The organism is Pseudomonas sp. Irchel 3E13 (assembly GCF_900187455.1).
Classification (GTDB): Bacteria; Pseudomonadota; Gammaproteobacteria; order Pseudomonadales; family Pseudomonadaceae; genus Aquipseudomonas.
In genome coordinates this window covers 1-57,373 of sequence record NZ_FYDX01000016.1, presented here as the reverse complement: position 1 = coordinate 57,373, position 57,373 = coordinate 1, and the positions used below count along the sequence as shown (strand labels likewise).

General features: G+C 56.8%; 50 protein-coding genes and 2 pseudogenes (1 of these 52 cut by a window edge). 24 read left to right on the top strand and 28 right to left on the bottom strand.

The genetic code is table 11. The features are described 5' to 3' along the window. Window positions 1-601 carry the 3' portion of a LysR family transcriptional regulator gene (locus tag CKW37_RS25110; protein ID WP_175653128.1) on the top strand. 347 nt of this gene lie to the left of the window's left edge, so the window shows 601 of its 948 coding nt (coding positions 348-948); its start codon lies off the left edge, out of view; it ends in the stop codon at window positions 599-601. Here CKW37_RS25110 and CKW37_RS25105 read toward each other — a convergent pair. Together CKW37_RS25105 and hexR are read right to left on the bottom strand one after the other, a co-directional pair. Beyond that, on the bottom strand, window positions 543-761 hold the full coding sequence (locus tag CKW37_RS25105) for a PA3496 family putative envelope integrity protein (RefSeq protein WP_095158899.1): 219 nt from the start codon (window positions 759-761) through the stop codon (window positions 543-545). The genes CKW37_RS25110 and CKW37_RS25105 overlap by 59 nt on opposite strands. A gap of 171 nt (window positions 762-932) precedes the next feature. Further along, entirely contained in the window at window positions 933-1,799 is an 867-nt protein-coding gene (gene hexR / locus CKW37_RS25100; protein ID WP_095158898.1) for a transcriptional regulator HexR, read from the bottom strand. A 103-nt stretch (window positions 1,800-1,902) separates the two neighbouring features. Here hexR and zwf point away from each other — a divergent pair, with 103 nt between their 5' ends. Continuing rightward, window positions 1,903-3,345, top strand: coding sequence for a glucose-6-phosphate dehydrogenase (zwf, locus tag CKW37_RS25095; RefSeq protein ID WP_095158897.1), 1,443 nt, complete (start codon window positions 1,903-1,905; stop codon window positions 3,343-3,345). A gap of 3 nt (window positions 3,346-3,348) precedes the next feature. Here the strand turns inward: zwf and CKW37_RS25090 are convergent, their stop codons facing one another. Beyond that, entirely contained in the window at window positions 3,349-6,219 is a 2,871-nt protein-coding gene (locus tag CKW37_RS25090; RefSeq protein ID WP_095158896.1) for a bifunctional diguanylate cyclase/phosphodiesterase, read from the bottom strand. Window positions 6,220-6,454: 235 nt separating this feature from the next. On the opposite strand from CKW37_RS25090, the gene uvrD reads away from it, so the two are divergent. The 4 genes from uvrD (at window position 6,455) to CKW37_RS25070 (ending at window position 11,172) form a co-directional block, all read left to right on the top strand. Continuing rightward, the gene (gene uvrD, locus CKW37_RS25085; RefSeq protein WP_095158895.1) at window positions 6,455-8,638 is read left to right on the top strand and encodes a DNA helicase II; all 2,184 of its coding nucleotides are present in this window, start codon (window positions 6,455-6,457) and stop codon (window positions 8,636-8,638) included. A 180-nt stretch (window positions 8,639-8,818) separates the two neighbouring features. Further along, window positions 8,819-9,670 carry a Tim44 domain-containing protein gene (locus CKW37_RS25080; RefSeq protein WP_095158894.1) on the top strand — a complete coding sequence of 284 codons (852 nt, stop codon included), beginning with the start codon at window positions 8,819-8,821 and terminating at the stop codon, window positions 9,668-9,670. A gap of 120 nt (window positions 9,671-9,790) precedes the next feature. Further along, the gene (locus tag CKW37_RS25075) at window positions 9,791-10,198 is read left to right on the top strand and encodes an SMI1/KNR4 family protein (RefSeq protein ID WP_095158893.1); all 408 of its coding nucleotides are present in this window, start codon (window positions 9,791-9,793) and stop codon (window positions 10,196-10,198) included. A 152-nt stretch (window positions 10,199-10,350) separates the two neighbouring features. Next, window positions 10,351-11,172, top strand: a complete 822-nt coding sequence (locus CKW37_RS25070) for an alpha/beta hydrolase (protein ID WP_256587852.1) — start codon at window positions 10,351-10,353, stop codon at window positions 11,170-11,172. Here CKW37_RS25070 and CKW37_RS25065 read toward each other — a convergent pair. Next, window positions 11,166-12,926, bottom strand: coding sequence for a cation:proton antiporter (locus CKW37_RS25065; protein ID WP_095158892.1), 1,761 nt, complete (start codon window positions 12,924-12,926; stop codon window positions 11,166-11,168). The genes CKW37_RS25070 and CKW37_RS25065 overlap by 7 nt on opposite strands. A 322-nt stretch (window positions 12,927-13,248) precedes the next feature. Here CKW37_RS25065 and CKW37_RS25060 point away from each other — a divergent pair, with 322 nt between their 5' ends. After that, window positions 13,249-13,740 (top strand): acyl-CoA thioesterase, encoded by a 492-nt coding sequence (locus CKW37_RS25060; RefSeq protein WP_095158891.1) that lies wholly within the window; start codon window positions 13,249-13,251, stop codon window positions 13,738-13,740. Here CKW37_RS25060 and pdxY read toward each other — a convergent pair. After that, window positions 13,737-14,609 (bottom strand): pyridoxal kinase PdxY, encoded by an 873-nt coding sequence (gene pdxY, locus CKW37_RS25055; RefSeq protein ID WP_095158890.1) that lies wholly within the window; start codon window positions 14,607-14,609, stop codon window positions 13,737-13,739. The genes CKW37_RS25060 and pdxY overlap by 4 nt on opposite strands. Window positions 14,610-14,727: 118 nt before the next feature. On the opposite strand from pdxY, the gene CKW37_RS25050 reads away from it, so the two are divergent. Continuing rightward, complete coding sequence (locus CKW37_RS25050) at window positions 14,728-15,120, top strand: DUF3301 domain-containing protein (protein WP_095158889.1); 393 nt, start codon at window positions 14,728-14,730, stop codon at window positions 15,118-15,120. Here the strand turns inward: CKW37_RS25050 and CKW37_RS25045 are convergent. The 3 genes from CKW37_RS25045 to zigA are packed head-to-tail and all read right to left on the bottom strand — an operon-like array spanning window position 15,117 to window position 17,978. Then, window positions 15,117-16,091: a GTP-binding protein gene (locus CKW37_RS25045; protein WP_095158888.1), complete on the bottom strand. Its 975-nt coding sequence runs from the start codon at window positions 16,089-16,091 to the stop codon at window positions 15,117-15,119. The genes CKW37_RS25050 and CKW37_RS25045 overlap by 4 nt on opposite strands. 43 nt (window positions 16,092-16,134) lie before the next feature. Next, window positions 16,135-16,770 (bottom strand): DUF1826 domain-containing protein, encoded by a 636-nt coding sequence (locus CKW37_RS25040; protein ID WP_095158887.1) that lies wholly within the window; start codon window positions 16,768-16,770, stop codon window positions 16,135-16,137. Beyond that, window positions 16,770-17,978 (bottom strand): zinc metallochaperone GTPase ZigA, encoded by a 1,209-nt coding sequence (gene zigA / locus CKW37_RS25035; protein ID WP_095158886.1) that lies wholly within the window; start codon window positions 17,976-17,978, stop codon window positions 16,770-16,772. The genes CKW37_RS25040 and zigA overlap by 1 nt, the downstream gene beginning before the upstream one ends. Before the next feature lie 117 nt (window positions 17,979-18,095). Here zigA and CKW37_RS25030 point away from each other — a divergent pair, with 117 nt between their 5' ends. Both CKW37_RS25030 and folE2 read left to right on the top strand, forming a co-directional pair. Next, a complete protein-coding gene (locus tag CKW37_RS25030) occupies window positions 18,096-18,488 on the top strand; it encodes a glutamine synthetase (protein WP_095158885.1) in 393 nt (130 codons plus the stop codon). 75 nt (window positions 18,489-18,563) lie between these two features. Then, complete coding sequence (gene folE2 / locus CKW37_RS25025) at window positions 18,564-19,451, top strand: GTP cyclohydrolase FolE2 (protein WP_095158884.1); 888 nt, start codon at window positions 18,564-18,566, stop codon at window positions 19,449-19,451. Window positions 19,452-19,459: 8 nt separating this feature from the next. Here the strand turns inward: folE2 and CKW37_RS25020 are convergent, their stop codons facing one another. After that, window positions 19,460-19,987 (bottom strand): DUF3617 domain-containing protein, encoded by a 528-nt coding sequence (locus tag CKW37_RS25020; RefSeq protein WP_095158883.1) that lies wholly within the window; start codon window positions 19,985-19,987, stop codon window positions 19,460-19,462. 127 nt (window positions 19,988-20,114) lie between these two features. Here CKW37_RS25020 and cls point away from each other — a divergent pair, with 127 nt between their 5' ends. Continuing rightward, window positions 20,115-21,554, top strand: a complete 1,440-nt coding sequence (cls, locus tag CKW37_RS25015) for a cardiolipin synthase (protein WP_095158882.1) — start codon at window positions 20,115-20,117, stop codon at window positions 21,552-21,554. A 10-nt stretch (window positions 21,555-21,564) separates the two neighbouring features. Here the strand turns inward: cls and cfaB are convergent, their stop codons facing one another. Then, window positions 21,565-22,749 (bottom strand): C17 cyclopropane fatty acid synthase CfaB, encoded by a 1,185-nt coding sequence (gene cfaB, locus CKW37_RS25010; protein ID WP_095158881.1) that lies wholly within the window; start codon window positions 22,747-22,749, stop codon window positions 21,565-21,567. A 212-nt stretch (window positions 22,750-22,961) separates the two neighbouring features. Between cfaB and lpdA the strand changes: the two genes are divergently transcribed. Then, window positions 22,962-24,362: a dihydrolipoyl dehydrogenase gene (gene lpdA, locus CKW37_RS25005; RefSeq protein ID WP_095158880.1), complete on the top strand. Its 1,401-nt coding sequence runs from the start codon at window positions 22,962-22,964 to the stop codon at window positions 24,360-24,362. Between the two features lie 23 nt (window positions 24,363-24,385). On the opposite strand, the pseudogene CKW37_RS25000 reads toward lpdA, so the two are convergent. Both CKW37_RS25000 and CKW37_RS24995 read right to left on the bottom strand, forming a co-directional pair. Continuing rightward, window positions 24,386-25,252: pseudogene (locus tag CKW37_RS25000) on the bottom strand (methyl-accepting chemotaxis protein); the annotation flags it as partial. Window positions 25,253-25,625: 373 nt separating this feature from the next. Then, a complete protein-coding gene (locus CKW37_RS24995) occupies window positions 25,626-27,338 on the bottom strand; it encodes a phosphoethanolamine transferase (protein ID WP_043860449.1) in 1,713 nt (570 codons plus the stop codon). A 430-nt stretch (window positions 27,339-27,768) separates the two neighbouring features. Here CKW37_RS24995 and CKW37_RS33820 point away from each other — a divergent pair, with 430 nt between their 5' ends. Next, on the top strand, window positions 27,769-28,161 hold the full coding sequence (locus CKW37_RS33820) for a zinc ribbon domain-containing protein (RefSeq protein ID WP_080604706.1): 393 nt from the start codon (window positions 27,769-27,771) through the stop codon (window positions 28,159-28,161). Between the two features lie 54 nt (window positions 28,162-28,215). Continuing rightward, window positions 28,216-29,121: a cation diffusion facilitator family transporter gene (locus CKW37_RS24985; RefSeq protein ID WP_037058636.1), complete on the top strand. Its 906-nt coding sequence runs from the start codon at window positions 28,216-28,218 to the stop codon at window positions 29,119-29,121. A gap of 116 nt (window positions 29,122-29,237) precedes the next feature. On the opposite strand, the gene CKW37_RS24980 is transcribed toward CKW37_RS24985, so the two are convergent. Next, window positions 29,238-29,564 (bottom strand): DUF2790 domain-containing protein, encoded by a 327-nt coding sequence (locus tag CKW37_RS24980; RefSeq protein WP_009394973.1) that lies wholly within the window; start codon window positions 29,562-29,564, stop codon window positions 29,238-29,240. 661 nt (window positions 29,565-30,225) lie between these two features. On the opposite strand from CKW37_RS24980, the gene CKW37_RS24975 reads away from it, so the two are divergent. Both CKW37_RS24975 and CKW37_RS24970 read left to right on the top strand, forming a co-directional pair. Beyond that, complete coding sequence (locus CKW37_RS24975) at window positions 30,226-30,900, top strand: heavy metal response regulator transcription factor (RefSeq protein ID WP_009394976.1); 675 nt, start codon at window positions 30,226-30,228, stop codon at window positions 30,898-30,900. Further along, window positions 30,897-32,324: a heavy metal sensor histidine kinase gene (locus CKW37_RS24970; protein ID WP_009394978.1), complete on the top strand. Its 1,428-nt coding sequence runs from the start codon at window positions 30,897-30,899 to the stop codon at window positions 32,322-32,324. The genes CKW37_RS24975 and CKW37_RS24970 overlap by 4 nt, the downstream gene beginning before the upstream one ends. Before the next feature lie 47 nt (window positions 32,325-32,371). Here CKW37_RS24970 and CKW37_RS24965 read toward each other — a convergent pair whose 3' ends face one another. Then, window positions 32,372-32,959, bottom strand: coding sequence for a hypothetical protein (locus CKW37_RS24965; RefSeq protein ID WP_009394982.1), 588 nt, complete (start codon window positions 32,957-32,959; stop codon window positions 32,372-32,374). A 267-nt stretch (window positions 32,960-33,226) separates the two neighbouring features. Here CKW37_RS24965 and CKW37_RS24960 point away from each other — a divergent pair, with 267 nt between their 5' ends. Then, window positions 33,227-33,448, top strand: a complete 222-nt coding sequence (locus CKW37_RS24960) for a hypothetical protein (RefSeq protein WP_009394983.1) — start codon at window positions 33,227-33,229, stop codon at window positions 33,446-33,448. An 82-nt stretch (window positions 33,449-33,530) separates the two neighbouring features. Here CKW37_RS24960 and CKW37_RS24955 read toward each other — a convergent pair whose 3' ends face one another. The 3 genes from CKW37_RS24955 to CKW37_RS24945 are packed head-to-tail and all read right to left on the bottom strand — an operon-like array spanning window position 33,531 to window position 36,347. Beyond that, on the bottom strand, window positions 33,531-34,985 hold the full coding sequence (locus CKW37_RS24955; protein ID WP_009394985.1) for a glycosyltransferase family 39 protein: 1,455 nt from the start codon (window positions 34,983-34,985) through the stop codon (window positions 33,531-33,533). Further along, window positions 34,979-35,962 (bottom strand): glycosyltransferase family 2 protein, encoded by a 984-nt coding sequence (locus CKW37_RS24950; protein ID WP_009394987.1) that lies wholly within the window; start codon window positions 35,960-35,962, stop codon window positions 34,979-34,981. Before CKW37_RS24950 ends, CKW37_RS24955 begins: the two co-directional genes overlap by 7 nt. Further along, window positions 35,928-36,347 (bottom strand): GtrA family protein, encoded by a 420-nt coding sequence (locus CKW37_RS24945; RefSeq protein WP_009394988.1) that lies wholly within the window; start codon window positions 36,345-36,347, stop codon window positions 35,928-35,930. Before CKW37_RS24945 ends, CKW37_RS24950 begins: the two co-directional genes overlap by 35 nt. Window positions 36,348-36,606: 259 nt before the next feature. Between CKW37_RS24945 and CKW37_RS24940 the strand changes: the two genes are divergently transcribed. Then, window positions 36,607-37,575: a LysR family transcriptional regulator gene (locus CKW37_RS24940; protein ID WP_037058644.1), complete on the top strand. Its 969-nt coding sequence runs from the start codon at window positions 36,607-36,609 to the stop codon at window positions 37,573-37,575. 210 nt (window positions 37,576-37,785) lie between these two features. Beyond that, entirely contained in the window at window positions 37,786-39,093 is a 1,308-nt protein-coding gene (locus CKW37_RS24935) for an OprO/OprP family phosphate-selective porin (protein ID WP_009394993.1), read from the top strand. Window positions 39,094-39,158: 65 nt separating this feature from the next. Here CKW37_RS24935 and CKW37_RS24930 read toward each other — a convergent pair whose 3' ends face one another. From CKW37_RS24930 to CKW37_RS24910, 5 genes are all read right to left on the bottom strand, one after another. Continuing rightward, window positions 39,159-41,156 (bottom strand): heavy metal translocating P-type ATPase, encoded by a 1,998-nt coding sequence (locus CKW37_RS24930; RefSeq protein WP_037058648.1) that lies wholly within the window; start codon window positions 41,154-41,156, stop codon window positions 39,159-39,161. A 199-nt stretch (window positions 41,157-41,355) separates the two neighbouring features. Next, window positions 41,356-41,679, bottom strand: coding sequence for a DUF2790 domain-containing protein (locus CKW37_RS24925; protein WP_009394997.1), 324 nt, complete (start codon window positions 41,677-41,679; stop codon window positions 41,356-41,358). A gap of 155 nt (window positions 41,680-41,834) precedes the next feature. Continuing rightward, window positions 41,835-44,996: a CusA/CzcA family heavy metal efflux RND transporter gene (locus CKW37_RS24920; protein ID WP_009394998.1), complete on the bottom strand. Its 3,162-nt coding sequence runs from the start codon at window positions 44,994-44,996 to the stop codon at window positions 41,835-41,837. 24 nt (window positions 44,997-45,020) lie between these two features. Next, entirely contained in the window at window positions 45,021-46,271 is a 1,251-nt protein-coding gene (locus tag CKW37_RS24915; protein WP_009394999.1) for an efflux RND transporter periplasmic adaptor subunit, read from the bottom strand. Between the two features lie 66 nt (window positions 46,272-46,337). Further along, window positions 46,338-47,609, bottom strand: coding sequence for a TolC family protein (locus CKW37_RS24910; RefSeq protein ID WP_143502135.1), 1,272 nt, complete (start codon window positions 47,607-47,609; stop codon window positions 46,338-46,340). Between the two features lie 405 nt (window positions 47,610-48,014). Between CKW37_RS24910 and CKW37_RS24905 the strand changes: the two genes are divergently transcribed. Then, window positions 48,015-49,358, top strand: coding sequence for an OprD family porin (locus CKW37_RS24905; RefSeq protein WP_009395002.1), 1,344 nt, complete (start codon window positions 48,015-48,017; stop codon window positions 49,356-49,358). Window positions 49,359-49,844: 486 nt separating this feature from the next. Then, the gene (locus CKW37_RS24900) at window positions 49,845-50,519 is read left to right on the top strand and encodes a heavy metal response regulator transcription factor (RefSeq protein ID WP_009395004.1); all 675 of its coding nucleotides are present in this window, start codon (window positions 49,845-49,847) and stop codon (window positions 50,517-50,519) included. A 399-nt stretch (window positions 50,520-50,918) separates the two neighbouring features. Here CKW37_RS24900 and CKW37_RS24895 read toward each other — a convergent pair whose 3' ends face one another. After that, on the bottom strand, window positions 50,919-51,353 hold the full coding sequence (locus CKW37_RS24895) for a hypothetical protein (RefSeq protein WP_037058650.1): 435 nt from the start codon (window positions 51,351-51,353) through the stop codon (window positions 50,919-50,921). Between the two features lie 298 nt (window positions 51,354-51,651). On the opposite strand from CKW37_RS24895, the gene CKW37_RS24890 reads away from it, so the two are divergent. Then, window positions 51,652-52,515, top strand: coding sequence for a DUF5677 domain-containing protein (locus CKW37_RS24890; RefSeq protein ID WP_009395008.1), 864 nt, complete (start codon window positions 51,652-51,654; stop codon window positions 52,513-52,515). Between the two features lie 258 nt (window positions 52,516-52,773). Here the strand turns inward: CKW37_RS24890 and CKW37_RS24885 are convergent, their stop codons facing one another. Further along, window positions 52,774-53,859, bottom strand: coding sequence for an IS630 family transposase (locus CKW37_RS24885; protein WP_043859632.1), 1,086 nt, complete (start codon window positions 53,857-53,859; stop codon window positions 52,774-52,776). 54 nt (window positions 53,860-53,913) lie between these two features. Continuing rightward, window positions 53,914-54,126: a hypothetical protein gene (locus CKW37_RS24880; RefSeq protein ID WP_037061891.1), complete on the bottom strand. Its 213-nt coding sequence runs from the start codon at window positions 54,124-54,126 to the stop codon at window positions 53,914-53,916. 202 nt (window positions 54,127-54,328) lie between these two features. On the opposite strand from CKW37_RS24880, the gene CKW37_RS24875 reads away from it, so the two are divergent. Beyond that, the gene (locus tag CKW37_RS24875; protein ID WP_095158879.1) at window positions 54,329-54,460 is read left to right on the top strand and encodes a YHYH domain-containing protein; all 132 of its coding nucleotides are present in this window, start codon (window positions 54,329-54,331) and stop codon (window positions 54,458-54,460) included. Between the two features lie 72 nt (window positions 54,461-54,532). On the opposite strand, the gene CKW37_RS24870 is transcribed toward CKW37_RS24875, so the two are convergent. Further along, window positions 54,533-55,129, bottom strand: a complete 597-nt coding sequence (locus CKW37_RS24870) for a TraX family protein (protein ID WP_009405340.1) — start codon at window positions 55,127-55,129, stop codon at window positions 54,533-54,535. Here CKW37_RS24870 and CKW37_RS33320 point away from each other — a divergent pair. Then, window positions 55,128-55,265 carry a hypothetical protein gene (locus CKW37_RS33320; RefSeq protein ID WP_256587861.1) on the top strand — a complete coding sequence of 46 codons (138 nt, stop codon included), beginning with the start codon at window positions 55,128-55,130 and terminating at the stop codon, window positions 55,263-55,265. The two genes, CKW37_RS24870 and CKW37_RS33320, sit on opposite strands and share 2 nt — an antisense overlap. 51 nt (window positions 55,266-55,316) lie before the next feature. On the opposite strand, the gene CKW37_RS24865 is transcribed toward CKW37_RS33320, so the two are convergent. Together CKW37_RS24865 and CKW37_RS33065 are read right to left on the bottom strand one after the other, a co-directional pair. After that, on the bottom strand, window positions 55,317-57,008 hold the full coding sequence (locus tag CKW37_RS24865; RefSeq protein WP_075804296.1) for a TnsD family Tn7-like transposition protein: 1,692 nt from the start codon (window positions 57,006-57,008) through the stop codon (window positions 55,317-55,319). 184 nt (window positions 57,009-57,192) lie between these two features. Continuing rightward, window positions 57,193-57,373, bottom strand: a pseudogene (locus tag CKW37_RS33065) (hypothetical protein); the annotation flags it as partial.

Sequence of the window (57,373 nt, the reverse complement as noted above, 5' to 3'; positions counted from 1 at the left end):
GCTCCATCCCGAGGTCAACCTGACGCTCACGGTGGTCAACCGCGCCCAGGCGATCCGGCGCCTTTCCGACAACCGTGACGACCTCATCATCATGTCCATGGTCCCGCAGGACATGGGCCTGGAATTTCTGCCCTTCCTCAACAACCCGATCGTTGCAGTCGCCCCACCCGACCACCCGCTGTGCAAGCTGGACAGCTTGCGCTTGCAGGATCTGGAGCCGCATACGCTGCTGGTGCGTGAGCAAGGCTCCGGCACCCGCAAGGCCTGCGAGGAGTACTTCAAGGAAAAGCGCGTGCACTTCACCCAGACGCTGGAAGTGGCCTCGGCCGACGCCCAACGCGAATGCGTGATTGCCGGGCTGGGCATCGCCCTGCTGACCCGCCATGCGTTGAATATGGAGCTGGCGACCGGCGTGCTGCGCGAGCTGCCGGTGGAAGAACTGCCGCTGTACCGAAGCTGGTGCGTGGTGCAATCCAAGGCCAAGCGGCAGTCGCCGGTGGCCTTGGCGTTTCTTGCGTTCATTCGCAGCGAACGTGTGCAGATCAGCGCGCTTGTTGAGCGTTTCTCTGGGGTTCTGCCGCCGATACCTGCCACAGATTGACGGCTTGCAGGTCGGGGTAGTCGGTGATGTCCTGGAGCAGGCGGCGCTGCTCGCAGTAGCTTTCGATCGCGCGGCGATACTCCATGCGGCGCAGGTCTTTTTCCTGTTGTTTACGGGATTTGGCGCTGGGCTGATACGAGCCATCGAGTTCACGAGCCATTGCATATCTCCCTGATCGAGTGCGGGAGTTTCAGCCTGACTGGCAAAGTTGACGGTTTGACGGCGAGCGGGTGACAGAGGCGTTAAACGCAGTGGCAAGCGACAAGCTGCAAGCCGCAAGAAAAGCAGGGGGAACGTGCTTTCCAGCCGCTTATAGCTTGAAGCTTGAAGCTCAATCTTCCACGTTTTTCAGCGACTTGGGCGACAACCGCAGGCTACGCAAGCTGCGCTTGACGCTCTTGAGGTGGTTGACCAGGCTCGGCCCGCGGGCCATGGCCACGCCCATGGCCAGCACGTCGATCACCACCAGGTGGGCGATACGCGAGGTCAGCGGGGTGTAGATTTCGGTGTCTTCATGGACATCGATGGCCAGGTTGACCGTCGACAACTCGGCCAGAGGCGTCTGGCTCGGGCACAAGGTGATGAGCGTGGCGCCGCTTTCACGCACGAGGTTCGCGGTGATCAGCAGGTCCTTGGAACGACCGGACTGGGAGATGCACACCGCCACGTCGCCGGGCTTGAGGGTTACCGCCGACATGGCTTGCATGTGCGGGTCGGAGTACGCCGCCGCGCTGAGCAGCAGGCGGAAGAACTTGTGCTGGGCATCGGCCGCCACCGCACCGGAAGCACCGAAACCGTAGAACTCGACACGCTGGGCTTGGGCCATGGCGGTCACTGCGCGTTGCAGGGCCTGAGCGTCGAGGTTCTCGCGCACTTCCATCAGGGTGTGCAGGGTGGTGTCGAAGATTTTCAGGCTGTAGTCGGCGACCGAGTCATCTTCATGGATGGCAAACTGACCGAAACTGGCACCGGCCGCGAGGCTCTGCGCCAGCTTGAGTTTCAGGTCCTGGAAGCCCGAGCAGCCAATCGCCCGGCAGAAGCGCACGATGGTCGGCTCGCTGATGCCAACGTTGTGCGCCAGGTCAGCCATAGAGCTGTGCATGACCGCCGCAGGGTCAAGCAATACGTGGTCGGCAACCTTGAGTTCCGATTTGCGTAGCAGGTGGCGCGACTGGGCGATGTGTTGCAACAGATTCAATGGCGGGACTCGGTTATGATCGGCTGGCCGGTTGTAGCAATCTTGTAGTTATACTACATGACCAGCGAACCGCCCAGCTAAACGAATCAGGAGTGTGGTGGTATTGACTATTCCTTGTGACATTCTGGTCTTCGGCGGTACCGGCGACCTGGCCCTGCACAAACTGCTTCCAGCGCTCTATCACCTGTTTCGCGAGGCTCGCCTGCACCCTGCGGTGAGGATCGTCGCGCTGGCCCGAAGCCCCATGCCGCGCAATAGTTTTCAAAAACTTGCAGAGCGCCGTTGCCGCGCCCAGATCGCCCGCAACGACTTCGACGAAGACACCTGGCACCGCTTCTCCACCCGCCTCGACTACTTCTCCATGGACGCCTCGCAAAGCGCCGATTTCGGTCGCCTGGCGCATTTCCTCGGCGAACCCGGTGGCCTGGCCCGCATCTACTACCTCGCCACCGCGCCCAACCTGTTCGTGCCCATCGTCACCCACCTGCACATTGCCGGTTTGGTTGACAGCGAATCGCGCATCGTCCTGGAAAAACCCATCGGCCACTCGCTGGAATCGGCCACCGCCATCAACAGTGCGATTGGCGCAGTGTTCGACGAATCCCAGGTGTTTCGCATCGACCACTACCTGGGCAAGGAAACCGTGCAGAACCTCATGGCCCTGCGGTTCGCCAACGCGCTGCTGGAGCCGGTCTGGCGCGCCAACCAGATCGACCACGTGCAAATCAGCGTCTGCGAGACCCTCGGCGTGGAAAATCGCGGCGCCTACTACGACCGCGCCGGCGCCACCCGCGACATGCTGCAGAACCACCTGTTGCAACTGCTCTGCCTGGTGGCCATGGAGCCGCCGGCGCAGTTCGAGGCCGAGGCGGTACGCGACGAGAAAGTGAAGATCCTTCGCGCCCTCAAGCCAATCACCGACCAGGACGTCCAGGACAAGACCGTGCGCGGCCAGTACAGCGCCGGCAAGATCGGCGGCCAGGAAGTGCCGGCCTATTACTTCGAGAAGGATGTGGACAACGACAGCGACACCGAAACCTTCGTCGCCGTCGAAGCCCACATCAACAACTGGCGCTGGGCCGGCGTGCCGTTCTACCTGCGCACCGGCAAGCGGCTGGCCAAGCGCTCGTCGCAGATCGTCATCCAGTTCAAGCCCGTGCCACATCGGCTGTTCGAGGACGACCGCGCCAACCAGTTGCTGATCCAGCTACAGCCGGACGAGCGCATCAGCTTGCAGATGATGACCAAGACACCGGGCAAGGGCATGCGCCTGGAACCGGTTGAGCTGAACCTGAACCTGGCCCAGGTGTTCGGCCAGACACGGCGCTGGGAGGCATACGAGCGCCTGCTGCTGGATGTGCTGGATGGCGATTCGACGCTGTTCATGCGTCGTGACGAGGTAGAGGCGGCTTGGGCCTGGATCGACCCGATCCTCAATGGCTGGCAGGAGCACTTCCAGACACCGCGCCCTTACCACGCCGGCACCAACGGCCCCGAACAGGCCCACAGCCTGCTGGCCCGCCACGGACGCGCCTGGCACGGCTGATGCCTACCAGACCGCGTCTTCCTGAAGCAGCCGCGCCAGCGTGGCGGCTTCGACGGGGCGGCTGATCAGGTAGCCCTGGACCTCGTCGCAGCCCTGCTCGCGCAGGAACTTGAGTTGTTCAAGGGTTTCCACGCCCTCGGCCACCACCTGCAGGTCCAGGCTGTGGGCCATGACAATGATCGCTCGGGTGATCGCAGCGTCCTCACTGCCCTCACTCAGGCCGCGGATGAACGTCTGGTCGATCTTCACGTAATCCACCGGGAAGCGTTTCAGGTAGCTGAGCGAGGAATAGCCCGTGCCGAAATCGTCGATGGCCAGCTTCACACCCAGCTCATGCAACTGGCGGAAGATCGCGATGATGTGTTCGACACTGTCCAGCAGTTGGCTCTCTGTCAGCTCCAGCTCAAGCAAATGCGGCTCAAGACCGGTTTCCTCAAGCACCTGCCGTACCAGGCTGACCAACTTGCCCTGGCGCAACTGGTAGACCGACAGGTTCACCGACACGCGAATCGGGTCCAGCCCCTGGCGCTGCCATTCACAGGCCTGCCAGCAGGCCTGGCGCAAGACGAATTCGCCCATGGGCGCAATCAGTCCGGTTTCTTCCGCAAGGCCGATGAAATCCCCCGGCGGCACCATCCCCATGGCCGGGTGATGCCAGCGCACGAGCGCCTCGGCGGCGTGCAGGTGACCGCTGGCAAGGCACACCTTGGGCTGGTAGTAGACCTCCAGTTGCCGCTCCTCGATGGCTTTGCGTAGCTGGTTTTCCAGTTGCAGGCGGTCGAGGGTGCTGGCCTGCAGGCTCTCGGTATAGAACTGGAAGTTGTCGCCGCCAAGGTGCTTGGCATGCTGCATGGCCATGTTCGCCTGGCTGACCAACTGGTTCAGTTCGAGGGTCATGTCGGACAGCAGCGCGATCCCCACCGAGGCGCTGATCACCAGCTCATGACCGTCGACCCGCACCGGAACTCGCAGCTTGTCCAACAGCCGGGTGGCGACCCGTACCAGACTCGACAGATTGCTGTAGCCATCGAACAGGACCACGAATTCGTCACCGGACAGCCGGGCCACAGTATCGGCCTCGGGCATCGCGTTGCCGATGCGCATGGCCATCTGCTTGAGCAACTGGTCAGCGACTTCATGGCCAAGGCTGTCGTTGAGCAGCTTGAAGCGGTCCAGGTCGATATGCATCAACACCAGGCTTCGGCCGCTGGTACGCAGGCGCTGCCCCGCCTCGTGCAGGCGCAGGCGGAATAGCGCTCGGTTGGCCAGGCCGGTGAGTTCGTCGTAATGGGCGAGGTAGCGCAGACGCTCCTCAGATTCGCGCCGCTCGGAAAGATCGCTGAAGAAGCCGACAACGTTGCTGATATTGCCGCGATTGTCGAAAACACCGTTCAGTTGCAACCACTGCGGGTACAACGAGCCGTCTTTGCGCGCTTCGACCAGCTCGCCCTGCCAACGTCCTTGCTGCTCCAGCGCTTGATCGATCGCCCCGTAGTGCCGCCGCGCATCGAGGCTGCAGGGCAACTCCAGGGCGTTGCGGCCCAGCAGTTCTTCGCGGCTGTAACCGGTCATCCGGCAAAACGCCTGGTTGAGCGCCAGCAGTTGGTAATCCGGGCCGAGAATGGCGATCCCTTCACTGGCCGCTTCGAAGACCGTCGCCGCCAGCCGTTGCTGTTCTTCCTGCGCCTTGCGCGCGCTGATGTCGCGGCGGGTGCCGATCATCCTTATTACACGGCCACTGCTGTCGCGCTCCACGGCGCGACCGCGGTCTTCGATCCAGCACCAGTGGCCCAGGTTGTGGCGGAAGCGGTACTCGATGCGGTAATCGTCGGTGCGGCCCTTGAGGTGCTCCACCAGTGTCCGCTTCAGTGAAAGCACGTCATCAGGGTGCAGGCGCGGCTTGAGATGCACGAGCATCGCCTTGACGGCGTCGGGATTGAGGCCGAACAGCTCCATGAGCTGGGTGTGATGGACCTCGTCGGTTTGCAGGTTCCAGTCCCACAGACCCAGCTCACTCGCCTCCAGCGCCTGAGCCAGACGCTGCTCACTCTTGCTCAGGGCCTGGTTGGCGGCGTCCAGCTCGGCGCTGCGCTGGAACACGCGGTGCTCCAGCCCCGTCTGGGCTTCACGCAGTTGCTCCTCGACCCCACGGCGCTGCTCGACCTCCCCGGCCAGTGCCTGGTTGAGTTGCTCGCTGCGGGTGTGGGCGGCTTGCAGGTGCTCGATCAGCGCCTGGTTCTGGAAGCGCCGCAACAAGCTGTGCTCAATCAGCCGATTGACCTGCCAGGCCACCACCAGCAACGCACTCAACAGAATCAGGCCAAGCAGACCCCAACCCTGCTGTTGTTGGTCACCGGTCCAGAACAGGAAGGCGATTGGCGGCAACAGGCAGGGCAGCGAAAAGCTGAGGAAGGCCGGCAGGCTGACGGCGTAGGCCACGCTGGCCGAAAGGGTCGCGGCACCGAGCAGGCCGAATACCCAGGCCTGCTGCACGAAGTTATCCACAGGGACAAGCGCGATCGCCGCGCTGGCGAGCGTCAGGCCGCTGAAGGCCGAGCCCAACAGGAACATCCGGCGCCAGGTGGGTTTCGCCTGGCGATCGGGCATGGCGGCATCGAACGCGGCCACCTGGATTACCCGCAGGGCCACCAGCGCCATCAGCCACACCACCCAGATGCTCACCAGCAGGTAACGCTGCGGGCTCCACAACAGCCACGCGCAGACCAGACCGTTCAGCAGCATGAACAGCGTTGGCAACAGAGAACCTTGATACAACAGACGGGTACGCTCGACCGCCAGCTGCGTGGCGAACTGCTTGCGTATTCCTCGGCGCGCCTCGATTGGCACGCTCGCGGAGCCAGATGCGAGTGTCATGGGCAATGTTCTTGTAATGGTGAGCCACAAACGTGGACGGAGCATACACAAGCATCGGCCCACGCCAAACTGCTCTGTGTCATAAATTCGTACCCCCTTTTGCCATCCTTTTGTTCCGTGCCGACCGCTCAAGCGCACGGGCGAAGGCTTGCGCCCGATGACCGGCCGGTCGGCGGACACATCTTTTTCCCCGGCGGGTTTGCCCATGGCTCTGTTGCCCCCATAGAATGGGCGGATGCACGATGATCTCTCTCTCCTGTTGAACTCCCTCAACGATGCCCAGCGCCAGGCCGTAGCCGCGCAGGTCGGGCGTCAGTTGGTCCTGGCCGGTGCCGGCTCCGGCAAGACCCGTGTGCTGGTGCACCGTATCGCCTGGTTGATCCAGGTCGAACGGGCCTCGCCGCACTCGATCCTGTCGGTGACCTTCACCAACAAGGCCGCCGCCGAGATGCGCCACCGCATCGAGCAGTTGCTGGGCATCAGCCCGGCCGGCATGTGGGTCGGCACCTTCCACGGCCTGGCCCACCGCCTGCTGCGCGCGCACTGGCAGGAAGCCGGGCTGAATCAGAACTTCCAAATTCTCGACAGCGATGACCAGCAACGCCTGGTCAAGCGGGTGATCCGCGACCTCGGCCTGGACGAGCAACGTTGGCCGGCCCGTCAGGCGCAATGGTTCATCAACGGACAGAAAGACGAAGGCCTGCGGCCCCAGCACATCCAGGTCAATGGCGACCTGTTCCTGGGCACCATGCGCAGCATCTATGAAGCCTATGAAGCCGCCTGCCAACGCGCCGGCGTCATCGACTTCTCCGAATTGCTGCTGCGCGCCCTGGACCTGTGGCGTGACAGCCCCGGCCTGTTGCAGCACTACCAGCGGCGCTTCCGTCACTTGCTGGTGGACGAGTTCCAGGACACCAACGCCGTGCAGTACGCCTGGTTGCGCCTGCTGGCCCAGGGTGGCGACAGCCTGATGGTGGTCGGCGACGACGACCAGTCCATTTATGGCTGGCGCGGTGCGCGGATCGAGAACATCCAGCAATTCTCTACAGACTTCCCCGATTCCGAAGTGATCCGCCTGGAGCAGAATTACCGCTCCACCGCCGGCATCCTCAAGGCCGCCAACGCCCTGATCGCCAACAACAGCGGGCGCCTGGGCAAGGAACTCTGGACCGATGGTGGCGATGGCGAGCCGCTGAGCCTGTACGCCGCCTTCAACGAGCACGACGAAGCCCGCTACGTGGTGGAAACCATCGAAAGCGCGCTGAAGACCGGCATGTCGCGCAGCGACATCGCCATCCTCTACCGCTCCAACGCCCAGTCGCGGGTCTTGGAAGAGGCGCTGCTGCGCGAACGCATTCCTTACCGCATCTACGGCGGCCAGCGCTTCTTCGAGCGTGCCGAGATCAAGAACGCCATGGCCTACCTGCGCCTGCTGGAGGGCCGTGGCAACGACGCCGCGCTGGAGCGGGTTATCAACGTACCGCCACGGGGCATCGGCGAAAAAACCGTCGAAGCCATCCGCGAACATGCCCGCCACGCCCAGCTTTCCATGTGGGAAGCGATGGCCCAGTTGCTCGCCAACAAAGCCCTCAAGGGTCGCGCCGCGAGTGCCTTGAGCGCGTTCATCGAACTGATCGAAAACCTCGCCGCCAAGGTCGTGGACATGCCACTGCACCTGATGACCCAGATCGTCATCGAGCAGTCCGGGCTGATCGTCTATCACCAGGAAGAAAAAGGTGAAAAGGGCCAGGCACGGGTAGAAAACCTTGAGGAACTGGTCAGCGCCGCACGCAACTTCGAGAGCGCCGAAGAAGATGCCGACCTCTCGCCGCTGTCGGCCTTCCTCGGTCACGCTTCGCTGGAAGCCGGCGATGCCCAGGCCGACGAGCACGAAGACAGCATCCAGTTGATGACCCTGCACAGCGCCAAGGGCCTGGAGTTCCCTCACGTGTTCCTGGTGGGGATGGAAGAAGGCCTGTTCCCGCACAAGATGAGCCTGGAAGAACCTGGCCGTCTCGAAGAAGAACGGCGCCTGGCGTACGTGGGTATCACCCGCGCCATGCAGCAGTTGGTCATGACCTACGCGGAAACCCGACGCCTGTACGGCAGCGAGACCTACAACAAGGTTTCCCGCTTCGTACGCGAGATCCCCGCAGGTCTGGTCCAGGAAGTGCGCCTGTCCAACAGTGTAAGCCGGCCCTTCTCCGGCGCGCAGAAACAGACCGTCAACAGCCTGTTCGCCAACGCCAACATCCCGCAGACCAGCTTCAACCTCGGTCAGCGCGTCCAGCACGCGGTATTCGGCGAAGGCGTCATCCTCAACTTCGAGGGCTCCGGTGCCCAGGCCCGGGTCCAGGTGAACTTCGCCGAAGGCAGCAAGTGGCTGATGCTCGGCTACGCCAAGCTCGAAGCTATCTAAAAGACAAATCCGACCATCGACATGGGCCTTTCCTTCTATAGAGGAAGAACAGGCCCATGGCCTGCTGTGTAGGCGGTCAGACTTTTCAGGCAAAAGATGGAAACATGTTATCGCTGGTCATGTGTCAGGCAACCTGTGCACCATGGCGCGCGTGTAATCCACAAACGGGAATACCCTTCTATGCAACGTTTTCTCAGCATCGCCCTGGCGCTGTGCATCGGTCTCACCATGAGCCTCGACGCCAACGCCAAGCGCTTCGGCGGCGGCAAGAGCTCGGGCGCCGCACCGACGCACCAGGCCCGTCAGGCCACCCCTGCCAACCCTGCCGCCACCCCGAACGCGCCAGGCCGTGCTCCTGCCGCCGCCAGCGGCGCTTCGAAATGGCTCGGCCCGCTGGCCGGTATCGCCGCAGGTGGCCTGCTGGCCTCCATGCTGATGGGCGATGGTTTCGAAGGCATGCAGATCTTCGACATCTTGATCATGGCGCTGATTGCGTTCCTGGTCTTCCGCTTCATCGCCGCGCGCCGTCGCAAGCAGCAGCCACAAATGGCAGCCGCTGGCCACCCGCCGTATCAGCGTGAAGCCTACGAGCAGCCTGCCCAGCCGTCGATCTTCGGTGGCTCCGCACCTGCCGCGGCCGCCCGCCCGGTGATCAACGCCCCGGCCTGGTTCAATGAGCAAAACTTCCTGGCGGCTGCCCGCAGCCACTTCCAGTCGCTGCAACAGCACTGGGATGCCAACGAGATGGACAAGATCGCCGAGTTCGTGACCCCGCAGATGCTGCAGTTCCTCAAGCAGGAGCGTGCCGATCTGGGTGACACCTTCCAGTCCACCTACATCGATGACCTGCAAGTGCAGCTCGAAGGTGTCGACGATCGTGCCGACAAGACCATCGCCACCCTGACCTTCAGTGGTGTGTCGAAGACTTCGCGTTTCGACAAGGGCGAAGTGTTCAGCGAAAGCTGGAACATGGAGCGTGCCCCAGGCGAGAACCAGCCTTGGCTGGTCGCAGGTATCCGCCAGAACGGCTGATCTTGAGGCGCCGCACAGAAAAAACCCCGGGCTTGCCCGGGGTTTTGCTTTTAGCGCACTGCCCTACTAGGGTATAACGCGCAACGCTTTGAAAAGGTCAGGACACAGAGGACAAGCACCGTGGAAGAAGTCATCGAACAGCTTCGTGAAGCCAACGAACCGGTACCGGTACCGCTTGAGCTACCCGACGAAGACCAACTGGTCGAAATCGAAGAAGAGTTGTTCATCAATATTCCGTTTGTCTTCAAGGAATTCCTGCTGACCGTCAGTGATGTGGTTTATGGCAGCCTGGAGCCGGTGACTGTCACCGATCCACAGTCCCATACCTACCTGCCGGAAGTTGCCGCCAACGCCTGGGACGCCGGCGTGCCGCGCGACCTGATTCCGATCTGCCAGGACGGCGACGATTACTACTGCGTCGAGGAAGACGGCACCGTGGTGCTGTGGTCCGGCGAAGAAGAGATCGTTACCGAAGAAAGCTGGGAGTCGGTGTGGCACTGGGTGCGGGATGTCTGGCTGGAAAGCTGAATCAATTCCCTTATACAAATTAATGGCTCTTAGCCATCAATGTTCGTAGAATCCGCCGCGTCTTCCTGTGCGTGGCGGGTCGCTACCGCTCCATCCCCTCGGACATACGTCCCGCACGCACAGGAAGCCCCCTCGCCGTTTACGGGTCTTCGATGTCGATTCATCCTCGTTGGTTGCTGTCATTTACGCTGATGCTGCTCGCAGGCTGTCAGGCGCCTCTGACGCAATTGCAGAAACTGAGCACCGAGCACGCCCACCGCGTCACCCTCGAGTCGTCCCGACCGTTTCCCCTCGCCATGAGCCTCCCGCTAGCGCGCCCCTCCGGCAGCCGATTGCGTGTCTATCTGGAAGGCGACGGTCATGCCTGGGCTACCGCAACCCAACCCAGCCTCGACCCCAGCCCGCGAACACTGCTGCTGGCCCGCCTGGCAATGAGCGATCCCCAACCGAGCGTGTACCTCGCGCGGCCTTGTCAGTTCGTCAGCAGCCCGGCGTGCAAACCCGTGGTCTGGACCGACCAGCGTTTCGGCCAGGCGGCACTCGACAGCCTCGAACAGGCCCTGGAGCGTATTCGGCAGCACTATGGCAATCGGGATTTCGAGCTGATCGGTTACTCCGGCGGCGCGGCATTGGCGCTGTTGCTCGCCGCAAAACGCGACGACATCGCGGTGGTGCAGACCCTGGCCGGCAACCTCAGCCCGCGTCAGTGGACGCAAAGCCTGGGCTTGAGCCCTCTGCACGGTTCGCTGGAACCACTGGATCACTCGGGACGGCTAGCTCGGGTCGCGCAGCGACACTTTCTCGGCCTAGGCGACCGCACGGTGCCGTCAGCGCTCTATGAACACTACCGCAGTGCACTCGGCCCCGCCGCCTGCATCGAGAGTGTCCGCCTTCCGGGAGTGAATCATGCGGAAGGCTGGGCCGCAGCCTGGGCGCAGTGGCGCGACCGGCCACTGCGCTGCGCGCCTCAGTGATGGTGTTCTTTCTGGTTCTCGAGGGTTTCGAGCAAGGCGATCTGCATCCGTGTGTGCACCCGGATGAACCAGCGCCAGAGCAACGCCACCACACCCGCCGCCACCACGGCGATCAATAGCAGCAGCTCGTTGGTCGGCAGGATGCTCGCCGACAATGCCGAGAGCAGCAGGAAGATCACCAACAGCGACAGCAGCGGAATGACCTCGGCGATCACCCGGCGCACGCGCTGGGTATGACGGCCGGCCATTTCCGGCTTCACGCCCATTTCCGCCAGCAACATCGACAGCGCCTTGAGCTTGCGGTACGCGGCAATCAGGAACGGCAGCGACAGCAGCAAGGCCAGGCCCCAGATCAGCGCCTTCTGCTGACCGATATCCGGCAGCCAGTGAGTGAGATAGGTCCCGATCTGAACGGCGAAATAACCACCACTGAAGAAGATCGCCACTACCAGCGCCAGGTTCACGCCAACCTGCAACAGGATACGCCGGATCATCGACGCCAGCATCGCCCCCTCACCCTGCGGCTGAATGCTACGCAGCCATTCGCCATACAACGACAGCACCCGGGACAAACGGCTCGGGACCACCTTGGCCAGCTTGATCGACAGCGGATCGGCGGCACGGATCAGGTACGGTGTCAGCAGCGTGGTGATGGCGGACACCGCCACGGCCACCGGATACAGGAAGTCGCTGGTCACCTGCAGGGTCATGCCCAGCGCGGCGATGATGAAGGAAAACTCGCCAATCTGTGACAGGCCCATCCCGACACGCAGTGAGGTACGACCATCGTTGCCGGCGATAAAGGCCCCCATGCCGCAGGACAGCATCTTGCCCAGTACCACCGCGATGGTGATGACCACGATCGGCCAGATGTACTCCACCAGCACCGTCGGGTCGATCATCAGGCCAATGGCGACGAAGAAGATGGCGCTGAACATGTCACGCACCGGCTCGATCAGGCGCTCGATTTTCACCAGTTGCCGCGACTCGGCCATGATCGCGCCGATCAGGAAGGCGCCCAATACCATGCTGTATTCCAGCTTGACCACCAGCAGGCAGAAGCCGAAGCACAGGCCGAGCACGGTGATCAGCAGCATTTCATTGCTTTCGAAGCGCGCCACGTAGGCCAACAGCCGCGGAACCAGGAGGATGCCGATCACCAGCGCAACGATCATGAACAGCGACAGCTTGCCCACGGTGGAGAACACTTCGCCGGAGCTGACCGTGCCGCTGACAGCGATGCCGGAGAGCAGCGCGATGATGCCAATCCCAAGGATGTCCTCGACGATCAGCACGCCGAAGATCAGTTGGGCGAAGCGCTCGTTCTTCATCTTCAGGTCATTGAGCGCCTTGACGATGATGGTGGTGGAGGAAATCGCCAGGATCGCGCCGAGGAACAGCGAGTCCATGGTGCTCCAGCCAAACCAGCGGCCGATCTCGAAACCGATCCAGATCATCAGGACGATTTCCAGGAACGCGGCGATGAACGCCGTGGCGCCCACCTTGAAGAGCTTGCCGAGGCTGAATTCCAGGCCCAGGCAGAACATCAGGAAGATTACCCCGAGCTCGGCGAGCGTCTTGATGGTGTCTTCGTCGTGGATAAGGCCGAATGGCGGGGTGTGGGGGCCGATGATGAAGCCGGCGACGATGTAGCCCAGCACGACGGGCTGCTTGAGACGATGAAAGAGAATGGTGACTACACCGGCAACCAGCATGATCACCGCCAGATCCTGGATAAAGCTGATGGCATGCACGGCGTGACGCTCCTTACTTCTCATGCGAAGAACAAAGCGCGACCCAACCCCAGCTCGGATTGAGTTGCGGACGTTTCTGTTTTAAATGTAGGAAATAGACCTGTTACAAAGTCGTTTCTGGAGGTTATCACCGACGACTGCTGCAAAATGGTCGTGCAATATGCAGAAACAGATCGGCACTTCCATCACCGCAAATGGCATGAACCGCGTGACGAGAGGCGAGGTGTCAGCGTCCCGTTTTCAAGATGGCAATTCATAGGGGGAAAGAAGCATGGACAAACCGCGCCACCCCGCCTCAGCGCAACCTTACCGTGAGCAGATTATGGAACCCGGAAACGCCCAGCTATCGATGACCGTCCTGATGACCCCCGACATGGCCAACTTCTCCGGCAATGTCCACGGCGGCACCCTGCTCAAGTACCTCGACGAAGTGGCCTACGCCTGCGCCAGCCGCTATGCCGGTCGTTACGTCGTGACCCTGTCGGTGGATCAGGTGGTGTTCCGCGAGCCGGTGCATGTCGGTGAGCTGGTGACCTTCCTGGCCTCGGTCAACTACACCGGGAACACCTCGATGGAGGTCGGGATCAAGGTGGTGACCGAGAACATCCGCGAGCGCTCGGTACGCCACAGCAATAGCTGCTTTTTCACCATGGTCGCGGTGGACGATGACCGCAAGCCAGTGGCCGTGCCGCCACGCCAGCCACAAACCAGCGAAGAAAAACGACGCTTCCTGCAGGGCAAGCAGCGCCGTCTGATCCGTCAGGAACTGGAGAAGCGTTACCAGGAGCTCAAGGTCGATCTCGACTCGATCTAAACCGAAAGACGCCGGGCCTCGAAACGCAACCGTGGGTGCACGATGCGGTCCTGGGCCCGCACCACTTCCAGCTCGTAGCTGCCGCAGGCCTGGGTTTCCAGCAGCACTTCGTGCACTGCCGCAGCGGTGAATTCGAAGGCCGTCACCCAGTTGTCGCCCAACAACAGCCGAGCGATGAACAGGCCGGACGTCAGGTCACCCACACCGACCGGCTGGCGCGGGAACGCCAGCAGCGGGCGTTGCAGATGCCAGCTACCGTCTTCGGTTACCAGCAACATTTCGAAGTCATCCGCGAGCTTGCCGGGGTAGGACAGGTGCTTGACCAGCACCGCCTTCGGCCCGAGCGCCATCAGTGCGCGGGCCATGCCCACACAGTCTTCCAGCGATTCGGCGGATCGGCCGGCAAAGCTGTCCAGCTCGAGCTGATTAGGGCAGAGCACATCGGCGGCCGCCACGGCCTCGCGCAGAAGAAAATCGCTGACTTCGGCCGGGACGATGCAGCCCTTCTCCGGATGGCCCATCACCGGGTCACAAAGGTACAGCGCACGCGGGTTGGCTTCCTTGATTCGCGCTACCGCGCTGAGGATCGCGCGGCCCTGCGCAGCACTGCCCAGATAGCCGGATAGAACTGCGTCGCAATTGCCCAACTCACCGATATTGCTAATCCCTTCCACCAACGCGGGAATTTGAGCTGGAGCAAGCACTTCTCCCGTCCACTGGCCATACTGAGTGTGATTGGAGAACTGCACCGTATTGAGCGGCCAGACATTGACCCCGACCCGCTGCATCGGGAAGACCGCGGCGCTGTTGCCGGCGTGGCCAAACACAACGTGAGACTGGATGGCGAGCAGGTGCGGCGTACGTTTCATGCAGGGCGTCCAAAACGGTTGAATGACGAACAAGGCGCGCAGTATGGCGCCAAATGCCACCTGTACGACAGACCGGGGCGGCAGTTAAGCTGGGCACACCTCGTTGGAGCATGTGTAGATGGTTACCCTCGAAAACATCCTGGTGCTGATGTTGCTGGCCACGGCGGGCGCGTGGCTGTGGCACAACCATGGATTGCGGGAAAAGGCGCTGGAGCGGGTCAAGCAGCACTGCGCAAAGCTTGACCTGGAACTGCTCGACGGGAACGTCGCGCTGAAGAAGATCGCCTTCGTACGCGACGCCAACGGCCGCAAGCGGCTGGCGCGTGTGTATAACTTCGAATTCACCGTCACCGGCGAACAGCGACATCCCGGAACGGTCACCCAGTTCGGTGCCCACAGCGTGCAGATCGAGCTGGCGCCCTATCCTTTCGAGATCAAACCGCCCGTGCATGGCGACAACGTCATCGAAATGAAGCAATGGCGCCAGGAACACAGCCGCTGGCGTCATTAATCCACAGGCAAGCGGCAAGCGAGCATCTGCCGCGCTAGCGCCGCGGGTTCCTGGGCCTGATCGAAGATCAGTTCAATCCGCGAATCCCGCCGCCAGGCACTTTCCTGCCATTCCAGCGCCTGCCCGGCCACGGCGTTGGCTGAACACCAACCTTGCGCACCGTGCACCACCATCTTGGCCCGACGCCAGCCCAGCTTTTGCACAAACTGCTGCAATTGCGCCCTCTCAAGCTTTTGCTGTGGATGAAATCGCCAGCCGATGCTCCAGCCCTCTGGGAGCTGTTGATAAGTGCATAGCGGCTGGGAAATATCCGTCCACAGCGCGGTAACTGGAGGCGGGCCGCTGGGCAAAAGGTTATCCACAACCGAGTTATCCACTGCCGAGGGCGGGCTGGATGGCAGTTCATCGAGCGGCACCTGCCCGTGATCGGTCCAGAAAAGCGGAACTGAAGGCAGTTTTGAGCTTATCCACAGGCAGCTTTTGTCATCCACAACCGATGCTTTGTTCAGTACCAGCAAGCCAGCGTCGGCCAACGCCTGTACCTGCGCCTGCGGTAGCTCAGCGCCGGCGGCCAGCGCTTCGGCATCGAGCACCACCACTGCCGGCTGCACCGCCAATACGCCCTGCCACGGCGGTAATCGAAGTTGCGCCATCAATTGCGCCGGATGCCCCAACCCGGAAGGTTCGATAAACAGGCGATCCGGCCGCGCCTTGCGCAGCAACCGGGCCAGGCCAACCTGAAACGGCGCACCGTTCACGCAGCAGAGACAGCCGCCAGCCACCTCGCCTATGCTCACGCCCGCGTCATCAGTGCTGAGCAGCGCCGCATCCAGGCCGATCTGACCAAACTCGTTGATCAGCACGGCCCAGCGTTCATCAGCCTGACGCTGGCTGAGCAGGTGACGAATCAGGCTGGTCTTCCCGGCCCCGAGCGGGCCGGCGATTAGATGGGTGGGAATGTTCTTCAGCATGGAGAGCCGTTTCAGCGGGAAATTTCAGCACTATGCTCCGCGCTCATGCCAGCCAGTCAAGGGTCAGTATCAAACGTCGCTCGCCGTTGGCCAGCGCCGGAGAACGGTGGACCACGCCAGCGCCTTCGTTACCCAGCCATTTCTCGCCCTTGAACAGCGCCACATCACCACAGGCCAGCTGCCGGATATCGGCGCTGTCCACCTCGTCCTGTGCCAGCCGCCGCCGATCTACCGCGCCTTCCTCCAGCCACTCACTGGCCGGCCCGGCGTAGGTTGTGATCAAACGCAGCGGCACATGATCGACATGAAACCGCGGGCACATGGCCCGCTCCAGCGCGCGCAGACGAACACCGACGCTCTTGGCACCGAGCAGGCAGGCATAGGCATCGATCAGCCAGGCCAGGTCGGCGATGAAGCCTTCATGACCGGCCAGATCCGTGTAAGCACTGGCCACGCCATCAAGCAGTGGCATCTGGCCGTCCTTGCCGACCGTCAAGGTGAAGGATTCAGCCAACGGCTCATTCAACGACAACAACAGCGCGGCGAAGTCATTGATATGCGCCGGCAAGCGCCGCTGCCATACCGCAAGATTGACGCCGTCGAGCAGGGCCTCGGTCAGCGCCATCGGCGTCTCTCCAAATACCTGGCGCACGGGCGCCAGTGCTTCGGCCACTTGCATCAGGCCACCTCCTCTTCATGCCAGGCGCCAAACGGATCCGGCAGCTGGCGCCAGCGACTTGCACCGAGGGCCATTTCAGCGTTGCTGAGCAGGCAGGCGTCGAGTTCGGCATGCAGGCTCGGCACATCGATGTGCTGACCGATGAACACCAGTTCCTGACGGCAGTCGCCGGATTCCGGGTCCCATTGCTGAAGGATCGCCGCAGTACTTTCCGGGTCCTGTGGCCATTGTGCTTTCGGGACAAAGCGCCACCAGCGCCCGGCAAAACCATGACGCATCATGCCGCCAGCCTGGGACCAGCTTCCCGCTTCCTGGTATTTGCTGGCCAGCCAGAAGAAGCCCTTGGAACGCAGCAGGCGGCCATTGCTCCAGGGCCTGTGGATAAAGTCGAAAAACCGTCGCGGATGCAGCGGACGCCGGGCTTGCCAGACGCTGGCGGCGATACCGTATTCCTCGGTTTCCGGTACATGTTCGCCCCGCAGTTCCTGCAGCCAGCCTGGCGCGCTGGAGGCGCGGTCAAAGTCGAACAGGCCGGTGTCGAGGATCGCATTAAGGTCCACCTGCCCCATCAGCATTGGTACGATTCGCGCGTGAGCATTGAGGCGGCGCAGGATCGCGCTCAGTTCTTCACGCTCGTGGCTGCTGATCAGGTCAATCTTGCTCAGGAGAATCACGTCAGCGAACTCCACTTGGTCGATCAGCAGATCGCTGATGGAGCGCTCGTCGTCGTCACCCAAGGTTTCGCCGCGACTCGCCAGGCTCTCGGCCGCCTGATAGTCACGCAGGAAATTCAAACCGTCGACCACGGTGACCATGGTGTCGAGCCGCGCCATCTCGGCAAGGCTGCGGCCCTGGTCGTCGCGGAAGGTGAAAGTTTCCGCGACCGGCAGCGGTTCGGCGATCCCCGTGGACTCGATCAACAGATAGTCGAAACGCCCTTCCGCGGCCAGGCGGCTGACCTCTTCCAGCAGGTCTTCGCGCAAGGTGCAGCAGATGCAGCCGTTGCTCATCTCCACCAGCTTTTCTTCGGTGCGATTGAGGCTGATGTTGCGCTGCACTTCGGTGGCATCGATATTGATCACGCTCATGTCGTTTACGATCACCGCGACCCGCAGGTTGTCGCGGTTACGCAGCACATGGTTGAGCACCGTGCTCTTGCCGGCACCAAGAAAGCCGGAGAGCACGGTTACGGGAAGACGATCGGGCATGGCGCGGTTCCTCATCAGGGCGGCAAAGTGCATTCGAACGATGCATTGGTTTATCGTTACATTATAACAATGCACTTTCATCAATCGCCTGTCCACGTCCAAAGCGAGAGGGCACTCATGACGTCACGGAATCACCTGCTGTGGATAACCTTGTTCTGTATCGCCGGCGGCGCCCACGCCATGCCACGCAGCGAACCGGCAAGCTGCACCCGCAGCGCCAACTTGCTGGCCTGCGCCGATCATCAGGGCAGCTACTACAGCGTGCAGACCCAAGGCGCGACAACCTACCTGCGCGGCTACGATGCACCGAGCGAGCGCCGCTGGGCTCAGACCAACAGCCGCTATGGCCAATTGACCTTCTATACCGGCATCGCCAGCGACGGCGAAGCCTGGGTCGGATACAGCCGACGAGTGGGCTGGACCACCCTCAACCGGGTTTCCAGTTCCAGCGGCCAGCGTTTCAACCTGCGTTGCAACCTGCGTTGCAACCGACTCAGCGGCTGCCAGTGAGGCGAGTGAAAAAGTGCTGGCATTCGAATTGTTATAATGTAACTTATTGCAATCTCTTCACCGACGGCTCGCACTATGAACGCCCTGACCCTTCCTGATATTGCCGCACAAGCCAGCCAGCAATCCCTGCCGCTGGAATGGGTTGGCATGTGCGGCATCGCGCTTCCGTTGCGTCTGGATCAGCAAATCCTTCAAGGGACCGCAGACGCGGGCGTGAACCTGAGCGATGGCACATCACGCGGCATCCACATGTCTCGCCTGTATCTGGCGCTCGCAGTGTTCAAGGATAAACCGCTGTCGGTTTCACTGATCCGTCGCGTACTCAGGCAATTTCTCGACAGCCATGAAGGCCTTTCCACCCGCGCACAGCTCACCCTGCGCTTCGACGTACTGCTCGAGCGCGCGGCGTTGGTCAGCTCGGAATCCGGTTTCAAGCGCTATCCAATAGTCATTGATGCGCGGCTGGAAGATGAAATGTTCCACGTGGAACTAAATGCAGAGGTGATCTATTCCTCAACATGCCCCTGCTCGGCGGCGCTGGCCAGACAGTTGATTCAACAGCAGTTCCTCACTGACTTCGGCAACCGCAACCTGACCCATGAACAAGTATTGAGCTGGCTCGGCAGCGCCAAGGGCATCGTCGCGACGCCCCACAGCCAGCGCAGCACAGCCAAGTTGCGGGTACGGCTCAAAGAGAGCTGCGATGAGCTGCCAATTCTCGAAGTGGTTGATCAGGCGGAAGCTGCCTTGGGCACCGCGGTACAAACCGCCGTCAAACGAGCTGACGAACAAGCCTTCGCCTTGGCCAATGGTCAGAACCTGATGTTCTGCGAAGACGCTGCCCGCCGCCTGAACCTGGCCCTGAAGCAGGTGCCCTCAGTGGCCGGCTTCCAGTTGCGCGTGGAACATGCAGAGAGCCTGCACGCCCACGACGCTGTCGCCCAAAGTCACTGGAACTGGTGAAACGAGCCTTAGCTACGCGGCTTGACCGTTCCGCAGTCGGCCCCCAGCCACACCGCGCGAGTATCCATGCTGCCCTGCTGCTGCGCGCCGGTTGCGTTGAAGGTGCCATGGACCTTGGTCAGGAATTCACGATCGCTGAGAAACTGCGCCTGCCCGGTGCCCTGCGCCTTGGGGCAACTGAACTCGAACTTCCAGACATTGCCATTGCGTTCGGTGATCCGCTGGGTGCAACCCGACTGCGGGTCCTGCAAGGGGATGTTGTCGGTCTTCACCTGTTCTGGCGTCAGACATGAACGCACACCCTTGCCCGCCACCGTGACGCCTTGCTTGGCCAGCACGCCTTCCATCATTGCCCGTTGCTCCGGCGGGAGGTTCTTCAATTGCCCAAGCATGAAGTCCATGTCAGGCAGCGCCTTGCCATCGACCTGCATGTTGCTGGTGGTCAGCTCCCACAAACCCGGTTGCAGCATCTGCGCCTGAACCAGAGGACTCGACAGGCCAACCAGCAGCGCCAGCATCGACATGCGAATGTTCATCTAATGACTCCCCGAAAACTCCGGCCCCGTGCCGGACTACCGATTAGACGACAAATTGCCCATCGGGTTGCAAGACACATCAGGAACATGCTCTGTTAGGACCCTGATTGCGGACGGCAGGACGTACATGGATTACCACAGCCCCCAGTTCTTCGGTTACCTCATTGGTGCAATTCATCTGCTCGGCCTGATTGCCGCCGCGCACGCAGTGTTCACAGTGCGTACCGCCCAAGGAGCGATCGCCTGGGCGATGTCGCTGCTGTTCATCCCCTACCTGACACTGATTCCCTACCTGATCTTCGGCAGTCGTACCTTCGACGCCTACATCCAGGCGCGACGCCAGGCCAACCAGGAAATGCATATCGCCATGGCCGACCTGAACTGGCGCCCCTGGGTCGAGGAAGCACTGGCCGCCAGCAACTCGCCCGCCTATGCCGGCCTGCGGGCCCTGCCCCGACTCAGTCGCATGCCGTGCCTGGCAAACAACACGTTGAAATTGCTGATCGATGGCCAGGCCACCTTCAAGGCGATCTTCAACGCCATCGATCAGGCTCGCGATACGGTCTTGGTACAGTTCTTCATCATTCACGACGATGACCTGGGCCGTCAGCTTCAGGCACTGCTACTGAAGAAAGCAGCCGAGGGCGTGAAGATCTATGTGCTGTACGACAGCGTAGGCAGTCACGCCCTACCCACCCGTTACAGTCAGGTCCTGCGCGAAGGCGGCGTCGATATCCGGGCCTTTGCTACTCGTCGCGGCTGGTTCAACCGCTTCCAAGTGAACTTCCGCAATCACCGCAAGATCGTGGTGGTGGACGGTGTAACGGGCTTTGTCGGCGGACACAACGTCGGCGATGAGTACCTCGGCGGCAACCCTCGGTTATCCCCCTGGCGCGACACTCATGTTCAGGTGGGTGGTCCGGTGCTGGCCTGTTTACAGGAGTCCTTCGCCGAAGACTGGTTCTGGGCCGCGCGCAAATTGCCGCCATTGATCCTGCCGGATACCTACCCGGAAAACGGCATGCTCTGTCAGGTCCTGGCCAGCGGTCCGGCTGATCCACAAGAAACCTGCTCACTGTTTTTCCTCGATGCCATCCACGCGGCACAAGAGCGGGTGTGGATAACCAGTCCCTATTTCATTCCTGATGAAGCGGTATTCGCCGCGTTGCGCCTGGCGGTCCTGCGTGGAGTGGACGTGCGCATTCTGATCCCATCCCGCCCCGACCACCGCATCGTCTACGCCGCCTCCAGCCTGTTCGCCTTCGAAGCGGTGCGCGCGGGCGTGCGGATGTTCCGGTATGAGCCGGGGTTTCTGCATCAGAAAGTGGTGCTTGTGGATAACGACGTCGCCGCGATTGGCAGCGCCAACCTGGACAACCGGTCCTTCCGTCTGAATTTCGAAATCATGCTGGTGACGATCGACGCGGAGTTCGCTACCACGGTGGAGCAGATGCTGGTGAACGACTTCGACCAGGCCCGGGAAATCACCCCGGAAGACAGCCGCGATACGCACCGCCTGCAACAACTGGGGATGCGTATCGCGCGGCTGATATCTCCGATCCTTTAGCGAGTGGCGCTCAGCGGTAGAGATCAGCGCGGGTCAGCGGCAGGTCGTGACTGCCGTCCGCTCTGGGTTTGACCGCTAGGATCTGATGCAGATTGATCCAGCCGCGGGTAAACGCGTAGGAACAGCCCGCCAGATAAAGCCGCCAGATGCGCAAGGCTTTTTCCGGGACCATGGCGGACGCTTCTTCGAGCCGGCCCTCAAGATTGTCGCTCCAGAATTTCAGCGTGCGCGCGTAGTGCAACCGCAGGCTTTCCACGTCCACTACTTCCAGCCCTGCCTCACTGATGGAACCGCTGATCATCGATACGTGCGGCAACTCCCCGTGGGGAAACACGTAGCGCTCGATGAAGGTTCCGGCCCCGCGGCCCACCGGACGACCGTCCAGGTGCTTCGCGGTGATCCCGTGGTTCATCACCAGCCCACCTTCACGCACCGCGCCGAAAAGGCGCTGGCAATACAGATCCAGATTGGCATGGCCGACATGTTCGAACATGCCAACGCTGACCACCTTGTCGAAACGACCATCCTGGGGCAGGTCGCGATAGTCGAGGATCTGTAGCTCAACCTGCTTCTGCAACCCTTCGGCCTTGACCCGCTCGCGACCCAGCTTCAACTGCTCCTTGCTCAGGGTGATGCCAAACACCTTGGCACCGAACTCCCGCGCAGCGAAACGCGCCAGCCCGCCCCAGCCACATCCGACGTCCAGCAGGTAATCGCCCTGCGTGAGTCTCAGCTTGCGGCACAGGTGCTCGAACTTGTTCTGCTGAGCCTGTTCCAGGGTGTCATCGGCGGTCTTGAAATAGGCGCAGGAGTAAGCCATTTCCGGGTCCAGCCAGAGCTGGTAGAAGGCATTGGACAGGTCGTAGTGATAGGAGATGGCGGAAGCATCGGTCGCCTTGTCGTGCTCGACGCGTACGGGCACGTCGTCTTCTTCATCCTTGAGCAACGCCTCACTGAGTTCATCGCAGACCCGGATGACCTCACTGATGGTTCCTTCCAGTTCCAGCTTGCCTTCGACGAACGCCGTGCCCAGTTCATCCAGGCCAGGATGGGTGAGCTGACTCATCAGCGTCGGATCCTTGACCAGAATGGTGACCTGCGGCTGAGGGCCTAGATCGAACTCATGGCCATCCCAGAGCCGTAGACGAAGCGGCAAATGCAAGCTTTGCAGCGCTGGCGGAAGTTGCACGAGCATGAAGTGAACCCTCCCATGTTTTCGTAGGACGTCATGGGAAAAGGGTAGTTCATATGTAAGATCTTTCAGGCTATTAGGACCATAGTCTGACGCTATCGAAACTGTTCAGCGGAATTATCTTTGTGTAAAAACAAGCCATAAATTGTATACAACTTATCGTTCGAGCGACTAACCTTGGCGCCACTTTCGATACTTCATCCGGGAGCACAACAATGAAAAGCTACGACGTCCTCATCATCGGCGGCGGCCCCGGCGGTTACAACGCCGCCATTCGCGCCGGGCAACTGGGCCTGAGCGTCGCCTGTATCGAGGGCCGCTCGACGCTCGGCGGCACCTGCCTCAACGTCGGCTGCATGCCCTCCAAGGCACTGCTGCATGCATCGGAACTCTATGAAGCGGCCAGCGGCGCCGAGTTCGCTCACCTCGGTATCGAGGTCAAGCCGAGCCTGAACCTCGCGCAAATGATGAAGCAGAAGGAAGAGAGCGTGACCGGCCTGACCAAAGGCATCGAGTTTCTCTTTCGCAAGAACAAGGTGGACTGGATCAAGGGCTGGGGTCGCCTGGATGGCGCCGGCAAGGTAAAGGTCACCGATGATCAGGGGAACGTCAGCGACTACACCGCCAAGGACATCGTCATCGCCACCGGCTCCGAGCCTACTCCACTGCCCGGCGTGACCATCGACAACCAGCGCATCATCGACTCCACCGGCGCCTTGTCGCTGCCGCAAGTGCCCAAGCACCTGGTGGTGATCGGTGCTGGCGTGATCGGCCTGGAACTGGGTTCGGTGTGGCGCCGGCTAGGCAGTGAAGTGACCGTGATCGAGTACCTTGACCGGATCTGCCCCGGCATCGATGAAGAAACCGCCAAGACCCTGCAACGCTCCCTGGCCAAGCAAGGCATGGCCTTCAAGCTCGGTAGCAAAGTCACCCAGGCCACCCCGTCGGCCGACGGCGTCAGCCTGACCCTGGAGCCCGCTGCCGGCGGCGAAGCCCAGACGCTGCAAGCCGATTACGTGCTGGTGGCCATCGGTCGTCGTCCGTACACCGAGGGCCTGGGCCTGGACAGCGTCGGCCTGAACACCGACAAACGCGGCATGCTGGAGAACCAGGGCCATCGCACCAGCGTGCCGGGCATCTGGGTCATCGGCGACGTCACCTCCGGGCCGATGCTGGCGCACAAGGCCGAAGACGAAGCCATCGCCTGCATCGAGCGCATCCATGGCAAGCCGCACGAAGTGAACTACGGCCTGATCCCGGGCGTGATCTACACCAAGCCGGAGTTGGCCACCGTCGGTAAGACCGAAGAGCAGCTCAAGGCGGAAGGCCGTGCCTATAAGGTCGGAAAATTCCCGTTCATGGCCAACAGCCGGGCGAAGATCAACCACGAGACCGAAGGTTTCGCCAAAGTCATCGCCGACGCCGAGACCGATCAGGTCTTGGGCGTGCACCTGGTGGGTCCGAGCGTCAGCGAGATGATCGGCGAGTACTGCGTGGCCATGGAGTTCGCCGCCTCGGCGGAAGACATCGCACTGATCTGTCATCCGCATCCGACGCGTTCGGAAGCCCTGCGCCAAGCGGCAATGAACGTTGACGGCATGGCAATGCAGATCTGAACACGCTCATCGCTGGCAAGCGGGGACACCCGGCTTGCCAGCGATGAGGTCTCAGGTCCTGAACCGCGATACCAAACGCCCGCCCGGGCCGCCTCGATGGCTGCGTTGAGCGCCAGCAGGTTGGTCTGTTCGGCGATAGAGCGAATGGTGCCGAGGATGGTGTTGATGTCCTGGCTCTCGCGTTCGAGTTCCTGCATCGCCTCGGTGGACTGCTGCAGGTTTTCGCTCAGGCGGGCAACGCTGCTGGTCGCCTGCTCGATCTGCTGCTGGCCAGCGTTTACCTGACGCTGACCGGCATCGGCGGACGACTCGGCATTGCTGCACGACCTCGCCACTTCGTTGGCCGTGGCCACCATCTCGTTGAACGCGGTCGACACCAGTTCGACCGCCTGACGCTGGCGCCCAGTGGCATCGCCCATGTTCGAAGCGACGCGGCTGTTGGTTTCCGAGGCGCTTTGCAGATCGGCGGACGCATTGCCGATGCGCTGCACCAGCGCGCGGATACGCTCGACAAACTGGTTGAACCAGCCAGCCAGCGCGGCGGTTTCGTCGTTGCCCTTCACCTGCAGCGAGCGCGTCAGATCCCCCTCACCCTGAGCGATGTCCTCAAGGCTGCCGGCCACGCCCTTGATCGGGTTGACGATCAGGTTGGCGAACGCAGCGCCCGTGTCCTCGATCAGCAACAGGTAGCCGCTTTCGCCGAGCTTGGATTTGCCAATGAACCCGGCCAGTTGCGCCAGCGACACGTCGGTTCCCATCACCCCGACCACTTCCCCGGAGGGGCCGTGAATCGTGCGTACAGTGCAAATCAACGCTTCATTACCCCACAGGTACGCGCCGGTGCGGGAAACCTTGCCAGGGTTGGCGAGCGCCTTTTGATACCAGGGGCGTTGACAATGGCTGAGGCGGGGAATTTACAGCGAGGAAAAAAGCGAAGGGAGCGTACGAAAGACGCTCCCTTGCCTGTGGAGGCTCATAATATAGTTTGACACAAAGCCCCCCGGATTCCGTGGCCTCCAGCGATGCGGCCTACCGCAGCAAACGAATTATAGTTTGACACAAGCAGATGCTTCATCGAAAAAGGCACTCTGCGGCGAATAATATAGTTTGACACAACCAGGGACGAGCTCACTTTAGGCGGACTCATCAACCCTGTAGGCCTTCAGCTCAAGCCAGCTATGCATGCTCAAGCGCTCTCGATGGACCTCCGTACCTAGGGATCTGCCGTAACATCAACGACTCGAAGCTCTAGCCGAGCCCTGTTCAAGGGATTGAGCGATAGCTAACGCTCTTAGAGCTGACGTCCAGAGGCCTACAAGGTGCAGTGAAGTCCAGCATTGAACGATAAGAGGATGTCTGAACGCTCATCATCCCGAGAACTGTGTGGAACAGATTGTCATGGCTCAACGGTGAGCTTGCCTGGGCTCTTAGACAACCGACATCGAGTCCTTCGTTCTTCGCCATCGGGTCAGACATCCAGAGCACCAATGGAACCTTGGTTTGCTCACTAGGAGCCATCGCATAGGGCAACCCATGTAGGTAGAGACCGCCCTCACCCAGCGACTCCCCGTGGTCAGAGACGTACATGAGTGCAGTGTCGAATCTAGTGTTCGCAGCGAGAATATCGATCAGCGCAGATGTCACGTAGTCGGTGTACAAAATCGAGTTATCGTAGGCGTTGACCACCTCTTGCTGCTTACATTTGTCGAGTTCATTCGTCTCGCAGACAGGCTCGAATTTCCTGAATTGCGAGGGGTAGCGCTTGTAGTAGGCAGGGCCATGGCTTCCTTTGTAGTGGAGCACTAGAACAGCATCACCCTCCAAGCTCTTGATGAAGTCCTCCATCTCAGCGAGTAGTACCCCGTCCTTGCACTCGTCACTGGTGCATAGCTGGGAGTCTGTACTGAGGGCAACCTTGCGGTTGGGGACGCGGTCACAGACCCCTTTGCATCCCGAATTGTTATCAGTCCACATGACGTTGATGCCAGCCCGCTGAAGCACGTCAAGCAACCCTTCACGACTCTTGGCTAAGCCATCTTTGTATCCATCCTTTCCGACATCGAGAAACATACACGGCAGCGAGACTGCAGTAGCTGTGCCGCAAGAACTGACGTTCGAGAAACTGATTACATTGCGCTTTTGAAGCTCTGGATTGGTCTCACGTGAGTAGCCGTTGAGAGAGAAGTTGGCAGCGCGCGCGGTCTCTCCCAGAGCCAGTACTAATAGCTTGGGCTTTCGAACTGCACCTTGACGATTTACCACTGCATCGGAACCTATGACCGTCAGTGTTTTAGGCGTGGCCAGTTGGCGTTTCAGGTACCCATGACCGGCTGCAAACAGATTGGTAGGTACCAGAATAAGTCGAATCTCTCGGTTATTTCTCAGCAAGGAGGCATACGACTGATACTGACTCAGCAGGATGCCGGAAAGGGCGACCAGCGCTAGTGAAAGGACAACAAGTCTACTGGCCAGGGCCTTCGCCCAAGGCTTTCGCCGGATGGGAACCTGGCTAATTATGTAAACGGGCAAGCCTCCTACAATGGCAACCCAAAGGAAAAGCTTCCAATTCAATAACTCGAACACTTCACCGATGTCGGTCTCCACAACGTTGGTGAACATTGTGTAGTCAATAACGATACCGTAAGTACTCATAAAGTAGCTTGCAAAAGCCGCACTAATCAGGACTAGGCACAGCAGTGGTTTGGCGAGCCGCCACCACGACAACAAGCTGAGCACTGTAAAAACCCAAGCGAACACAAGCACCGGCAGGCTGCCGGCAAGCAACCAGTTAATATCATTTTTCTTGAACACCAGCTTCCAAATCAGCGCCCAAAGCTCAGAGTTTGCGAAAGTCAGTAACCAAGCAGTTACGAAACCGACTAACAGATTAGTACTGACTCCCTCCTTCCGAGCATTACGAATAAAAAGTGCCAATTTTCCAGGCAGGGTTTTAACGTCGAATTCTGGAGGTGTCATTATCAAGCTCTGAGATGCTGCTCACCCATAGCGCTTGCTATGGAATTTACGGAGGTAACACGCAAGCCATCGACCAACACTGGACGGGCATGCGGTGTCGGGGCACCGGAGACCATGAGCTTCGGGACTTGAGAGCGCTTAGGATTCGTAAGGCAGAAGGATTAGAGGAGGAATGGATTTTTCTAGAGTCATTATTTCTTTCATCTGATAACTACACGATGACCTCCTGATTACAATGTTGACAGAATCAGCGCAACGACTTCCCGTTTGCTATCGCTAACGTTATGCTAAAAAGTAGCCAATACTAAGCCGTCAAATACTTCATACTGCATGCGCAAATTAATCATATGTCAACAGCAAGTCTAGCTAGATCTATCGCGCGTTACATTTGAACTTAGATCACTAATTAGAAGTCCATGTTCTTGAGCGGATGATCATTTATCCGACACCGCTCGTAGATCACCCATTAATGAGGGCGAACGTCATGAAGTTTTTCAAAGATCTCTTGGGTAGCAATCACGGTCGAGGGAGCCACAGCGGCGGCAAACACCACGACAGGGGGCATGGAAGCGCTCGACACGAGCGGCGTGATGATCCTCAAAACTGCGAAAGTCGCAATCATTCAATCGACGGCACACCCCCGGCAGCCCAATCCTCAATCAAAGCTCCACAGAACTGTAGGCAGTGCAGGACCACAAACGAACCGTCAGCGCGTTTTTGTCTAAACTGCGGAGTACCACTAACAAATGGTTGCTCCGCCTGCGGCTCTCCAATGAGTGCCGGAGCAAGATTCTGCAGCCAGTGTGGTCAAGCAGCTCTCTAAGGCAAGCTAGCCAGAAAAGACAACGCGACTAGAGCTCTACACAAGGAGAAATACGTGGGGTCAAATCATGATCATGGTAGTGCTGCGGTGCGTGAAGGGCATCAGAAAAAGCTGGTCATGGCGCTAGCCTTGACTGGCAGCTTCATGATCGCAGAGGTAATTGGCGCGTGGATAACCGGCAGCCTAGCGCTTTTGTCGGACGCTTCTCACATGTTTACGGACACCGCCGCTTTGGCGATCTCATTGATTGCACTTCAGATTGCCAAGCGTCCCGCGGACCAGAAAAGAACCTTTGGCTATGCGCGCCTGGAGATTCTCGCGTCCACATTTAACGCCGTGCTGCTTTTCTTGGTGGCAATGTACATCTTGTATGAGGCCTACCAGCGTTTCTTCATGCCCGCGGAGATCGCCACCGGGGCGATGATGTGGATCGCGATCGCTGGATTGATCGTGAATCTCATTTCGATGCGACTACTCGCATCTGCCAGCAATGAGAGCCTCAACGTCAAGGGGGCCTACCTCGAAGTCTGGAGCGATATGCTCGGCTCGGTGGGCGTGATCATCGCAGCTCTCATTATCCGGTTCACGGGGTGGGGCTGGGTAGACACGATTGTCGCCGTTGCAATTGGCTTATGGGTATTGCCGCGCACATGGCAATTGCTTCGCGAGAGCTTGGGCATTCTTATGGAAGGGGTTCCCAGAGGCCTGGAAGTTGAGGCAATCGAGTCCACTATCCTCAGTGTCGAGGGGGTGACTGGCGTCCATGATCTGCACGTTTGGGCGGTGAGTAGTGGCAGTAACGTACTGACATCGCACGTTGTAGTGCGGGACTCAGCAGATGCAGACACTGTACTGGCGGCTGTCGTCGACGCTGTCAGCAGTGCATTTGAAATACACCACTGCACCATTCAGATCGAGCGCGAATCGTTCCACGAAAGTACTCCATCGCCGACCCACTGACATCAGTCGGTAACTTCTGACCGCCATTGACACCTTCCAAGTCGAAAGTGTCAATGAGCGGGAGTAATTTGCGAACACCTGTGAGCCAATGCTTGGGAGCACCCAGTTGTGGTTGCTCACCGACTATTTATGCACTCACCATTCACCAAGTAGCGAACCATGTGTAGTTCACCTTTAGAATCCTCATAGCTCATCATGCTATTGACGCTGCCACATTGACGAACGTTAGGCGATACGTACACTAGCTTACTAACGTCCAACTTTATACCGTAAGCGTAGTCTTCAACTTCAGGCATAGGCTTCTTCGTGCTCTGTGCGTAGCGCGCGGTAGCGTCTTTGGCAGACCGCTCAAGTTCCTCATTGGCCTGCATACTACTGTGGGCATTTGTCGACAGCGCGGAAAAAAGCATGAACACGGCGATAGCAGATCTAGTTGTTTTCATGATAAGTCCATTAATAAAAAAAGCGCCCTAAACAGGGCGCTAAAATTCACCTTACCAAAGGAGCAGATGGTTCTAAGGCGAATGCATCGGCGTGAGCAGATTTTCGGAGCATAACGCCCCAAAGCAGCGCTGCCTGCGTGCTGCGGTCAAAATAACAAAGGCGGCTGACGACAAGATGATGGTGCAATTACAATTTGGACATGTAACAGATTGTAATTGCAGAGTAGATTCCCTGCCTACTTGGGATGAAAAGACAAGCACGTCTAATGCAGAGAGGCCCTGATCGCTGAGTCAAATTAGCGACGCCTGCCAAGGTGTCATTGGGTGCCGCGCGCAGGCCCCAACTGTTCTGGCAGAAATGCTGTCCGTGAACGGCCGAATCCTCCTCAACCACCAGCGCAGAAAGCCGCTGGAAGCCGCAGGATCCGCTATGCTGAGGAAGGTAAGTCAGCGTGACTGTCAGCAGTCTTGCTACTACATTACAAATTTGTAGGATTTCGCCGCAGCTACCTTCTTCGCGTTAAGATTCGAGTGCAATCAGGTGACCAAGGCGTACGCACAGAAGTAGCGAATACCACACTATATGCCCTCGGCTAAACTTTCAAAAAATGAAAGCTTTTTGTGGATTAGGCCAACTCCTTCCCATACTTTGAGATAGGTTATGCGCATTTTAATAGTGGAAGACGAAATTAAAACTGCTGAATATCTTCAGCAGGGCCTATCCGAAAGCGGATACATCGTAGACATCGTGCATAATGGCGTTGACGCCTTGCACCAGTTCTATACCAACGACTACTCGCTCGTTCTACTGGATGTTAACCTCCCAGGTATTGATGGCTGGGACTTGTTGGAGACCATCCGGAAAACCAGTAGAGTGCGCATCATCATGCTGACTGCCCGCGGGCGCATAAATGACAAGCTCAAAGGCTTGGACGGCGGGGCTGATGACTATCTCGTGAAGCCGTTCGAGTTTCCAGAGTTGTTAGCCCGTATTCGCTCATTGCAGAGGCGCGGTGATGAGTTGGTCGAGAAGACCCTACTTAAAATTGCCGACCTGGAGCTTGACTCCGTACGGCATAGAGTCTTTCGCGGCAGCACACGCATCGACCTCACCACCAAGGAGTTTGCCCTCCTGCATCTGCTCATGAGCAGAGCGGGCGAAGCGCTGACCCGTTCACAGATCATCTCGTTGGTATGGGACATGAATTTTGACTGCGACACCAATGTCATCGATGTCGCTATTCGGCGCTTACGCTCGAAGATTGATGATCCATTTGAAACCAAGCTAATTCATACGCTTCGAGGCGTTGGGTACGTTTTTGAGGAGCGCGCATGAGGCCTTTCAGCCTGGCTGCGAAGCTAGGATTAAAAGTTGGATTGATGAGCGCAGGGTTGCTGCTTCTGTTCGCCACCTTCGGGTACCTGATGGTGGGTCAAGCTCTTGAAAGAAACGCCAGAACTGACCTCGAAGTGAAAATGGAAGGAATGGCTCACAACCTTTCTACCATCTCGGATATCTCCGGGGTCAATGCAGACGCGCACCAGCTCGTTGATCTGGTCATGGGCCACAATAATCTGTATGTGAGCATCTTCGATTCAACAACGAGCAGACAGCCGCTGCTCTCGATCGGCTCGAAGCAGGTGAATCTAGAGGTACGCAAATTCAACGCTGGAGCGACGGCGCAAGAACATGAGTGGCGCGACACCCAGGGCCGCCCACTACTCAGCACGTCCCGCGTAATGCGCTTGGATGATGGCACCGAAGTAAGCGTCTACATGACTATGGACCAGTCATCCAATGAGGCTCTGCTCGACGCACTGCTTACCTGGGCTCTGATGATGTCCCCCGTTATTCTCTTGCTCATCCTAGCTATTGGCTGGTGGACTGTGCGACGTGGCCTGCTGCCCTTAACAAAGTTCCTGAAGGTTGCCTCCAAAATTTCGACCGAGAGCCTCGAGCATCGCCTGCCGGCAGATGGAATGCCGGCAGAGCTCAAAGAGCTCGCAGACGGAATCAATATCATGCTGGCTCGACTGGACGATGGGGTTCAGCAGCTTTCGCAGTTCTCTGATGACCTTGCCCATGAGCTCAGAGCACCATTGTCCAATCTGATGGGGAAAGCCCAGGTTGCCCTGACCCGAGAGCGGTCGCTGTCCGAGTACCGCGAGGTTCTCGAGTCCTGCACAGAAGAACTGGATCGGATGAGCCGTATGGTTTCCGACATGTTGTTCCTAGCGCAGGTCAGTCATCCTGCATCCATGGTTGAGTTCGAAACCGTATCCTTGGTCGATGAGATTCAGCGTGTTTGCGATCTCTTCAGTATTTCGGCTGAAGACGGCGAGATCCAACTCCAGATTTCGGGCAGCGACGACGCCGTGCGCGGTAATCGTCTGATGATTCAGCGTGCCGTCTCGAATCTGCTATCAAATGCTATCCGATACTGCCCCCGAGGTCGCACGGTCTACGTGAAGGTACACCGCAGTGCAAACGGTACTACTTTAAGCGTGGGCAACCCGGGGCGCGGGATTGCTAAAGAACACCATGCCCATTTGTTTGAACGGTTCTACCGCGTGGACAAGAGCCGAGCACGGAGTGAAGGTGGTACAGGGCTTGGCTTGGCCATCGTTCAATCGATTATGAGCCTGCACCAAGGTTCGGCGGGTGTGGAAGTGACTGATGAAAACTTCACCTGGTTTCACCTTAACTTTCCTCAACCCCAGCTCAACCACTCTACGATGAGCGCCGCCTCGATCGCGTGATCAAAAAGGCCCGTCAATAGACGGGCCTTTTGCTTTATTCCAGAGCATCAGTCCCTAAGGACCACAGGATCCATCGGGGCCCTTAAAATCACTGACTTTATGATCTGTTGCTCTTCTGGGTTGGCGTTTTTCCAAAGCTGTGAGAAATATTGAGCGTTGACCTTTTCTTGAGCGCTCACACGGCCGGCTGCATCAATCAGACGCATGGTCGAGTACGAACAGATCAATGCCAGGATGAAAAATGCTGTCGCCACCACCATTACGTAACGCTTGGCCAGTGCCGGTGCACGCTTGAGTTCTGCGAGCGAAGCATTCGCGGCACTGGTAGCGATCGAAAGCTCTGAAATGAGAGGCTGGATGGCACTGTCGACTCCACGGTAAGCGGCAGAGTACGCTTTTGTCGCGGCGCGTAAGGCGACCTCTTCACCATCGGACCAAGCCTTCTCAGCCTTCCGAACCTCCCCGTGAATCTGCCGACCTATAGCCTCTACCTGCTCCACCATCTCGTTCGACCTCTCCAAGACAGCGCTAGAAAGCCGTGTCTGAGATGTCAGCTCATCGACCTGGGCAGAAAGATTTTCAGCGCAGCGGCGAAAATCATTCATGGCAACTGCCCAAGGCTCAATTTCATTCATAGCTATCTCCTGGTGCGGACTGCAATGCCGCACGAAACTACGGTGGTAGATATCAAAATTGTAATTTACTGGATAACTGAAATTTTCTTTCAGCAATTCCGGCGATAGGTCTGATCCTTCCAGATCCAGACTTAGAACGCATCCTGCCGCACGCTAAAATTACGGAATTGTAATTAATACCTCACCTTGTCGTTAGCTTCGCTTCCCTAAACTACAAAACAACAAAGACCCCTAGTCAGGGAGGTCTAGTAAATACCGAGGTTCAACATGAAATTTGTAAAATCTATCGCTCTTGGAAGCTTGCTGTTCGGTCTGATGACTACCGCCCATGCTGAAGACGGATTTGATCGAGCGAAAAAATTCAACGAAAATTTCCGGGCTGAGCAGGCACGCATATGGAGCGATGATTCATCGGATCAGAAAAAGCAGCAGGTCGCTCAAGAGAAACAAAAAGAGCGCAAAGATGCCAAGGAAAAGTCCGATAACTGATCGACGATAAACTAGGAACTCTGATGAGGGTAGCAGTCAACAAAAAAGCCAGGTTAATACCTGGCTTTTTTTCATCCTAAATTTAGCCCTCGTTCTTCTGATAAGTTTTCGTGCTGCTTTCTATGGCGAGGCTTTGGGCATTTTTCTCGTCGGCGTTCCAACGGCATAGCAGTAGTTGGCTGGCGTTGGCTTCTGTGATCTTGGTGCACTCCAGGCCGGTAGGCAGCTCAGCATTGCTGTCGCGCAAGCGCCTCGATAGATAAAACAAGCCACTGCTTGGCCATTTGGCAGGATCCTTGATGTGCTCGGATTTGCCAGTGCTGTAGAACTCGGATGAGTACGACCGGCGTCCCGGATAGATCAGGGGGCCCGGCTGAGTAGACTGAGCATTGAGCCAAGCCTGGATCACATCCCGCTGATTCTGAGGCCGCGTTTCCATTGCGCCAGCGTAAATTATGCCCGCTCCTATCATTGGCAATATCAAAGCACTCATAGCAGCAGCCCATGTAGTCTTCGGGCCGGTATCGCTGACCCGGCCCGACAGCAGCAAAGCCCAGGCTGGGAGCGCAGGAAGCAGGTAGGTCCACAGAATGTTGCCGGCGAACGTGAAGAAGACCGGAGTAGCCAGCGCCCAGAGCCAGAGGTAGGCCTCAAACCGCTGCAGCGACGCACGCCTACGGATCAGCAATGGAAGGAAGAATACCCACGGAAGAAGCGCTAACCCGAGCTGTAGCCAGATGGTCCCGTATGGCTTGGCGTGGGCGCTGCCGTAAAGATCACCAGCCCAGTTGCTAACGACGTAACGGCTCCAGTGCTCACCAACGAAAAAGTACTCCATAAAGCCTGGTGTCTTCATCTCAGCCAAGACGTACCAAGGCACAGAGATGCCGAGCATAAGACCCAGGCCGCCAGCCCAAGGTAGCCTTAGCACCCGTTTCCATTCCTTGTAAATCACGATCCAGAGGAATGCCGGCGCCCCTACTAGCACCAGGGTCAGCGGGCCTTTAGCAAGCAGACCTAGCCCCAAACCTGCGAACATCAGATAGGCGTACGCTTTGTCGGCGCATTGCATCCAACGCCAGAACCCATAACTGGCCAGCAAAATTGAGAACGATAGAACGGGGTCGGTCAGTACGACTCCGCTGGAGACCAAGCCAAGCGTTGTGCTGGAAAAGATTATTGCCGCCCAAATGCCCGCGTTACGCGAGAAATGCTGCGTACCGAGCTTGATGATGATGAAACAGCTAGCCAGGTGCAGCAGCCATGCAGGGAATCGAGCAGCGAACTCATTGACCCCGAAGATCGTCATGCTCGCGGCTTGCGTCCAGAAAGACAGTGGTGGTTTGCCCCAAAACGGTACCCCGTAATCGAACATGGGCGTGATCCAGTCATTCAGCTCGACCATTTTTCGCGCCATTTCGGCATAACGGGCCTCCGATGTGTCCATCAGGGGGTAGACACCCAATCCTGATAAACGTAGGACCAAAATAGCGCCCAATATCCGCCATAACGTCTGCTCCCTCTTCAAACTCAGCATTTCTTACCCTCGAACGATGAGACCGAAGGGTGGATAGACGCGCACTCCGCTTTGGGACTGTTTTTCAAGAAATACTGGGGGCGGCGCTTAACCTCTGCGAGTGTCAGGCCAAGGTACTCCCCCACCATGGCGACACCGACGCACATAAATGAGGCCATTCCGACGAGCAGATGATGGACATCGAAACTACCAGCCACGAGGGCTGCGAGCATGTAGCAGAAGCTGGAAACGAAGAGTGCAAAGCTAGCGAGACTGAAGATACGCAGCGGCTTGCGAGAAAAACTGAGAATGCTCTCGATGGCAAGATTGATTAGTCCAGCCACGTTCCACTTGCTGCTCCCTGCATGACGAACAGCGCGATTATAGGGTAGTTCAAAGGTGCGAAAGCCTACCCAGCCGATCATGCCCTTAAGGATGCTGGAACGCTCATCCAATGCTCGAATAGCTGCAAGCGGAGCGGGTCCAATCAAGCGAAAATCGCTGACATCGGCGGGCAAATCCACTTTATCCACCAGACGCTGCATGACCCAATAGTAGGCTCGAGCGCTCATGCGCTTGAAAAGCGAATCGCCGGTTCTCAGATTGCGCTGCATGTTCACCACGTCATAACCCTTTTGCCAGAACTCCACCATGCCGGGAATGAGCTCAGGCGGATCTTGCAAGTCGACGTCAATGAAGATGAGCGCGCTGCCGCGAGCATGATCTATCCCAGCCCTCAACGCGGCCTCCTTTCCAAAGTTTCGACTCAGGAAAAGGCATCGAACAGCCGAGCCATCCTGATACTCACGCAGCAGCTCTGCAGTACCATCATTGCTGCCATCGTCGATGTAGAGAATCTCGCAAGAAACAGGTAGCCGCTTAACAACTTTGGTAACGCGTTGGTGGAACTCTGGAATGGTGTCTTCTTCTTGAAAGCAGGGAACCACAATGGTCAACAAGGGATCAGGGCGCTCGGGAAACCGATTTAATGTCTGCATGGCTGAATGTCCAGAAACGATGTGCAATGAATCCAAGTGCCGTAAGGGCTATAGTCACTAAGGCCTGGGCGATAAGCGGTGAGAAACTTAATTTAATGAGTACCCAAATACCCACTCCGTTACCTAGGTTTGCTGCCAGAGCGACAAGTGTGAACCTAATAGGCTGGAGCACTCGAGAACCATCTGCCTTAAAACAGTGCGCTCGATTACCGATGAAGCTTGCAATAGCACCTACCATGCTGCCACATATACTGGCCGACACGGGATCAGCAAGCTCCGCTTCGATAAGCGCCAAGAAGATTGCATAATGTATCGCTGTCGCTATTGATCCGACGCCTAAATATCGGAACAGCAAAAATACAAGAGGCGGGCATTTGGTTTCCATGTGCTGAGACTATGGAAGCAAAGGTGAAAAAAAAGTGAATCAAATGTCGGTAGAAAACTGGGGAGCAGATGCCGATTATAGGGTTAAAACTTTACGGAAAACCTAGCACGCCAAAATATCAAAAAGATTTCCTCATAATTACTTTATTGAAATCAACCTCGCCAAATAACAATTAGATTACGCGGAAATTACAATATTGATAGTATCGGGAACTGCAGATCCACATTGAGATAAATTCTCCCCGCACAAGGGGGAATAAATGGCTACACAAAATGAAACATCTACTGGCATTACTGTTTCTTGCATTCCTGACATATTGGATGATCTGCCAATTGATAAACAGTTAGCGCTAGAATTTTTCTCAACCGTACGTTGTGCAAATTTTAAACAGGCAGCCAGGGCGCTCAACCTACCTGTAGTAGGCCTTCGGAGGCGCCTGGAAAAGCTAGAGGAGCACATCGGTTCTCCTGTATTCGTCTATAAAAACAACAAGCTTGCTCTGACTCGAATAGGCGACAAGGTCAGCCATTACCTTTCGCAACTTTTTGGCCCTGAGGGCCTTGGAAAAGCCGGCGACACGGGCATCCCGGGGCTCACGCTTGCGATCACAGAACCGGTACTCAGCGATATCGTCAATCGAGATCTCGTCGCCTACGTTCGGGATCATGCTGAAATGCAACTGGAGATCCACTCTGAGTGCACCCCGAAAATGCTCAATGGATGTGACGTCGATGTGGGTATTGTTCTCGTGACACCATCTGATGACGATGCCTTCGATCGCTACCCCGAGTACAGGTTCGAACGGCTTGGCCGGATCGGACACGCGTTATTTATCTCAAGCCGCTACTCAAGAAGTGTCACGGTCCCAGTGGCGAGTGATGACCTACAGAATTTTATGCTCGTTCTTCCTTGGGACGATGACATTCTCTCGGGTTCCAAAAATTGGGCCTCTATAATTTCCGGCCACCGAGGAGGGACGACCAGAGCCAAGAACTACAATTTCTCCCGCGGCCTGGTGGTTGGGGGGGCCTGCATTGGTGTGTTGCCAGATTACAGCCGTAAAATGGACAGAAACATCACGCTCGTGCCAGGATTTCTCGAAGACTTGGAAGATAAAGATGTCTATCTTGTTATAAAGTCAACGCTCACACGCAACCCTCAGGCCTTGGATATCCGTCGACTGATTAAAAAAAGCTTCTTGGACAAAAGTGACTGGCTTGATAAATGACAAGCTCGTTATTTTTCAGAAGTCTTTCTTTAACATTACAGAAACACTTCTGTCATTTTTGCTTGCGATCTAGCCATAGTGCTTAGAACAAAGGCATCTTGTTGCAGCAGGTGACGAACGTGACCTGCTCACATCTGCCAGATCTATTAGGCCCGACGGAGGGCAAACATCCCGTCGACGCCTTAGCACTTAACACACGAGAGGCAAGCAATGATCCGTTCTTCGAACATGCGAGTGAAGCTTTTGGCTGCCGCAATAATAGGCACATTTTCCTCGCAAGCATTCTCCGGAGTAGTCACTAGCGACGGAGCTGATATCGTTCTCAAAACCAAGGGCGGTCTTGAACTTTCTACTACCGATAAGGAGTTCAGTTTCAAACTGGGCGGCAGGGTTCAGGCCGACTACGGACGGTTCGACGGTGTCTTCACCAAGAATGGCGATACTGCTGACGCAGCCTACTTCCGTCGCGCCTACATCGAGTTCGGCGGTACCTTGTACCGTGACTGGAAGTACCAGGTTAGCTACGACCTGTCCCGCAACACCGGTAACGACGCCGATGGCTACTTTGACGAAGCGAGCCTGACCTACACGGGCTTCGCTCCAGTCCAACTGCGATTCGGCCGCTTCTACACCGATTTCGGTCTTGAGAAGGCGACCAGCTCGAAGTGGACAACCGGGATGGAGCGAAACCTTTCCTACGATGTAGCAGACTGGATCAACGACAACGCTGGCATGGGCGTTCAAGCCACCAGCACCATCGCGAACATGGCCTACCTGTCGGGTAGCGTCTTTAGCGAAACCAACAATGATAACGATGGCGACAGCACGAAACGCTATAACGTGCGCGGTGTCTTCGCACCGCTGCATTCTGATGGCAACGTCCTGCACATCGGTGCCCAGTATGCCTATCGCGACCTCAAAGACAGTTCAGTAGACACCCGGATCCGCTCACGTCTCGGCGTTCGTGGTGTGGATACCAATGGCGGTGGTGATGCGGGTACCAACGGCAATCGCATGCTGTTTGGCGGCGCCACGGCGCAAGAAGGCCTGTGGAGCGACGATTCGGTCTGGGGTGTTGAAGGTGCTTGGGCTACCGGCCCGTTCTCTGTGCAAGCTGAATACCTTCGCCGCAAATTGCAAGCTGACCAGGCAACCAATGACCTGAAAGCATCGGGCTACTACGCACAAATGGCGTATACGCTGACTGGCGAGCCCCGCATCTACAAACTCGACGGTGCCAAGTTTGACACCATCAAACCACAGAACAAAGATCTGGGGGCCTGGGAAGTTTTCTATCGCTTTGACGACATCAAGGTCGAGGACGGTAACCTGGTCACCACTGCGGCTCAGTCAGATGAGCGCAAAGCAAAGAGCCACACAATCGGTGTGAACTGGTATGTCAACGAGGCCGTGAAGGTGAGTGCCGACTACATCAACGTGCGCACTGACAATGCCGAGAACGCGGCCGGAGACGACAGTGGCAACGCTCTCGTAACCCGCCTGCAATACGTCTTCTGATCCACTTTCAGACTGTCGTGTACAAAGGGGGCGCTCAATGCGCCCCCTTTGTTTATGTTCAGAGATCAAGTGCTCCTGCGGTAACCCAGCAGGCGTAAGGCGTTGAACACGACCAGAAGCGTGGACCCCTCATGAATAGCGACGGCAGCACCGATGCTTAACCCCATCATTGTGGAGGGGACCAGTATCGCGACGATCCCTAAGCTGACGAATAGGTTCTGGCGGATGATGGATTTCGTATGGCGGCTTAGCCCGACCGCAAATGGAAGTTGTCGAATATCGTCGCCCATAAGCGCAATATCAGCCGTTTCCAGGGCAACATCGGAGCCTGCCGCACCCATTGCAATCCCCACGCTAGAATTGGCCATGGCCGGGGCGTCATTCACACCATCCCCTACCATCGCTACTTTGGAGGTGATGCGCAGGTTCTTGATAGCCTGAACCTTGTCATCCGGCATTAGATCCCCCCACGCCTCATCCAAGCCCACCTGTTTGGCGACAGCTTCTGCAACGCGACGGTGATCGCCTGAGATCATGATCATGCGTTCAATGCCCATTTGCTTGAGCTCCTGAAGCGCCTCCTTCACTCCTTCCCTGGGCGTATCCAACAATCCAATCGCTCCCAGATCACGATCACCACGGCGCACAATCATCGTTGTGCGACCTGATTGACGCAGTCGCTCCACAGCTTCCAGAGCAGGTTCGGTGAGGGAGGGAATACCATCAGCACCAAACATCTCAACTTTGCCGATCCAAACTTGCTGACCATCTAGCTCAGCCTGGACACCCCGACCAACCAGGTTCCTCACATTCGTTGCTTGGGGTTTACTTCTGGTTCCAATCATCTCTTCACCGTCGCGCACAATGGCTACAGCGAGCGGGTGGTCGCTCATCGACTCTACGGAGATTGCAACAGTCAGAAGGTCTTCGATCTTGGTACCGCCCACGGGTACTACATCGGTAATACGAGGGCGTCCTTCGGTTAAGGTACCAGTCTTGTCGAATGCCATGGCGCTCAATGAGCCAAGCTCTTCAAGCGGTGCACCACCCTTGATCAACACCCCACCCCGAGCAGCTCTGGCGATACCTGAAAGAATGGCGCTGGGTGTTGCTATCGCAAGCGCACAGGGACTTGCGGCTACCAGAACGGCCATGGCGCGATAGAACGAATCTCGGAAAGGCTCGTCGAGAAAAATGCCGGCAAATACCAGGCCTGCCACCAAGAGCAGGATCAAAGGGACGAAAATCCGCTGGAAGCGATCCGTGAATCGCTGGGTCGGCGACTTCCGGACCTCTGCTTCACTGACCATTTTGATGACTCGCGCCAGGGTGCTTTCCGTGGAGCGCCGTGTCACCTCGATCTCGATCAGATTTTCGCCGTTGATGGTGCCCGCGAAAACCTTGGATGCAGCATCTACAGCATCCGGCTTACTGCGCGCGAGAGCTGCGCTAGCGACTGGTTTTTTGTCCACTGGGACGCTCTCACCGGTCACAGGAGCCTGGTTGATGCTCGAGAACCCTACGACCACAAAACCATCGGCTGGCAGGCGATCATTTGGGCGTACGATGACAACGTCACCGGGCACCACAAGATCCACTGGCATTTCCTGCGTACCATCGGAGCGTCGTACGATGGCGGTTGCAGGTGCGAGTTTGGCCAGCGCCTCAATAGCTTTTTTCGCCCGGCCCATCGCATAGCTTTCAAGGGAATGCCCCAGACTGAAGAGGAACAGTAGCAGAGCCCCCTCTGCCCAAGCCCCCATGCTTGCAGCCCCTACGGCCGCAAAAAGCATTAGCGTATCGATCTCGAAACGTTTTTGGCGAAGGTTGGTGATAGCTTCCTTGGTTGTGAACCAACCACCGAAGACATAAGCAGATACGTAGAGTATCAGCGGCAGTCTATCAATCAGGCCGAGTTTCCCTGCGAGAGCTCCGGCTCCCAGGAGAGTGCCACAGATTAGCGCGAAGACCAGTTCGGTGTTCATACCAAATATGCCACCATGCTCATGACTATGGCTTCCAGACCCTACTTTTTCGTCTGGGTGTTCAAGCAAAACTTTCATAACTCGTCCTTTCTGAGGCTACTACCTTTGGGGGCAGTTATTGGGCATCGTGTCTGGTGACCTGATATTTATTCCACTACGTACTCGCAGGCGCCGAAAAACAAGACCAGCCGTTACCAAATAGCTGCAGAGAAAATAAAAAATGCCAAGCATTGCTTGGCATTTATAAAATCGATTATTTTTCGAAGAAAAACGAACACTACTTATCATTTACGCACTGCGAATACAGAGAATAACGGACTGTCTTTAGCGTACCCTGGGAGTCTTCGAAGGTCATCAACCGCGAGTAAACCTTGCAGGTACGGGGGTCTTGAGATTGACGAACAAATTTTGCTACATCAATTTTCATACCGTATTTATAGTCCTGTATCTCCGGCATAGGTTTGCCATTTTTCTCCGCGTACTTTGCAACAGCAGTCTGATGCTCCTGGATATATTGCAGCTGTCTTTTCTCCGAAAAAGTGCTGGCTTGCGAAGCTATTGAAAAAATAACAAGTGCAGCAGCAACAATAATTTTCTTCATACATCCTCTCAATGTAAGACTTTCTCGGATGTAACTCTAGCAACCTACAGACATCACCGGCATGACGAGAGACTTACAATTTTGTAAGGTTGGCTAAACTAGTTCAGATAGAAAAAAGCCCACAATGCATATTGTGGGCTTTTTCTTAACGAGTATCAGTTGACGACTTCGACCTCATCGCCGTCTTCATCCTTGCGGTGCGCCCAATGATACAGGGCGGGAAGTACCAGCAAGGTCAGCGCCGTGGAAGACAAGATCCCACCGATCACCACCGTCGCCAGTGGCCGCTGAACTTCTGCCCCGGTACCAGTGGCCAAGGCCATCGGGATGAAGCCCAGTGATGCAACCAAGGCAGTCATCAGAACGGGGCGAAGTCGAGTCAGAGCGCCCTCATCGACGGCTTGTCTGAGCGTGCGTCCTTCCTCTCGCAGGCCTCGGATGAAAGCAATCATCACCAGGCCGTTAAGCACCGCCACACCTGAGAGCGCAATGAAGCCAACACCTGCGGAGATCGACAATGGGATGTCCCGCAGCCACAACGCCATGACCCCACCAGTGAGAGCGAATGGAATGCCGGTAAAGACCAGCATGCCGTCTTTGAGGTTATTGAACATCAGGAACAGCAAGGTCATGACCAGCAGCAAAGCGACCGGAACGACAATCTGCAGACGTTTGGCAGCCGACTGCAACTGCTCGAACTGACCACCCCAATTGGTCCAGTAGCCGGCGGGGATCTCCACATTCGTTGCCAGGGACGCGCTGGCCTCTTCAACGAACGACCCAAGGTCGCGGCCCCGGACGTTGGCACTGACGATCACCAGACGCTTGCCGTTCTCGCGGCTGATCTGGTTCGGACCCAGTTGCAGGTCCAGGTTGGCGACCTGCGACAACGGGATGAATCCAATCTGATTGGCGCCTTGAGAGGCATTGGCCGGCACAGGGATCAGAAGGCTGGACATACCTGCTACATCGGTACGCACGGCCTCAGGCAGGCGCACCACCATGTCGAAGCGACGGTCACCTTCATACAACGTGCCGGCCGTACGGCCACCGACAGCGATGGCGATCGAGTTCTGAACATCCGCAATGTTCAGACCGTAGCGTGCGGCTTTCTCACGATCAATGTTGATAGTCAGCACCGGCAGGCCGGTGGTCTGTTCAACCTTGACCTCCGAAGAGCCCGGTACCGCCTTGAGCGCTGAGGCAATCTTGTTAGCCGTGCTGTTGAGCACACCCATGTCGTCGCCAAAAACTTTCACAGCGACGTCGCTTCGAACGCCGGAAATCAACTCGTTGAAACGCAGTTGGATGGGCTGGGACAACTCATAGTTGCTGCCTGGAACGTTGGCAGCAGCTTTCTGCACTTCAGCAATCAGCTCATCGCGAGGCTTCTTGGGGTCGGGCCACTGGTCCTTAGGTTTGAGCATGATGTAGGCGTCGGAGATATTGGGCGGCATCGGGTCAGATGCAATTTCTGCCGTGCCCGAACGCGCAAACATCCTCTCTACTTCCGGCACCTGTTCAATCACGGCCTTCTCAAGGCGCTGTTGCATTTCAACAGACTGGCTCAAGCTCGTCCCAGGCACACGCAAGGCCTGCATAGCAAAGTCCCCCTCACTCAGACTAGGGATGAATTCGCTACCCATACGACTTGCAAGCACACCGCTCAGCACGACCAAGACTACTGCGGCCGAGAAAGCAATATTCCGATGCCCAAGTACCCATTGCAGAACCGGCTCATAACGGCGCCGCGCAGTGCGCATCACCACACCTTCCTCTTCCTTGACCTTGCCAGTGACAAACATGGCGATGGCCGCAGGTACGAAGGTGACGGAAAGAATCATTGCACCCAGAAGCGCCATCACGACGGTGAAGGCCATGGGGTGGAACATTTTGCCTTCGACGCCGGTGAGGGCGAAGATCGGCAGGTAAACCACCATGATGATCAACTGGCCGAAGATCAGTGGCCGGCGAGCTTCACCCGCGGCAGCGAAGACCTCATGGAAGCGCTCGGCTTTGGTTAGCATGCGGCCATGCTTGTGCTGTGCATGAGCCAGGCGACGGATCGCGTTTTCCACGATAACCACGGCACCGTCTACGATGATGCCGAAGTCGAGCGCCCCTAAACTCATTAGGTTGGCACTGACCTTGTTGTTGAACATACCCGTGAAGGTGAACAGCATGGACAGCGGGATCACCATCGCGGTGATCAGTGCTGCACGGATGTTACCGAGGAACAGGAACAGAATGGCGATTACCAGGATCGCACCTTCCACCAGGTTCTTCTTCACCGTCGCAATAGCTTTTTCAACCAGGTTGGTACGGTCGTAAACAGTTACGGCGACCACGCCCTTTGGCAGGGTGCGATTGATGTCAGCCAGCTTGGCAGCGACAGCTTGGGACACGGTACGGCTGTTTTCACCGATCAGCATAAATACGGTACCGAGCACGACCTCGCGGCCGTTCTCAGTGGCAGCACCTGTACGGAGTTCTTTGCCGATGCTGACATCAGCGACGTTGCTGATGCGAATAGGAGCGCCATCCACACTGGAGATCACGATGTTGGCGATGTCTTCGATGTTGCCTAGCTGACCCGGCGCACGGATGAGCAACTGCTCACCATTACGCTCGATGTAACCGGCGCCAACGTTGGCGTTGTTGCTCTCCAGCGCTGCGACCAGGTCGTTGAGGGTTAGCTTGTAGGTAGCAAGGCGCTTCGGATCCGGCGCGACCAGGAACTGCTTGGCGTAGCCACCAATGGTATTGATCTCGGCCACACCTGGGACGTTGCGCAGTTGAGGCTTGATGATCCAGTCCTGGATTACCCGCAGGTCGGTGGGCGTGTACGGTGTACCGTCCTCTTTGACTGCGCCATCTTCGGCTTCGACGGTCCACAGGAAGATCTCGCCAAGACCGGTGGATACCGGACCCATTACGGCCTCTACACCCTCTGGCAGCTGTTCCTTCGCAACCTGCAATCGCTCGTTGATCAACTGGCGAGCAAAGAAGATGTCCGTGCCGTCCTTGAAGATCACGGTGACCTGAGACAGGCCAGAGCGAGACAGGGAACGGGTCTGCTGAAGGCCCGGGAGACCGGCCATGGCCGTTTCAACAGGAAACGTGATCCGCTGTTCGGTTTCCAAAGGCGAATAGCCAGGCGCTGAAGCGTTGATCTGCACCTGGACGTTGGTAATGTCGGGTACCGCATCGATCGGCAGCTTCTGATAGCTGTAAATGCCGATGCCGGCCATGATCAGAACAGCGATCATTACGACGATGCGCTGCTCAATGGCAAATCTGATGATACGTTCAAACATGAGAAATCATCCTGTCAGTTCGCATCAGTGCCCGTGCTCGGCAGATGCTTTGCCAAGCTCGGACTTGAGTGTGAAGCTGCCACTGGCTGCAACCTGGGCGCCGGCTTCGATGCCGTCGGTGATTTCCACATACCCATTGTCGCGGCGGCCGGTTTTTACCGGGCGAGTGTCAAAGCCCTCTGGGGTACGCACGAATACCGAAGGTTTGTCTTCCACGGTCTGTACGGCGCTTTCAGGAACTGCAACGGCGACTCGATCAGTCTGAGAGGTGACCGCGATGTTCACGAACAGACCTGGTCTCCAAGCGCCGCTAGGGTTGGTCAGGGTCACGCGGACGGTCGCTGCACGGTTTTGCTCGCCCAACAGGCTGCCGACATAACCCACCTTGCCGTCGACCGAGACGTTCATGTCAGGCGAAGAAACCTTCACGGCGCGGCCAGTCACGACCTTGCCCAAGTCGGTAGGAGGAACTGCGAAGGTGGCCCAGACTTGGTTGAGGTCGGAGAGAATGAAGGCGTTGGTCGCCTCGCTGACGACTTCACCCATGGTCAGATGCTTCTCCACCACCACAGCGTCAAAGGGGGCGCGAAGCTCGTAGCGATTACCGCCAACGGAATTGACCGAGGCACCGATCGCGCCGACCTTCTGCTTGGCGTTGGCCAGCGAGATCTCGGCCTCCTGCAGCGCCTGGCGTGCCTGGAGGTAATCCTGCTCGGCAGAGATCTTGTCCTGCCACAGCTGTTTCTCACGGTCGAAGGTCACGCGGGCCAGTTCTAGGCGACGCTGTGCGGCTTGTTGCTCACTGCGCAGATCAGAGATCTGTTGGCTAGCGATCACAGCGAGGACTTGGCCCTTCTTGACCGTCTCGCCCAAGTTGGCCTGAACAGTTTCCACAACACCCGGTACACGAGGAACAACGTGTGCAGTGCGGTCTTCATCGAAGCGAATCTCGCCTGGGAAACTCACAATTGTGCCCAGGTCACGAGGAGCTGCAGACTCCAAGACGACACCGGCTGCTTTGATCTGCTCGGCACTGAGCGTCAGCTTGCCCTCTTCCTCTCCACCCTCTTCGCTATGGCCTTCTTCACCATGCCCCTCATCACCAGCCTTTTGGGCGGATGAAGTGGTCTTTTTTTCGTCGCCATGGCCATCGTTAGCGCCGTGCTCGGCAGCGCCGGCTGCCTGCAACTCGGAACTGCTATCCCAGGCAAGGCTGCCAAATCCGAGGGCTGCCACAGCGGCAACCGCGAGGGCGATCTTGCGTTTGTTATCCATTGCTACTCCTGCTGATCGTAGGCACCGCGTTTTTCAAAACCAGTGCTCAAGAATTGTGTGTCCTGTTCAGCGAACGCCGGCACTCGTACCAACGTCGCCATAAACCCTTTCCACCTGCGCACGCGCATTGGTCGCAGCTGCCAGCGAGTCGAGGTACTGGCCACGCGCGAGGATCAAAGTGCGCTGGGCATCCAGCACCTCGATGAAGCCGAATTTGCCCATCTCGAATCCGCGGGTTGCGGTTTCCACAGCCTGCTGGGCAGACGGCAGAATGGTCTTGTCGTAGGACTCAACCTCTTGCATGGCGGTGGTCCACTGGTTCAGTGCGGTCTGGGTTTCCGAACGAAGTCGCAGTTCCACAGCGTTACGCTGGTCTCGGGCCTGATCTGCACGTCGAGAAGCGGAAAGAATGTTGCCCTGATTACGATCAAACAGAGGTAGTGGCATGGACAGTCCAACCAAATTGATACGCTCACGCACGGAGCGGTCGTATTGGCTACCCACACTCACCGTTAGGTTCGGAATACGTTGTGCTCTTTCTGCACCAAGCGAGGCGTCGCTCTTGTCGATCTGCACTACTGCCTGACGCATCTCGGCAGTCTGATCGAGTTTCGAAAGCAGTTCTTCCGTCTGAGGAGGCACCCCCGGAGACAGGGTCGGAGAGTCCAGACGATCAAATACGGTCACCGAGCTACCAGTAATTTGGCTGAGCTGCTGGTAGGCGTTCGCTTTCTCCGTTTCAGCGCGGCGAACCTGCAGCTTGGCTTCGGCCAGTTGCACCTGGGCACGCGTGGACTCCACAGGGGAAGACTTACCTGCGCGGACGCGTCCATCGACAACCCGAAGGCCACGCTCAGTCAACTCCAGAGATTGTTTAGCCAAATCCAACCCAGTCTGGGCCCGCAGGGCTGCGTAAAAAGCCTGAACGACGTCAGCCCGCAGTCCGTTTACACGACGATCTAACTCCAACTGCGCGACAGTTTGGCCGTAGGTGGCGACTTCAACGCGGGCACCCCGCTTACCACCAAGCTCGAGCGTCTGGCTAAGCGTAACGGTCGTTTGGCTGTTGCTCCGACGAGTGTCCTCAACGTCGTACGAAATTTCGGGGTTGGGGATAAGCCCAGCCTGCTTGCGGGCGCCGTCCGCTATCCCAATCTCCTGTCTAGCTGCAGCGAGATCTGGGTTGGCATCCATTGCTGTGGAGAGTGCTTGCGGCAAGCTGATGCTTTGAGCAAATGCACCAGGTGCCATCAATCCGGAGATAGCCACACAGAGCGCAGCGATCTTCCAGGGCGAGACAGAGGTCTTGGTTAAAATATTGCGGTTATACCGGGGCACTTTGATAGTCCTCGTGCACAAACTTTGATAAAGCTTGGCGAGAACGCGGAATCAGCTGCCAAGCCCCACTGGATTAGGTGATGGCACTCTAATCAGCGGCAGCTATCAGAGGGGTGGCTAGAAAATTACAATTTCGTAAGAAATGCCGGTATCACCTGTAAACACTGAAGAAATCGGCCCATGTGACGGATTTTATTACAGACCAGGCAAATGAGTAGCACGCGTAAAACCGAGAAAGATAACGAACAGATGACGAAATTGTAATTGATCTATCACCCTCTCGTTATCTTTGCCCTGCAAATATTAGCTCGGCGCTACGCTAGGCGCGCTGCCGGGTTAGAACATATAAAGACGCCCGCGCAAGTAAAACATAATAAAAGCTGCCATAAATCAAAGGAGCATCGAATGAGAATTAAGGTACCACTTTATCTGGCCGCAGTTTCTGCGCTCTCTGGAAGCTATGCTATCTCGGCACAAGCTGAAGAAAAGCCGGAAGGCTTTATTGAAGGCAGTAGCCTCACTGTCCTGAACAGAAACTTCTACTTCAATCGTGATAATCGCGATGGTTCTGCCCCTACCTATAATAGCGGCAAGGGCAATACCAATGGCTATTCCGAAGCCTGGGCACACGCGATCATTTCCAAATTCAACTCCGGGTTTACCCAAGGTACAGTCGGATTTGGTGTTGATGCCTTCGCTATGATCGGCCTCAAGCTTGATACCGGCGACGGACGCAACGGCGGCCGAAGCTCCTTCGACGTGCTTCCCGTTGATAACAAGGGCGAAGCTCGCGATGAGTACACCAAGGTTGGTGGCGCAGCAAAAGTCCGCTTGTTCGATACCGTGGTGAAGGTGGGTGATGTTTTTCCATCGACGCCCGTGGTTGCATCGGGCGACTCTCGCCTGCTGCCAGAGAGTTTCCGTGGTGTGACGGTTGAAAACACCAGCATCCAGGGCCTCACCCTGCAGGGGGGTCGACTGCATGCGATGAGCCAGCCGGTTTCCAGCAACCTGAACGATAACTTCGTTACCTTCTATGGCGGCCCGGTAAACTCGCCTTGGATCGGTTACGGTGGTGGCGACTATCAGGTCAACGACAATGTCACCGTGAGCGTATACGCCAGTCAACTGAAAGATGTCTGGAATCAATACTACGCTGGCACCAGCGTCGTTTACCCACTGAGCGACAACCTCGCGCTGCTCGGTGGCTTCAATTATTACAAGGCTGTAGATGAGGGCAAGCGACGCCTGGGTGAGTTCGATAACAACATCTGGAGTGCTAAGGTCGGAGTACGTTATGGTGCTCATACCCTCGCACTGTCGCACCAGCGCAACAACGGCGATGACGACTTCGATTATCTGCGTCAGTCGGATTCCATTTTCGTCGACAACTCGATCCAATACAGCGACTTCAACTCTCCGAAGGAACGCTCCTGGATGCTGCGCTATGACCTGAACATGTCTAGCTACGGCATTCCTGGACTTTCGTTCATGACCCGCTACGCCAGAGGCTCAGGCGCAGACTACTCGAACGCCAACCAGTTCTACATGCGCACTGACAATAACGGCGATCCACTCACCAATCAGAAGCGTTGGGAGCGTGATGTCGAGGTCAAATACGTCGTACAAACAGGTCCAGCCAAAGACCTGTCCTTCCGGTTGCGCCAGGCCACTACTCGCGCCACTGCGTTTGAATCGGATCTGGATGAAACTCGTGTGATCGTGGAGTACCCACTCTCGATTCTGTAATCGCACCGGTTGATTCGGATATTAATAAATATCCGAATCAACCAAAGACTTAACATCAAGAATTCACCTTGAGTAGCTTAATTGCTCCTTTGGTAAAAGGTGGATATTTGGCGTCCTTTGGGCGCCTTTTTTTCACCTAAAATTTAAATATTCGTTCGAGTACATGCATCGCATGTCGATGTAGCTCATGACTGCACCAGTGCTCGGTCTCTTCAATGTGAGGAACCTCTCCGTCATCTGAACGAAACGAGATCAAAACAAAGAAGAAAACAACCAAATATTTCATAAGGCTAAATCACCTTCTAGTCAAAGGGATCATGGTGACGAAAACTGCGACACAGTATACCGAAAGGTTATCAGGCGCATTGCTTACAAATTACAAATATGTAATTTGAGCCCTAATACGTTAGTTATGATTTATCATCCGTTCAGTAACACCGGCGCAAGCGCACGGTTAATGGCTCAGTGATATCGAGACAAAATCAAATGCGAATTCTGGTAATTGAGGATGAGGTTAAAACTGCGGAATATGTGCGCCAAGGCCTAACAGAGTGTGGTTATGTCGTTGATTGCGTACATACCGGTCCAGATGGTCTATTCCTGGCCAAACAACACGAATACGAGGTGATCATTCTCGATATAAACCTTCCAGATATGGATGGTTGGCAGGTTCTCGAGCTACTAAGGCGAAAAAATTGCCCTTCGCGCATCATGATGCTCACCGCGAGGAGCCGCTTGGTCGACAAGGTCAGAGGTCTTGAGAACGGCGCAGATGACTACCTGATCAAGCCATTTGAGTTCCCTGAGCTGCTTGCTCGCGTCCGCGCCTTGATGCGTAGGTCCGATCACCCATCGTCTACAGAAACAATTCGAGTAGCTGATCTGGAACTCGACCAGAGCCGCCACAGAGCATTCCGGGACGGGCAACGAATTGACCTGACGACTAAAGAGTTCGCGCTTCTGCATTATTTGATGCGCAACACCGGACTGGTGCTTAGCCGTACGCAGATAATATCTCAAGTTTGGGATATGAACTTTGACTGCGACACCAATGTAGTTGAGGTTTCTATCCGTAGGCTCAGGGCGAAAATAGACGACCCCTTTGAAAGCAAGTTAATCCATACACTTAGAGGGGTTGGGTATGTACTGGAGAAGCGCTAAAGCTCCAGCAACCAGCATATTTAAGTAGATCTCACGTAAACTTTTGTCACTTGCGAATACCAACCTCCTGCTTGGTTGGGTTTGCTTTTTCTCGGGGGTAATACTACGACGCCGATATTATTTTCCCGTGGACTTGGCGATCGGTTTTTAGCCCCGGCTTATCCCAAAAGGATTCTTTCCTATTTCTCGATAAATAATTTTTTGCGAGTTTTAGCCACGAGGGTAGCCGCTTGGCGGAGCCCCCAGGCGCGCGCTGGAACGCCGGCTGCAGGCGGCGCTAAGCACTCCTGTCTTGGAACTGCATCCGACAATCGCATCGCTTCTCGAACTACCTATTTCGGATCAGGTTGGGTTTAGGGAGCGCCTACTATCCAAAAGCGCCTCCAATGTAGACCTGAACTAACCTTGGAGGAAGCTACAGACCTCGGCACGAGCCGCTGAGGAGACGAGCGCAGGATCGAGAAGCAAGAGCTCGAGTGGCTTCTTACCCGCGAGATAGCTATTGGAACTACCGAACCAGAGCGCCATTCCTAAGCCAGTTTTCCGGGGGGATAACGTCAGGATGATATCGTTCATGCATTGCAGCAACTCACCTTCGGGTGAAAATGCGTAGAGTGGATACAGGGCCTCATGATCCACAATGATCGAGAACACACGGTTCTCGGCTTCCCAGGTACTGAGGATTGATCGGGATAGGTTGGGTTGAAAATGGATGCGACTAGCTAAATCTTCAAAGCAAAGAAGATCGCCGCTGCCAAGGATCCTGGATACAGCTCTTTCAAGGGATTGAGCCTCTCTCAGACGCGTCTTACGTCGAATCTCATCGTTGTCCATCATCGCCTCCCCCCTCGCCAGACCCCGCAATCAGATCCACACCAAATCCGTACGCGCAATGAGCTCGCAGCTCATGCCCGTCTTCAGACTGATTCAAAATTTACCAATCCACGAGCAGATACGACCGCTATCCGATAGGTGGTTTCGACATGCTTCCGCGAAGCGAGCAAAGGCGCTATTCCGGGCTTGCACCGTCTCGCAGATCCAGGGTTGGCCTGTGCAGTCGTTGACGGCTCCCTGAGCGTTCACGCTCAGCCTAGACTCAGCGTACTGGAACGTTGCGATAAGGAGGATGTGTATGCAGTACAAGCGAGAGACCGGGCTGGAAAAAGAGTTCGAGGTCCTCATCGGGTTGATGGCTGAAATGATCACAGCCCAGGCAGAACAATCCGACCCGGCAGCCGACACCCCAGCGTGGATGTTCAGTCAACATGATTTGGCCAAGAAACTCTTTCGGCACATGTGCTCAGTGAGGACACTGCTCGAACCGTCTCCATTCAGGAACGAGACAATCCCTGCGGGCAGCTTCATTGATCACTCTTCGATGGCAGTTCTGACCCGTTCGGCGCTTGAAAATTACCTGGTAATGACGTGGCTCCTTAGCGGCGGGGATGATTCGCTGCGAGAGTTTAGGCATAACGTTTGGGAATACTGCGGCTGGAAGAAACGAAGCAAAATAGCAGCAACCATCGATGACGCCAGAGTAGCCCGAAACAAGGCAGAGACCGATGCAGCAGCACTATGGCCCTCTATTCAAAGCTCACCGCACTTCCAAAAATATGCTGCTCCCCAGCAAGACCGCCTTCGCAAAGGCAGCTGGGACGTAGGGTGGCATTGGAACGACCTAGCGGTGGATGCGGGGCTACACAAGACTTATTTCACCTCCTACTACCCGTTTCTAAGTGGCCACGCACACAGCGATTTCATCGGTACCCTCCAAAGTAGCCAAGCGAGAAACCTCGCAGATCAATACATGCTAGGGTCGGCCAACTTGCAGGTAATTCTGATGCTGATCGGGCATTTTTCCCATCACTACTCAAGCCTGTTTCCTCCCGCTCGTGAGGTACTGCTCAATGCTGAAGGTGCCCGGGAAACTGCTGAAAAATGGAATATCCGCGCAGAGGATATGGATTACGTTTACAAGCCAGACAGCCATGTGTAATTGCACCCACGTGACCACCTGTTTGCATTCGATGTGACCATCGATTGGCGTTCGATCTGACCAGTCGCTTGCATAGCTGAGCGGCGAAAGTATCCATCGACGATTGAGAGCTAACGACCCAAAGCTGCTCTTGGCGGAAGGCTGCTAATGACCCCAGCAGCCCTCCATAAAAGGCAGCTTTGGGTCCAGAGGGGCAAGAGAAGCTGTAGACATAAACCTTTAATGAAGAGGCCTAGTGTGGTGTTTCACAAGTAACATTCATATTTTTCGGCCTAATACCTCGGCCGCCCGGCCGACGCTCGCCAAAATGTCCTCGGCCTTTCGATACCAGCGAAACGGTCGAGGGTTGGCGTTGTAAGTGGACAAGTAGTACTCAATCGACTCCTCCAGATCCTTCACGCTGGTGTGTGCCTGGCGCTTGATCCACTTCTCGCTCAGCGTCGAGAAAAAGCGCTCCACCAGATTCAACCAGGATGCCGATGTCGGTGTGAAATGCACTTGGTAGCGCGGATGCGCTGCCAACCATGCTTTCACTTTGTCGGTCTTGTGTGTCGCGTAGTTGTCCATCACCAGATGAACAGGCATGTCCTCTGGTACGTTGGCGTCCACCTCTTTGAGGAAGGCAAGAAATTCCGTGCTTCTATGTCGACGCTTCAATCTTCCGATGACTTCACCCGTAGCAATGTCCAGCGCCGCGAACAACGATGTGGTTCCATGGCGTTTGTAGTCGTGTGTGCGAGTGACGGGATTGCCGGGGGCAAGAGGTAAGCTTGGCTGGGTACGGTTCAGCGCCTGAATCTGGCTTTTCTCGTCGATACAGAGCACCAGAGCCTTGTCGGGCGGGTTGAGATAGAGCCCAACAATGTCGTGGACCTTGTCGACGAACAGAGGATCGGTCGAAAGCTTGAACGTCTTCTCAAGGTGAGGCTTGAGTCCGAAGGCATGCCATATCCGCATGACGCTGGCTGGAGAAATACCGGTTGCCTGACTCATCGAGCGAGTACTCCAGTGGCTGGCATCTTCGGGTTTGGATTGCAGTACCTGATTAACCACGTCCTGTACTTGTTCATCGGTAATGCTGCGAGGCCGACCTGAGCGATGTTCGTCATTCAAACCATCAAGCCGCAACCGACTGAATCGCACCCTCCAACGTGAAACCGTGTGCACGCCAATACCGAGCCTGTGGGCGATCGAGGTGCCTGACTCTCCACCTGCACACGCCAAGATGATTTCGGCCCGAATTCGGGATTCGGCGGGGCCTTTACGTTGCCGGGAGCGGCGAAGCAGTTCGAGGTGTTCTTCGTCGCTCAACTCAATCAGGGCAGCAGGTCGGCCGGTTTTCATATCGTTGCTCCGAGGCATTTCTGATGCTGAAAAGCCTAGACCAAAATATGAGTGTTACTTGTGAAACACCACACTAGTTGGGCCTCCAAATACTTGAAGTTGGTACTCCGAAACGGCCTCAAGTAACGACTCCGCCAGAATTCTCAGGTGCTCGGTCTCATCGGATGGGCGCCCCGCAGCTTTGGCTTCGTGGTACCTTCGCAATGCCTCAATGGCCTGCTGCATCAGTGGCTCACCCGCCTCTATCTTTTTCCGTAAATCGTCCATGCCGTCCTCCGGTTTTGCCAACGGGAGTATAGGACGCATAGCAGATCACTCCGTTAGATACCCGTCATGAACGACAGCTAACGACCCATACCAGTCATTCCTTTCATCGGCTTCGCGGCAATTAGGATTGTTAACGGGAGGCACTTGGCCATATGCTCGCCAAGGCAATTTGCCACTACAACGCTGAGCATGGAGTAGCCTGATGAAAATCGTTTCCCTCGTGATTGCTGCCGTCCTTTCGTTCTCCTCGATAGCCGCCTTCGCACACAGCGGTGGTACTGACTCCAAGGGTTGCCACACCAATCACAAAACGGGCGAGCGCCACTGCCATTAAGGCAGTGCGTGGGCTCTTTCAGCGCTGGCGTTCTTGACCCAGGGGATGCCAGCGTTAAAGCAAAGCCCGCAGCTAAAGCAGGTTGTGAATTCCCAGAAGCCCTGACGGGTAGAACCAATAGCTCCACTGTGTGACTGGCAAGATCTTGAATGGCAGCCGGGCCCAGAACAGAACCAAACCGAGCAAAGGAGCCAAAGCCGCGATCAGCAGCGCCAGAACAGCGAACGGCTCAAGCTGCGCCGCCTGTTCGAATAGGCCAGTACGAGAGTTGACGATTAGTTCGGGGCGTTTGATGGCAAGCACCAGAGCCGCCGGCACGAACACCCCGTAGAAGCAGTACATCAGCGGCTCGCTCAGCAGATAACCCACCAGAATTGCACCGCCAGCCATTACTAGGCTTTCGAGCGTCCGGTGCTGAACTCTCCAAGCGACCAGAAGCCCTAGCGCCAACGTGACCAGGACATTGAAGGTGCCCGAGGTGCTGACCATCCGGTAAGGGACTTCAGAAAGAGCAGCGAACAGCACCAAAAATGCGAGGTACCGACCATTGCTCTGAGTGAATAACTCACCTGGCTGATTGCGTAAAACGTTGATCACGACTGCCAGACAGAACTGGGGAAAAGACAATCTCGGCTCGCGAGCCCTGAAGAATGGCTGGCTGTGGGCCATGGCCGGCGCCTCGTTCGTGGTGATCTTCGCCCTCAACGTGCCGTTCCCGCTGATCGTGCTGGTGGACGCCATCATCCTCGCCATGCTCTTCGGCTCTCACGTGCTTTGGCCACAGAGCTTCAGTGGGGGCATTTGATTGGCCTTCCGCGATGATCGCGGTGACGGCAGCGATTACTCTGCTCCACTGTTAGCTCAGCACGTTGCTTGAGGGCCCGCTTGATGACTTTCTGCGATAGTACGCGTTCCCCCCAAGCAAAAAGTCGAATCCTGGGGGCCCCTGCCAATCCCTAAGAACACCGGTTGATTTGAGAAGTGCTTCGGGGTCAACACCGTTCCTGGAAAAGCTGTCTAAATCCCACTCAAAAAAACTGACAAGAACAGAGAAGACCGGATTAGGTACCGTGGATACCAAATTTAGACCGCCGGTGTTAAGTGGCAGCTTTAGTCTTGTCATATCCGCAATCGCACAAATCAACCTTCTCAGTCGAAAATGCCAAACAGACTCCAAATGAAGTTCAATCTGCTGCACGGTGAGCGGGAATCTGCTCTTACGTACTGATGGACTCGGAGGCAGGCGAACAGGAAGTAGTTTTTGCAGATTGGCGAGGTTCACCCGTTTCTGTTCTTTAGAAATCAGGTAAAGATCCTCAACCTTCGCTTTCAGAATGGCGGCGAACGCGCTGTCTCGCTTATCGCTGACGTCCTCGACCTTAAGCGATTCGGGCTTCGATCCACTAAGCTTCGCCATCAGCCAGGTGTTATCGTTTTCGTTAAGCCACCGTGTGGCTTGGTAAGCCTTTCTCCAAAGATACTCCAGACTGACATCTGTTCGTGCTGCTAGAATCGTCTCGATTTTTTGCCGACACTGTTCTTTTTTACCGACTTTTGGCTTTTCCAAGTTCGAACGAGATCTTGCACCTGAAATACTTTGAAGAATTAGTTCTTGCCTCAATGCGCTCTCAAATTCATCTACTGTTCCAAAAAGATGTAGCGCAATAATTAGATGACGCGCGAGCGGCATATCCATCTGACCTCGATGAGAAGTAAACCTAAGCCACTGCGAACGCTTACCTGCTCCATAGGCTTTGTCCATTTCCGATAGAGATTCATCACCATATTTAGATTGGATACTGTCGAATAGCTTTGAAGTGCCTGTAAATCTACCGTGTATAAACCCGCGCTTTCTGCATTGGCGCAGATAGCAAGAACACAAGGCCTCACTACTCATCGTCTGTATATTTCGCTGAAGCAGTTCGTGTGCGAACTCCGCGAACTTCTGTTGAAGATGACTTCCCTTCTTTGCCGCCGCTGGAGAGAGAGCACTCCAACCGCATGCGCAAGGCTCGGTAAGACTCGGAAGCAACCGAAGCTTTCGGAAGAACGGATGGGTGCATTCGGGACAAACATGCATCAGTAAGTCACCGTGACGCCAACAGACGGAGACACCCGGTATATGGTGGGACCGGTGCCAATAGGCATAACCCAGTTCAAGTAGATCCTGCTGCACACAGCTGGGGCACAGTTTAGCCTTGCCGTGGACGGATCCTTCGCGACGGGGAACACGCGCAACCCGGCAAAAACTGAGCCCTGTCGCCCCATCATTCCCCTCTTGAGCGATGCCTAGAAAAGGTCTGTACAAAGGGAAAGTGGTGTTCGTGGAAATCAGCTCCTCGAGGTTGGCCTCTGCATCGCCAGGTAGCCTGGCAGCGAGCACCTCTAGCCGCTTGGGTAGCGTACCTATGGAGAAAACGTCCGAGCCAAAAAGGTCACGAAAAGTTTCCCCAACGGTTTTGTTACCTGAAAGGAAGTGATAGCGAGTTATACGAGAGTGCAGCATCTCGCCCGGCATAGTCATGGGAAAAAATAGAAGATCAGACATCGGTTACCGACTTACAAATTAGGTTCGGGAAGAACACTCATTCCGTGATCGGTACACTTGTATCACACCAAACCCTGTATCAGGGTCAGGACTTTTAGAAATTTACAAAAGTGTGATGGCGCATAGCCAGTATACTTTCAACACTTTTTTGCCAATATGGCTGTGTGCATCTGCTCGGCAAATATCAAGTGCGCGCCATGATTTTCGGGGGGTTGAGGGCAGTGCCACTCTCAAATTCTGAATCGCCCCTAGTTTCGTAGACACCTCCAAGCCTCATAATGAGGCCCAAATAGGAGGAGCCATGAGTCGTCAGCGTTACCCCGAAGAATTCAAGATCGAAGCGGTCAAGCAAGTGACCGAGAAAG

Bases quoted from the DNA above. Each gene is read 5' to 3' on its own strand.
- CKW37_RS25105 (WP_095158899.1), bottom strand. From the start codon at position 761: ATGGCTCGTGAACTCGATGGCTCGTATCAGCCCAGCGCCAAATCCCGT.
- CKW37_RS25090 (WP_095158896.1), bottom strand. From the start codon at position 6,219: ATGACACTCGCATCTGGCTCCGCGAGCGTGCCAATCGAGGCGCGCCGA.
- uvrD (WP_095158895.1), top strand. From the start codon at position 6,455: ATGCACGATGATCTCTCTCTCCTGTTGAACTCCCTCAACGATGCCCAG.
- CKW37_RS25080 (WP_095158894.1), top strand. From the start codon at position 8,819: ATGCAACGTTTTCTCAGCATCGCCCTGGCGCTGTGCATCGGTCTCACC.
- CKW37_RS25070 (WP_256587852.1), top strand. From the start codon at position 10,351: ATGTCGATTCATCCTCGTTGGTTGCTGTCATTTACGCTGATGCTGCTC.
- CKW37_RS25060 (WP_095158891.1), top strand. From the start codon at position 13,249: ATGGAACCCGGAAACGCCCAGCTATCGATGACCGTCCTGATGACCCCC.
- pdxY (WP_095158890.1), bottom strand. From the start codon at position 14,609: ATGAAACGTACGCCGCACCTGCTCGCCATCCAGTCTCACGTTGTGTTT.
- CKW37_RS25050 (WP_095158889.1), top strand. From the start codon at position 14,728: ATGGTTACCCTCGAAAACATCCTGGTGCTGATGTTGCTGGCCACGGCG.
- CKW37_RS25045 (WP_095158888.1), bottom strand. From the start codon at position 16,091: ATGCTGAAGAACATTCCCACCCATCTAATCGCCGGCCCGCTCGGGGCC.
- CKW37_RS25040 (WP_095158887.1), bottom strand. From the start codon at position 16,770: ATGCAAGTGGCCGAAGCACTGGCGCCCGTGCGCCAGGTATTTGGAGAG.
- zigA (WP_095158886.1), bottom strand. From the start codon at position 17,978: ATGCCCGATCGTCTTCCCGTAACCGTGCTCTCCGGCTTTCTTGGTGCC.
- CKW37_RS25030 (WP_095158885.1), top strand. From the start codon at position 18,096: ATGACGTCACGGAATCACCTGCTGTGGATAACCTTGTTCTGTATCGCC.
- folE2 (WP_095158884.1), top strand. From the start codon at position 18,564: ATGAACGCCCTGACCCTTCCTGATATTGCCGCACAAGCCAGCCAGCAA.
- CKW37_RS25020 (WP_095158883.1), bottom strand. From the start codon at position 19,987: ATGAACATTCGCATGTCGATGCTGGCGCTGCTGGTTGGCCTGTCGAGT.
- cls (WP_095158882.1), top strand. From the start codon at position 20,115: ATGGATTACCACAGCCCCCAGTTCTTCGGTTACCTCATTGGTGCAATT.
- cfaB (WP_095158881.1), bottom strand. From the start codon at position 22,749: ATGCTCGTGCAACTTCCGCCAGCGCTGCAAAGCTTGCATTTGCCGCTT.
- lpdA (WP_095158880.1), top strand. From the start codon at position 22,962: ATGAAAAGCTACGACGTCCTCATCATCGGCGGCGGCCCCGGCGGTTAC.
- CKW37_RS24995 (WP_043860449.1), bottom strand. From the start codon at position 27,338: ATGACACCTCCAGAATTCGACGTTAAAACCCTGCCTGGAAAATTGGCA.
- CKW37_RS33820 (WP_080604706.1), top strand. From the start codon at position 27,769: ATGATCATTTATCCGACACCGCTCGTAGATCACCCATTAATGAGGGCG.
- CKW37_RS24980 (WP_009394973.1), bottom strand. From the start codon at position 29,564: ATGAAAACAACTAGATCTGCTATCGCCGTGTTCATGCTTTTTTCCGCG.
- CKW37_RS24975 (WP_009394976.1), top strand. From the start codon at position 30,226: ATGCGCATTTTAATAGTGGAAGACGAAATTAAAACTGCTGAATATCTT.
- CKW37_RS24970 (WP_009394978.1), top strand. From the start codon at position 30,897: ATGAGGCCTTTCAGCCTGGCTGCGAAGCTAGGATTAAAAGTTGGATTG.
- CKW37_RS24965 (WP_009394982.1), bottom strand. From the start codon at position 32,959: ATGAATGAAATTGAGCCTTGGGCAGTTGCCATGAATGATTTTCGCCGC.
- CKW37_RS24960 (WP_009394983.1), top strand. From the start codon at position 33,227: ATGAAATTTGTAAAATCTATCGCTCTTGGAAGCTTGCTGTTCGGTCTG.
- CKW37_RS24955 (WP_009394985.1), bottom strand. From the start codon at position 34,985: ATGCTGAGTTTGAAGAGGGAGCAGACGTTATGGCGGATATTGGGCGCT.
- CKW37_RS24950 (WP_009394987.1), bottom strand. From the start codon at position 35,962: ATGCAGACATTAAATCGGTTTCCCGAGCGCCCTGATCCCTTGTTGACC.
- CKW37_RS24945 (WP_009394988.1), bottom strand. From the start codon at position 36,347: ATGGAAACCAAATGCCCGCCTCTTGTATTTTTGCTGTTCCGATATTTA.
- CKW37_RS24940 (WP_037058644.1), top strand. From the start codon at position 36,607: ATGGCTACACAAAATGAAACATCTACTGGCATTACTGTTTCTTGCATT.
- CKW37_RS24935 (WP_009394993.1), top strand. From the start codon at position 37,786: ATGATCCGTTCTTCGAACATGCGAGTGAAGCTTTTGGCTGCCGCAATA.
- CKW37_RS24930 (WP_037058648.1), bottom strand. From the start codon at position 41,156: ATGAAAGTTTTGCTTGAACACCCAGACGAAAAAGTAGGGTCTGGAAGC.
- CKW37_RS24925 (WP_009394997.1), bottom strand. From the start codon at position 41,679: ATGAAGAAAATTATTGTTGCTGCTGCACTTGTTATTTTTTCAATAGCT.
- CKW37_RS24920 (WP_009394998.1), bottom strand. From the start codon at position 44,996: ATGTTTGAACGTATCATCAGATTTGCCATTGAGCAGCGCATCGTCGTA.
- CKW37_RS24915 (WP_009394999.1), bottom strand. From the start codon at position 46,271: ATGGATAACAAACGCAAGATCGCCCTCGCGGTTGCCGCTGTGGCAGCC.
- CKW37_RS24905 (WP_009395002.1), top strand. From the start codon at position 48,015: ATGAGAATTAAGGTACCACTTTATCTGGCCGCAGTTTCTGCGCTCTCT.
- CKW37_RS24900 (WP_009395004.1), top strand. From the start codon at position 49,845: ATGCGAATTCTGGTAATTGAGGATGAGGTTAAAACTGCGGAATATGTG.
- CKW37_RS24895 (WP_037058650.1), bottom strand. From the start codon at position 51,353: ATGGACAACGATGAGATTCGACGTAAGACGCGTCTGAGAGAGGCTCAA.
- CKW37_RS24890 (WP_009395008.1), top strand. From the start codon at position 51,652: ATGCAGTACAAGCGAGAGACCGGGCTGGAAAAAGAGTTCGAGGTCCTC.
- CKW37_RS24885 (WP_043859632.1), bottom strand. From the start codon at position 53,859: ATGAAAACCGGCCGACCTGCTGCCCTGATTGAGTTGAGCGACGAAGAA.
- CKW37_RS24880 (WP_037061891.1), bottom strand. From the start codon at position 54,126: ATGGACGATTTACGGAAAAAGATAGAGGCGGGTGAGCCACTGATGCAG.
- CKW37_RS24875 (WP_095158879.1), top strand. From the start codon at position 54,329: ATGAAAATCGTTTCCCTCGTGATTGCTGCCGTCCTTTCGTTCTCCTCG.
- CKW37_RS33320 (WP_256587861.1), top strand. From the start codon at position 55,128: ATGGCCGGCGCCTCGTTCGTGGTGATCTTCGCCCTCAACGTGCCGTTC.
- CKW37_RS24870 (WP_009405340.1), bottom strand. From the start codon at position 55,129: ATGGCCCACAGCCAGCCATTCTTCAGGGCTCGCGAGCCGAGATTGTCT.
- CKW37_RS24865 (WP_075804296.1), bottom strand. From the start codon at position 57,008: ATGTCTGATCTTCTATTTTTTCCCATGACTATGCCGGGCGAGATGCTG.